A 48,722-nucleotide genomic window follows, 5' to 3' on the forward strand; every position below is an offset into this window, starting at 1 on the left:
CCACCGCGCTGTTCCACCTGCTGAACATGCTCGAAGACCCGGAATGTCCGCGCCCCGCCGCGATCATCGGCTGCCCTGTCGGCTTTGTCGGCGCGCGCGAAAGCAAGGATGCGCTTTGGGCAGATCAACCGGTGCCGTGCTGCATCGTGGAGGGGCGTCTGGGCGGCAGCGCCATCACCGTCGCCGCAATCAACGCCATCGCGAGCCGCGCGGAATGAACGTCGGAACGATCCACGGCGTTGGCCTTGGCCCCGGCGATCCAGACCTGATGAGCCTGCGCGCCCACAGGCTGCTGACCGGCGCGCGCCATATCGCCTATTTTCGCAAAGCCGGCCGTACCGGTCAGGCACGCGCGATCATCGAGGGGTTGGTGCGCCCGGATGCTGTTGAATTTGCGATGGAATACCCGATCACAACCGAAATTCCCGTGACCGATCCGCGTTACAACGAAATTCTGTCGCGGTTTTACGCCGAGTGCGCCGCGCATTTGCGCGCCTTGGCCACAAGGGGCGAGGATGTGATTGTCCTAAGCGAGGGCGATCCGTTTTTTTACGGGTCGTTCATGCATCTCTACACACGGCTGAAAGATGACGTTCCGGTGCAGGTCGTGCCGGCGATCACCGGCATGTCGGCGGCATGGACCGCCACAGGCAGTCCGGTCACCTGGGGCGACGATGTCCTGACCGTGCTGATGGGGACGCTAAACGCGGCTGACCTGACGGAGCGGATGAAGACCACCGATGCGCTGGTCGTGATGAAGATCGGGCGCAATATCGAAAAGGTTCGCGCGGCATTGGAGGCGGCGGGAAAATACGAAGATGCCTGGCTGATCGAATATGCCAGCATGCCGGGCCAGACCGTCCAGCGACTGTCGGATGCCGAAGGCCGGATCACGCCCTATTTCTCGATCATTGTCGTGCATGGGCAGGGGCGCAGGCCATGACGGGCTGGGTGAAAATCGCAGGGCTTGGCCCCGGATCAGATGATCTGGTCACGCCGCAGGTGTCTGATGCGCTTGCAGCGGCCAGCGATGTGATCGGCTACATTCCCTATGTTGCCAGAATAGCGCCGCGCGCAGGTTTGACACTGCATCCCAGCGACAACCGGGTCGAGCTTGAGCGGGCGCGCCATGCCCTGTCGCTTGCCGCTGAAGGCTGCAAAGTGGCGGTGGTTTCCTCCGGCGATCCCGGCGTCTTTGCGATGGCCTCGGCCCTGTTCGAGGCGCTGGAGGATGGGCCGGAAATATGGCGCGACCTGGACATAGAGGTTCTGCCGGGAATTACCGCCATGCTGGCCGCTGCCGCCCGGATCGGCGCGCCGCTGGGGCATGATTTTTGCGCCATCAATCTGAGCGATAATCTGAAACCCTGGGCCTTGATCGAAAAACGCCTGCGCCTCGCGGTCGAGGGCGATTTCGCGATGGCATTCTACAATCCCCGCTCGAAATCCCGACCCGAAGGTTTCGCGCGCGCGCTGCACCTTTTGCAAAAGGCTTGCGGTGATGCGCGCCCGGTGATCTTTGCGCGGGCCGTGTCCACGCCCGAGGAGGAGATCCGTGTCATACCCCTGAATGACGCGCTCCCCGAGATGGCGGATATGCGCACAGTGGTCATCGTAGGTGCCTCGAATACACGGGTGATCGAGGGCGCGCCGCGCCCGATCGTCTACACGCCCAGATCGGTCCTGCCATGACCCAGCCAGTCCAGAACCGCTGCGACATCATGCACTTCGCGGCGCGGGGGCAAGGCAGGCCGATCGATCATCACGACCGGAATGCCAAGTGCGCGCGCCGCCAACAGCTTGGCCTGCGCACCGGTGCCGCCCGAATTCTTGGAAACCACAAGGTCGATCCGGTGTGCCAGCATCAGGGCAAGATCGCCTTTGGTCGTGAACGGGCCGCGATCCTGTACGACACGGCAATCGGGAAAGGGCAGCGCGGCCTCCGGCGCGTCGATCAGGCGCAGCAGGTAGAAATGCTGCGGGTTCGGGGCAAATTCGGCCAGATGCATTCGTCCGACGGCCAGCATGACGCGGGCGGCGGGGCGGTTCAGCGCCGCGACCGCGCCCGCAATATCCGGCACATGGGTCCAATTGTCGTCCGGCCCGGCAGACCAGGGCGCGCGGCCAAGTGCGATCAGGGGCACCTGTGCCTCTGCGCAGGCGCGGACCGCGTTGGCGCTTATTTGTGCGGCGAAAGGGTGCGTTGCGTCGATGACATGGCTGATGCGGTGATCTGCCAGGTATCGTACCAGCCCCGCTATGCCCCCAAAGCCGCCGATGCGCTGGGGCAGGGGCTGCCGCACGGGGCGCACCACGCGGCCCGCAAGGGATACGGTGCCGCCCATGCCAGCCGCGCTGAGCGCGAGGCAAAGCGCCGTTGCCTCGGTTGTGCCACCAAGGATGAGGGGGTTTTGCTCCATGTATGAGGCTCCGTGGCTGACCATCATCGGGATTGGCGAAGATGCGCCGGATGGCCTGTCTCGTGCAAGCCTTGACGCGCTTGGATCTGCGGAAATCGTCATGGGGGCGCAGCGTCAGCTGGCGCTTTTGCCGCCGCACGGGGCCGAGCTTGTGACATGGCCGGTGCCTTTCGCGGACGGGGTGGACCTCTTGTTGAAATATCGTGGTCGGCGCGTTGTCATGCTGGCCTCGGGCGATCCATTCTGGTTCGGGGCGGGAACCAGCATGATGGGGCACCTCGCACCGGGGGAATGGCGCGCCTTGCCCGGTGTCTCGACCTTTTCGCTTGCGGCCAATGTCATGGGCTGGGCGTTGGAGAAAACGCGGTGTTTCGGGCTGCACGCAGCGCCTTTGAGCCGGTTGCGACCGGCGCTTGCGACGGGCGTGCGGCTGATCGTGCTGCTGCGCGATGGGGCGGCGGTGGCGACTCTGGCGCAGTATCTGACAGCACAGGGCTGGGGCGCGTCGCGGATCAGCGTACTGGAATCGCTGGGTGGGCCGCAGGCGCGGCGCAGCGATATACGCGCCGCCGACGGGGTCACCGACAACCATGCGCACCCGGTCTGCGCGGCAATAGAGGTTGCGGGCACCGGCGTGGCGCTGCCGCTGGCCAGCGGCCGGCCGGATGCTTTTTTCGACAGCGACGGCACGATGACGAAACGGCCGGTCCGGGCGCTGACCCTGTCCGCGCTGGCCCCGCGCCCGTTCGAGCACCTTTGGGACATCGGCGGCGGCTCGGGGTCGATCGCGATCGAATGGCTTCTGGGCGATCCCAGCCTGAGTGCCACCACGATCGAGCGCAACCCCGCGCGCGCGGCGCGCATCGCGGCGAACGCGGCGGCGCTGGGGGTGGATCGGTTGCAGGTCATCGAAGGCGAGGCCCCCACCGCGCTTGAAGAGTTGCAGACGCCCGATTGCGTCTTTATCGGCGGGGGGCTGTCCGATGATCTTCTGAACTGGCTTGAGGCGACATTACCGGCCGGAACGCGGCTGGTGGCCAATGCCGTGACGCTGGAAAGCGAGGCCTTGCTGACGCAGACACAGGCACGGCGGGGTGGTGATCTGCTTCGCATCGAACTGGCCCGCGCCGCGCCGCTGGGGTCGGGGCGGGGCTGGAAAGCCAACTATCCCATCGTACAATGGAGCGTGACGCTATGATTGTCGCGGGCTTCGGATTTCGCAGCAGGGCGGATATGGGCAGTCTGCGCAGCGCTCTTGAATTGCACGGCGTTGCGCCTGACAGCTTGGCCACAGCATCGGCCAAGGCCAAGGCCGCGCCATTCATCGACCTTGCGCAGGCGCTTGGTCTGCCGGTTGTGGCGGTTCGGGCGGATAAGCTCGTCATACAGCCGGTTCAGACCCACTCGGTCGCATCGCACGACCATTATGGCACCGGCAGCGTGGCCGAAGCGGCAGCACTGGCCGCAGCGGGGCCGGGCGCGCGCCTGCTGGCGGCAAGACTGATTTCACCGGACAGGCTGGCAACCTGCGCAATCGCGATAGGAGACGCGACATGACCGTTCATTTTATCGGAGCCGGACCCGGCGCACCGGACCTTCTGACCCTGCGGGGCAGGGACATCATCGCGGCGTGTCCGGTCTGCCTCTATGCCGGATCTTTGGTGCCCGAGGCAATTCTGGCCCATTGCCCAGCGGAGGCGCACATCATCAACACAGCGGCCTTGGATCTGGATGCCATCATATCGCATATGCAGGCGGCCCACGCGGCAGGTCAGGATGTCGCGCGGCTGCATTCGGGGGATCTTTCGGTCTGGTCCGCGATGGGCGAGCAGATGCGCCGCCTGCGGGCGCTGGACATCCCCGTGTCGGTCACGCCGGGGGTGCCGTCTTTTGCCGCTGCCGCCGCCGCGCTCGGAACCGAGCTGACCTTGCCCGGACTGGCGCAATCGGTTGTTCTGACGCGGACGCCTGGACGCGCCTCCAGCATGCCAACGGGCGAGACGCTGACCAACTTCGCGGCCACGGGGGCGACGCTGGCCATCCACCTTTCGGTGCAGAACATTGCCGCCGTCACCGCTGATCTGACCCCGGCCTACGGGGCTGACTGTCCTGCTGCCGTCGTTTATCGCGCAAGCTGGCCGGATGAACGGATCATTCGCGGCACGCTGGCCGACATTGCCGGACGATTGGACGCCGAGATCACCCGTACTGCCCTGATCCTTGTCGGGCCGGCGCTGGCCGGAGAGGGGTTTGACGAAAGCTGCCTCTATTCGGTGGATTACGACCGGCGCTATCGACCGCAAAGCGCGGACAGCCCCTGGGCGGGTTGGAGCCACGGCGATGGTTGATCCGGCCTTCGTTCCGCCCGGCCTGATGATCTCGGCCCCGTCGTCAGGGACCGGCAAGACCACGGTCATGCTGGGCTTGCTGCGGGTGTTGGCCGAAGAGGGGCTGACCGTGCAGCCCTATAAATCCGGCCCCGATTACATTGATCCCGCGTTTCACCGCGCGGCGTGCGGGCGGGCCTCGTTCAACCTTGATACCTGGGCGATGGGGGCGGATCTTCTTGGCACAGTCACGGCCCAGTCGCAGGGTGCGGATATCTGTATCGCCGAAGGGTCGATGGGTCTTTACGATGGCGTCGCCACACGCGGTCAAAGCGGTTTCGGCAGTTCCGCCGAAACGGCGCGGCACATGGGGTGGCCCGTGGTTCTGGTGGTCGATGTCAGTGGGCAGGCGCAATCCGCCGCTGCGACGGCGCTTGGGTTTCAGGCCTACCAACCCGATCTGCCCTTTGCCGGTGTGATCCTGAACCGCGTGGCCTCACCGCGCCACGAGCGGCTGGCGCGACTGGGGATGGAAAAGGCCGGCGTGACCGTGCTGGGTGCCTTGCCCCGGCGCGGCGATCTCGTCTTGCCCGAGCGGCACCTGGGTCTGATTCAGGCAGCCGAGCATCCTGATCTGGAGGCCGCGATTGCCGCCTATGCCGATTTCCTGCGCGCCCATGTGGATCTGGACGCGCTGCGCAACGCCGCCCGTGGCCAGCGCGGTCAAGACGGCGCGCGACCTTGGCCATCTGCACCGGCGGGGCGGATTGCACTGGCGCAGGACGCGGCGTTTTCCTTTACCTATCCGCACCAGCTGGAGGGCTGGCGCGCGGCAGGTGCGGAAATCCTTCCCTTCTCGCCGTTGGCAGACGAAGCACCCGACGCCAGTGCCGATCTCGTCTGGCTGCCGGGAGGGTATCCAGAACTGCACGCAGGGCGGCTGGCAGCGGCGAGCCGCTTTCGCGCAGGTCTGATCCGGCACGCGCGTTCGCGCCCGGTTCACGGCGAATGCGGCGGCTATATGGCGCTTGGCGCGGCGCTGATCGACAAGGAGGGAACCGCGCATGAAATGGCCGGTCTGCTGGGCCTTGTGACCAGCTATGAGAAACGCAAGTTCCACCTGGGCTATCGACGTGTCGATCTGCTGTCCCCGATGCCGGGACACGCTGCGGGGACGCAGCTTCTGGGGCATGAATTCCACTATTCCACGATCCTTGAACAGCCCGACGCACCGCTGGCGCGGGTGGCGGATGCCGATGGGGCGCCGGTGCCCGAGACCGGATCATGCCGGGGCCATGTCACCGGCACGTTCTTTCATCTGATCACCGCGCAAGAGGCCCCACGATGACCGGTTTTGTCAGTTTCGTGGGCTCCGGCCCCGGTGATCCCGAATTGCTGACGCTCAAGGCGGTGGACCGATTGAAGCGCGCGGATGCGGTGTTGTTCGATGATCTCAGCGCGGGTCCGATCCTCGCCCATACGCGTAGCGGTGCGGATCTGATAGGGGTCGGCAAACGCGCCGGGCGCGCGTCTCCGCAGCAGGACCATGTCAGTCGCCTGCTGGTGGATTACGCGAAGACCGACCAGCGCGTTGTGCGGCTGAAATCCGGCGATGGCGGCCTTTTCGGCCGCCTGGAGGAAGAGTTGGTCGCCCTGCGCGCTGCGGGTATCGCCTATGAGATCATTCCCGGCGTGCCCTCTGCCGTGGCGGCGGCGGCGGCGGCGGGCATACCTCTGACCCGCCGTCTGACAGCGCGCCGGGTGCAATTTGTCACCGGCCATGACGTGACCGGAAAGCTACCTGACGACATCAGCCTGACCGCGCTGGCCGATCCGACAGCCTCGACGGTGATATTCATGGGCAAGCGGACCTTTCCGGGCCTTCTGGCGCGCCTGCTGGCACATGGCCTGCCGCCCGATACGCCCGCCATTCTGGCCGAGGATGTCAGCCGGCCTGAACAGCAGATCACCCGATCGGATGTTACAACTCTGGCCGCACGGCTGTCACAGGAGGTGGGCGACAGCGCGGCGCTGATCCTTTATGGCCCCTTGGCCGAGCCACCGGCATGATTGCCGCATCCTTCGATCTTTGGCTGGTCGGGATAGGCACCGGCAGCCCGGCGCATGTCACCGGCGAGGGAATGCAGGCGCTGCGCGATGCGGCAGTGGTGCTGGTGCCTGACAAGGGCGCGGGCAAGGGCGATCTGGCGGCGTTGCGATACCACATCCTGAATGCCAGCGGCACGCAGGCGCGGGTTGTCACCTTTGACTACCCGGTGCGCGACCCCGCCTTGCCTTATCCCGAAAGAGTCGCGCGCTGGCATGACGAGATTGCCCGCCGCTGGCAGAGCGCGCTGGCCGGGGCAGGGCAGGCCGGGCCGGTGGCGCTGCTGGTCTGGGGCGATCCTTCGCTATACGACAGCACGCTGCGCATTGCCCGGCGGCTGACCCCCGTGCCGCGCCTGCGGGTGGTGCCGGGTATCACTGCCATTCAGGCCCTGACGGCGGCGCATGCGCTGACACTGAACACGCTCAACGGGCCGGTGACGATCACCACAGGGCGGCGGCTGCGCGATCATGGCTGGCCCGAGGACGCAGAGACGTTGGTCGTGATGCTGGATGGCTATTGCACCTTTCAGACCCTGCCCGCCGATACGCGTATCTGGTGGGGGGCCTTTCTGGGAATGCCGGAACAGATTCTGGAGCATGGCCGGATTGGCGATGTCGCGCAACGGATTATCCAAATCCGAGCAGAGACGCGGGCGCGGCATGGCTGGATCATGGATACCTATCTGTTGCGCGCGCGCACCGCCGAGTCTTAGGGCCGTCGCACAGATCTGGTGGCCTGCGGCGCGTATTATGGATTGACGCCACGCATCCTGTTCTGTCAATTAAGCGCCATGACCGGTCCCGTTGTTTTTCGGGCGAAAGAGGGAATGTAGTGCGGTGCCGTTTCGCGCCAAATCTACAGCTGCCCCCGCAACTGTCAGCGGCGAGCAGGGCCAATATGCCACTGGAGCAATCCGGGAAGGCTGGCCCAACGCATTGACCCGCAAGCCAGGAGACCTGCCGGACATGTGCCCCATGGTAAACGGGGCGCATCCACCGGACGCCGGGGTGTGCGTTTGGCCGTGGCATCCGCGCGCCGATCTCTGGTGCACCGTCCCGGTCCGATCCTTCCCCGCCGTTCAAATGAAAAAGGTGCCGGGTGTGGCACCATAGACGGGACGGATTGATGAAAAAGACCCTTATTGCCAGCGCTGTTGCGCTGACCCTGCCTGCGATGGCCTCGGGACATTTCCTGCTGGAATATACCACGGACACGATGATCGAACGCCCCGGCGATGTGCCGGTAAAGCTGATCTTCTGGCATCCGATGGACAACGGTCATGTGATGGACCTGGATCTGCCACAAGACTTCTACATGATCCATAATGGCGAGAAGACTGACCTGCAGGACACGCTGGAGCCCGTGCAATTCACCGGCGGCGAAAACAGCGGTGCCGCCTTCAAGGGAAGCGTGCCGGTCAAACGCTCGGGTGATTACATTCTGGTCACGGTGCCGATCCCTTATTACGAGGAATCCGAGGATATCTATATCCAGCAGATCACCAAGGCGTTCCTGAACCGCAGCGAATTGCCAACTGACTGGATGAACCCGGTCGGCTTGCCCACGGAAATCGTGCCGCTCAACAAGCCTTACAACATCTTGGCCGGGTCGACCTTTACCGGGCAGGTCCTGGCCGAGGGCCAGCCGGTTGCCGGTGCCGAGATCGAAATCGAATACATGGCGGCCGAGCCCGACATGGAAAGTGCTGCCTCAAGCGCGCCGGTCGTGGGCGCGATGCCCGGTGGAACCATTGTCGCCGTTTCCGATAGCAACGGGTATTTCACTTTCGGGGTCCCCAAGGCCGGATATTGGGGCTTTGCCGCGCTCGGCTCTGGCCCTGCGACCGAGCATGACGGCAAGGAACTGAGCCAGGACGCGGTGATCTGGATCCGCGCCTGGGACATGGAGTGATCCGGCCATGCACATCGTAGATGGCGCGCTGTCCAATCCGGTGGTGATCGCCGGGGCGGTTGCGGCAGTGGGCGGCATCGCGCTTGGCCTGCGCAGCCTGACATTGGAACGCATCCCCGCTGCGGGGGTGCTGTCGGCCAGTTTCTTTGTCGCCTCGCTGATCCATGTGCCCATCGGGCCATCCTCGGTGCATCTGATTCTGAACGGTCTGGCCGGGCTTTTGCTTGGCTGCGCCGCTTTTCCGGCGCTGTTTGTCGGCCTGTTGTTGCAGACGGTGTTTTTCGGCTTTGGCGGGTTGACGGTGCTTGGGGTCAATACGGTGAACATCGCGCTGCCCGCCGTGCTGGCCTGGATGGTGTTCGGGCGGCTGATCGGGCGCGGCTCGCCGGTTCAGGGTGCCATCTGGGGCGGTGTCGGCGGGGCCTTTGCCATTGCCGCAACGACGGGGATGGTTGCCGTTTCTCTGGCCATGTCGGGCGATGAATTCCTGCCCGCCGCGAAACTGGTTTTCTTTGCTCATGTTCCGGTCATGGCCATCGAGGCCGTGCTTACCGGCTTTGCCATATTGCTTGCACGCAAGGTCAAACCCGAGCTGTTCGTCAAAGGACTCCCCGCATGAAACATCTGATCCTTGCTCTGGCGGTGATCGTGGCCCCCATGCCTGCGCTGGCACATAAGGTCATCGCGGGGGTGTTCCCCGCCGGTGAAGCCATCGAAGGCGAAATCGGGTTTTCAAACGGTGACATGGCCACAAATGCAGAGGTCGTCGTGACCGGTCCGGATGGTGTCGAACTGGGCCGTGCGATCACCGATGGGGACGGGTTCTTTACCTTTGTCCCCTCTCAGCCCGTGGCGCATGTGTTCAGCGTCAATCTGGGGGCAGGCCATGTCGCCGAGGTAACGATGCCTGCCGATCAGGTGGCCGAGATTCTTGGCGAAGCGGCACCGGAAGGTGCGAAATCCGCCACGACCGAAATACCTCAAGCGACGGGCGGCGTCACGGTCGCGACGTTGACCGGAACAGAGCGGCAGGCCATCGCCGAGGCGGTGCGCGACGAAATCCGCCCCCTTCGCCGTGAGATCGCGGCCTATAAGGAGCATAACGGCTTTCAGACCATCCTTGGCGGCATCGGCTATATCGTGGGGCTGTTCGGGCTGGGCTTTTACCTTGCGGCGCGCCGCAAGCCGGAGGCCTAGGACGTGGCACATGCGCTTGGACAGAATGAAAAGACGCTGACCGAAACCGGCGCGCTGCGCGTGTCGGGCCGGATCGGCAGCGTCGATCCACGGGTGCGTATTCTTGCCGCGATCAGCTTCGGCATCGTGGTGGTGGGGCTGTCGTCGTTGATGACGCTGAGCGTCGCATTGGGTCTGTCGATGGGCCTTCTGTTGCTGTCACGCCTGCCTTTGCGCCCGACCCTGAAACGCATGGCGATGATGGACAGCTTTATCATTTTCATGTTGCTGCTGTTGCCCTTTACAGTGCCGGGCGATCCCATTTTCACGCTTTGGGGCGCGACCGCCAGCTGGCAAGGGCTGTGGCGCGGCGTGGAAATCGCCCTGACGGCTAATGCGGTTATTCTGGCGTTGATGACACTGGTCGGCACGATGGAGCCTGTGACACTGGGCCACGCGCTGCACAAGCTGCGGATGCCCGAAACTCTTGTGCATCTGCTGATGTTCACGATCCGCTATATCGAGGTTCTGCGCGAGGAATACCTGCGGCTGCGCGCGGCCATGAAGGTGCGCGGCTTTCGGCCCGGCACCAACTGGCATACCTATCGCAGCTTCGGGTATCTGGTGGGGATGATGCTCGTGCGCGCAATCGAACGATCTGAAAGGATATTGCAGGCAATGAAATGTCGTGGTTTTTCCGGGCGCATCCATTTGTTGCAGGATTTTGCTCTGACGGTGGCGGACCGGCGGTTTGTTGCCCTGTTCGGTGGCGCGCTGTTGCTGTTGATCTGTCTGGAAATCGCATGGCGTTGATCGAACTGGAAGACATCCATATCAGCTATCCCGGTCAGCCTGCCATCTTGGCGGGTGCGGCGTTGCAATTGCTGCCCGGTCAGCGGCTGTCCCTGACCGGCCCGAACGGGTCGGGCAAATCCACGCTGCTGCGGGTGATCCTTGGCCTTCAGGCACCGCAGCGCGGCACGATCCGCGCCTTTGGCCAGCCCCGCACACAAGAGCCCGATTTTCACGAGGTCCGCCGCCGGATCGGCCTGGTGTTTCAGGATGCTGACGATCAGCTGTTCTGCCCCACCGTCGCCGAGGATATCGCCTTTGGACCGCTGAACCTTGGCAAATCGAAATCCGAGGCGTTGGAGATCGTAGACCGGCTGCTATCGGATCTGCGGCTTACCCATCTGCGCGACCGCATCACCCACAAGCTGTCGGGAGGCGAAAAACGTCTGGTGACGCTGGCAACCGTTCTGGCGATGGAGCCGGAAGTCCTGTTGCTGGACGAGCCGACAAATGCGCTGGATGTGAAAAACGAGGCGCGGTTGATCGAAATCCTGCAAGGTTTGCCGCAGGCGATCCTTCTGGTCAGCCACTCTGCCGCGTTCCGGGCGCAGATCACAACCGCAGAGGTGGAAATCCGCGAGGGACTTGTCCGCCCGGCCGGACCCTAGTTGCTCAGTACGGCAAGCGTTGCCCAGGCAGAAGTTTCCGCAAGGAATTGAACCGCGCCCAGAACATCGCCTGTCTGCCCGCCGACACGCTGTTGCGCGGTCCTTGCAATAACAAGAGTCACCGCCGCGACCACCAGCATCACGATCAGACCATCCAGACCAAGCGCAATGACCGCCCCCAACGCCAGAAACGCCGACACCGTCAGGTTTGCGCGCGTATCGCGCCCGGCCTGCGCGCCTAGCCCATCGTTTCGGGCGGGTGGCATTGTTGCAACGCAGACGGTCATTGCGATGCGGCTCAGCACGCCGATGGCAAGGAATGCGGCCAAATCCGCAGAGCCGGCCAACTGCGCCACCGAGGCGCTCCAGATCGCGCAACACAGTCCGAGCGCCAGAACACCGTAACTGCCGATCCTGCTGTCGCGCATGATCTCCAGCCGGCGCGCCTTGTCGTGGCCACCCCACATCCCATCCGCAAAATCGGCCAGTCCATCCTGATGCAATGCGCCGGTGGACAGGATCATGGCGGAAAGGGACAGGATAGCCGCAAGCGCCGGGCTGGCCCCAAGACCTGTCGCCGCGCCGTGCCCGATCCCGGCGATCAGCCCGACGATCAGTCCGACAAGCGGATAGGCCCATTGTGCCTCCGAGAGCTTTGGCGCGGGATCTTTCAACTGGCCTGCGGGAAGGCGTGTCAGCAGCATGACCGCGAGTTGCAGTTCCGCAATCCGGGCCGTCGCGGGTTTCATCTGTCCGACACTCCGGCCTCGGCAAAAGTGGCCATGCCGTTGTGGCATTCCAGCGCGGCGCGCAAAACGCCAAGCGCCAGCGCCGCGCCCGATCCTTCGCCAAGGGCCATCTGCATTGAGAGGATCGGAGGTTTGTTCATTGCCTCCAGCAGGTGAAGGTGGCCCGGTTCCGCGCTGGCATGGCCGACAAGGCAATGATCCAGCAGCCTTGGGGCGGTATCGAACAGCGGGGCGACCGAGGCGGTGCAGATATAACCATCCAGTATGACCGGCATCAACCGCGCGCGCGCCTCCAGAACCGCGCCGCAGATGGCCGCCTGTTCCCGCCCGCCAAGCGCCGCGAGCATCGCCATGCCCCGCGCCGCCTGATGACGGGCAACGCCCGCTTCGACGACTCGCGCCTTGTGCGCCTGCCCGTCAGTGTCTGACCCGGTTCCCCGCCCGACCCATCCGGTCGCGACACCCCCAAAGGCCGCACAGGCCAGTGCCGCCGCAACAGTCGAATTGCCGATCCCCATTTCACCAAGGACAAGGACCGATGCTTCGGGATCAACGGCGTCTGCACCACGCTGCATTGCCTCGATCGTCTCGGCTGGATCCATCGCGGGGCCTTGCGTGAAATCCCGCGTCGGGCGATCCAGATCCAATGCGACAACAGACAGATCGGCACCGCTGGCGCGACATAACTGGTTGATTGCGGCACCGCCGGCCTGAAAATTGGCCACCATCTGCGCCGTCACCTCTTGGGGAAACGGGTTTACGCCCTGATCACAAATTCCGTGGTTCCCGGCAAAGACAAGCGCCTGGGCGCGGGCAATGTGGGGCCTTTCGCGGCCCTGCCAGCCCGCCATGAAAATCGCCAGCTCTTCAAGACGGCCAAGCGATCCGGGCGGTTTGGTCAGGCTGTCCTGACGCGCTTTGGCAGCGGCGGCCGCCGCGTGATCGCATTCCGGCAGATGCAGTGCCGCGATAGCGTCCAGAGAATGCAGATCAGAGAGAATGGTCATTGGATTTCACTTTCATGGGGTAGCCCGCCACGCAGAACACGACCTCGTCGCAGGCTTGAGCGATGGTCTGGTTGACCCAGCCTGCTGCATCGCGAAAGTCGCGGGCCAGGCGGTTTTCGGGAACGATGCCGGCGCCAACCTCGTTCGTGACAAAGATTACCGGTGCCGTCTGGTCGGCAAGCGCGTCGAGCAGAGTGGCGGTTTCGGCGCGCCAGTCGCCGTCCGACAGGATCAGATTGCTAAGCCACAGCGTCAGGCAGTCTACCAGTCGCGGGTGTCCGCCATCGGACTGCCGCAGCTTATCAGCCAGCGCAAAAGGCGCATGGATATGCGACCATTCCGGGCCGCGCCTGGCCTGATGGGCGGCAATGCGCGCAGCCATTTCGGCGTCATGCACTTCGGCGGTGGAAACATAGATGGCGCGGCCGGTCGCGGCCACGGCGTAACGCTCTGCCAGCGCAGACTTCCCCGACCTTGCACCGCCCGTTATCAGCATCGACTTTTCCATGGGTTTATGGAAAAGCAGGTTTCGAAGTGAAAGGGAACATGCAGGCGTCAACATGGCCGGAAAAAATGCGCCTTTGGCGTCACTTATCCTGATCCGTCACGCGCCGATTGCCGAACAGGGCCGCCTGTTCGGGCGCACCGATGCGCCGGCATGTCTGGATGCGGCTGACATCCCGGGTTTGCGACGGTGCCTTGGCGGCGTCGCACAGGTGATCAGCAGCCCCGCACGCAGGTGCCGCCAAACGGCTGCTGCGATCTGGACCGATGGCCGCGACATACCAGCGGATGCAAGGCTGTGGGAGCAGAGTTTCGGCGACCACGAAGGGCTGGCTTATGCCGAATTGCCCGACCTTGGCCCGCTGGAAGGGGCAGATCTGGCTGCTTACGCGCCACCCAAAGGCGAAAGTTTCAATGCGGTTTGCGCCCGCGCATGGCCTGCCTTGCAGGAACTGGCCGAACGCGCCCATGCCATAGACGGCCCGATTGCGCTTGTTGTTCACGCGGGGATCGTCAGGGCGGCGATTGCTCAGGTTGTCGCAGTCCCCAGCGCCGCGCTTGCATTCGAGGTCGCGCCGCTTTCGCTGAGCAGGTTCAGGGTTGGCCCTTCAGGGCTTGTCGCTATTTCCAGCGTGAACGAGACGGCCCGATGATCCACGCGCCGCGCAGGGTCTTTGGGCATTTTGGGGAATGGATGCAAGGTCGTCTGATGCCGGATGGCGAGGTTGCGTTGATCACCCTGCCGTGTCGCGCCTTGTGGGTGCAGATCGAAACCGACGGGGCCGCGAATGCAGACAGTGCGATGTTCCCGCCCGACCAGCTTGCGCGGTTCCGCCATGCTCTGCGTCTTGGCGCTGCGCCATGGCCGCGACTGTCGTCAAACATACCGCCCGGATGCGGTGCCGGGGCATCCTCTGCCACCCTGACGGCACTTGCTTATGGCGCGGGCTTTTCCGGTCCGCCGATGGATCTTGCACAGGCCTGTCTTGACATAGAGGGCGCGACAGATCCTTTGATGTGGCCTGCGCCCGATGCGATGATCTGGGCATCGCGCAGCGGCCGCATCGTGGATACGGTCCCGCCGCCGCCGCCCTGCGTGATTGTCGGAGGCTATTGGGGCGCGCCCGAGCGTACCGATGCTTTCGACACGGCGTTCCCCGATATATCCGACCTGATCACGCCTTGGTGCGCCGCGGCACGTTCCGGGGATCTGTCGAGCCTTGGGCGACTGGCCAGCATATCGGCCAGCCGTTGCACCGCCTTGCGCGGCCCGCGCGATCCCATGGCGGACCTTGCCGAAGATCTGGGTGCTCTCGGCGTCGTGCGGGCGCATACGGGATCGGCCCGAGGTCTGATATTTCGGCCTGACTCTGTTCCGGAAGGTTCGACGGCGGCGCTGGAAATAGCAGGACTGAACGGCGTTTTCCAGTTTGCAACGGGGCTGGCATGAGTTTTGCGTTAATGATCCTGATCGGTACGTTGATCGACATTTGCCTTGGCTGGCCAGCGGCCTTGTATGCGCGCATCGGCCATCCCGTTGGCTGGATTGGAAAGGTAATTTCGGAATGTGATGAAAGGCTGAACCATGGTGGCCGCAACCGGCGCATGTTGGGCGGTCTGTTGACGGTCGCGGTCTGTTTGGCCGTTGCCGTTCTGCCGGCCCTGGCGCTGCAAATGGTTTTGCCCGATGGCGTTCTGGGCCTGTGTCTGGGGGGCCTTCTGGCATGGCCGCTGATCGCGCTGCGGTCTATGCACGATCATGTCCATGCCGTCGCCCGCCCGCTTGTCGCAGGTGATCTTGTCGGCGCGCGTCGGGCGGTGTCGATGATTGTCGGGCGTGATCCAGCCCAGCTTGACCAGCACGGGGTTGCGCGTGCCGCCATCGAAAGCTTGGGCGAAAACACCAGCGACGGCATCGTTGCACCGGTGTTCTGGGGGGTGGTTGCGGGCCTGCCGGGAATTGTCGCGTATAAGGTCATCAATACGCTGGATTCGATGATCGGACATAAATCCGAGCGTTACGAGGCCTTCGGCAAGGTCGCGGCGCGGCTGGATGATGTGGCCAACTGGATTCCGGCGCGCCTGACGGCCGGTATTTTTGCGCTCGCCGCCGGGCGCAACTGGCGCGCTGCGATGCAGGTTGTCCGCCGCGACGCCCACGCGCACAGATCGCCAAATGCCGGCTGGCCCGAAGGTGCCGTTGCAGGTGCCCTGCGCATACGTCTGTCCGGCCCGCGCAGCTATGGCGATATCACCGTCAGCGAACCTTGGCTGAATGCGGGCGCACCGGACCCCACGGCAACAGACCTGATGCGCGCGCTTCATCTTTATCGCAGGGCGATGGCGGGAATGGTTCTTGCGCTCCTGGCAATTGCGGTGTCTTGAGGCCATTATGGCACCGACAGACCAGAAAACACCCCGCGATCACGGCGGCAATCTTGATGCAGCCATCCGACACTATGGCGGGAGGGTCGATCAATGGATCGACCTTTCCACCGGCATCAATCCGATTTCCTATCCCGTGCCGCAGATCTCGCCATCTGCGTGGGAAAACCTTCCCCGCCGCAGCGATATGCAGCGCCTTTCGCGCGCCGCACAAAAGGCCCTTGGGACCAAAGCTGCGCTGACCGCGCTTGCCGGTGCCCAGGGTGCCATACAGATCATGGGCCGTTTACGCAGCGCCGGCGATGCGCGCATTCTGTCTCCGACCTATAACGAGCATGGGGCTGCTTTGCGTGCGGCTGGCTGGCAAGTGACCCAGGTATCATCCCTTGCCGCGTTGCAGGATGCCGATCTGGCCGTTGTCGTGAATCCCAACAATCCCGATGGCAAATGCCACGATCCGGCAAGCCTGCGTAATCTGGCACGCACAGTAGGGATGCTGATCGTCGATGAAAGCTTTGTCGACGTGCAGCCCGAGCTGTCGCTCGCGCCGGTTCTTCACGAGATCGACAATGTTCTGGTCCTGCGGTCCTTCGGAAAGTTCTTTGGGTTGGCCGGGATGCGTCTTGGCTTTGCGTTGGGTCCAGAGCCATGGATCGCACAATTGTCAGACCTTGCCGGTCCATGGCCTGTATCCGGGCCCGCCATCGAGATTGCGATAGATGCTTATGCCAACAGCGCCTGGCAGATCCGGACGACGGAAAGGTTGACCCTTGATGCGCTCCGCCTTGATGCGCTGGCGTCGAAAAGAAGCCTGCCACTTGTCGGGGGAACGCCGCTGTTTCGTACATATGCCGCGCCAGATGCCGCAGCTTTGCAACGCGCACTGGCCCGGCACCACATATGGACCCGCATCTTTCCCTACGACCCGAACTGGATCAGGCTTGGTCTGCCCGGAACGGATGCAGACTGGAAGAGGCTGGAGCGCGCGTTCGGTCATTGAGCTGTGGCCAAGAGCATCCCGCGCCTGCGCAAAGACTATGATCTATGTTCAGGGTTTCGTTTCGGCCAGCCTGTATCTTGGGCCGAAAACAGCGCACGACGCCCGTGAAATACGACTGGCGTCGCTACAAACGCCGCGATCGCCTCTCTCGTGATATGGCTGTGCAATGCACTGTCAGGCGGTGGTCGAAATCATGCCCGGCGGGGTGAAGTGCTGACGACGTGTCGCGTCCCGATATGTCTGTCTTCACGGGTATCTTCTATTGAGGCGGATGCCCCGATTCCAACGTTTCGAATGGCTTAGATTCCACTGCCGGACAGATCTTTATGTGCGCTGGTGACCGTGGTCTTGGTATCTGTCATCGTCACATCCACTGATCGGGTGTTGCTGGGCACCGACAGGCCGACCCGTGGGTTCTCTGACAGCGAGATCGACCCGGTCATGTTCACATAGTCCGCGCCATCCAGCGCGATCTCCACATTTTCGACATAGCGCATCGGGATATAAAGCAGCGAGATCTGATCCATCTGCATCCCCGAATGCGACGGGTGCGAAATATCCACATCCAGCTTGCTGAGCCGTGTCGTCCGGCCAAGATCGAAAGTGTCGGGCAGCATTTGTGTGACCTCCAGTCCCATCTCTCCCAGCGTTGCCAGGGCAAGGTCGGGGTCGGTGCCGGGAGGGGCCGCGCAGGCACCGGAACCAGAGGTCTTGACGAACCCTTCCTTGACCCAAAGCTGCCCATCGGTCGTCTCGACAATGACATGCAGGGGCGTGGGTCCGTTGACCCGCATGGTCAGGTCAAAGAAAAAGCTGGATTGCGGTGCAGTCAGGTCGAACACGGCCGAGACCGGCATCGGGTTTTCGTCCAGGACCAGCGTGACCTTGCCCAGCAGCATCTTTTGCGGGGCGTGGACCATGGCCGCGATTTGTGTGCGGGCGTCATCCGGCGTGCGGTAGGGCGCGTCGATGGAGATCATCTGGCTGCCGTCGTTCAGTATCCGGCCCTGATAAAGCTGCGCTTTCACGGCGTCCCAGCCTTCGCCCGCACGCACGGGCAGCGCGGCGCAAATCAGGGCGGCACACAATACAAAACGTTTCATTCTTCTCCTCCCAGAAGAAACACACCGAAGGCGCGGGGGCCGTCGCATGTGTCCAGTACCTGTGACACGGATAGCGTTTGTGCGTCGATTATCGTGGCCGTGTTGTCGAACCAGTTCGCCACGACGATCCGCGTCCCGTCCGCCGTGGCATCGATCCCTTCGGGGTATTCGCCAACCTCGATACGGGTCTCTTCCCGCAAGGTCTGCATGTCGATCACGCTGACCGTGTCTTCGTATTGGTTGGTGACAAAGGCGCGTCCGGCGGCAAAGGCCACACCATAAGGCCGTTCCCCCACCGGCACCGTGGCCAGAATGGACCCGGTGGCAGGGTCAAGAATGCTGAGGTCATTCGACCCGACATTGCCGACAAACAACCGCCCATCCGATGCAAAGCGTAGCCCGAAGGGACGTGTGCCGACCTTGACCCGGTGCAGCAGCGCCAGCGTTCCGGCATCGAACACCGAAACCTGATCCGCATCGCGATCTGCCGAGGCCAGAAAACGCCCGTCGTCAGACAGGCTCAGGCCCGCAGGGGCCGCGCCGGTTGTCAGTTCTGTTATGGGGGCAAGTGTGTCGTCTGACAGCGCCCAGATGCGCGCATTGTACCAATCCGACACAAAGACCCGACCGCGCGCCATATCATGCGCGATCCCGATAGGGCCGCCATCCAGCACAGTTTCGGCCTGAACGGTGCCAGCCCGGTCGTACCGCCGCACCGTTTTGCTGTCTGGTGAAACGGTAAAGACCGCGCCGTCCTTTGAAACGGCAACGCCAGCGGGCTTGCCGGGGACCGACCAGCGGGCGGTCTCGGCACTGCTTGTCAGGTCGAACACGCTGAGTGCGTCGCCATTCTGGCAGGTTACGAAAGCGGTGTCCGCCGCCGCAGGCAGGCCCGCGACGACGAGCAGCGCGATTGCCTTAGCTGCCCGGCGCACCAAACCGCTCGACCAGCGCATCCAGCCCGGCCTGATAGACGCCGGAAACCGCCGCAATCGCGGCTTCGTCATTCAGGTTTTCAGGCGGATCATTGTTTGGATAGCCGCGATAGAAGGCACCGCGCCATTCAACCTCCGACCCGCCGCCATCCAGCGGTTTCACGGTCAGGTGCGACGAATAATTGGTGACCGGAAGAACCTCTACCGCGACTTCCGTGATCCGGTAGGAATAGCTCATCTTCTCGTCGCTGTATTTATACAGGATCTCCGAAATGGTCGGCCCGCCTTCTTCGCCCAGCGTCAGAACGCGGGTGGCATCAATCTCGTTGCCGCCTTCGCCCGTCGTCGAAAACACGGCCGGGTGCCAGCCCATGTCCTGAAAATTGCCAATGGCCTGCCATACTTCTGCCGGATCGGCGGCAACTTCGGTGGTCAGCGTTATCTTTTGACGGGTTGGCCCATGGGCCGCGGCCAGCCCCGGTAGCATCAGCGCCACCGCAGTCATCGCCATGAATTCGCGTCGTTTCATTTTTCCTCCGAGTTGAAAAAAGCCGTCTTGAGGATGTAGCGCATCCCCCGCAGCCAGGATTCGTCCGTGTTGGAGCGGATGTCGACAACACGCCCCTTGACCGTCTGACCCGTCTTCGGATCACGCAGTTGCAGGTTCATCGAAAGGATCAGGTTGGAGATTTTCTGAACCTCGCCCACCAACGCAAAATCAGCGCCCAGCTTTTTCGCCATCCGGGCATCACACCCGTAACATTTGGCCGGGTTCACAATCCGCTCAAGCTCTTCCTGAACAGGTGCAAGATCAAGAAACCTGTAGCCTTCTTCGGTAAAGCGCTCTGTGATCAGGGCCTCGACCTTCTTCAGACGGGCCATCTCTGCGTGATCCTGGCCCTGCGCCTCTGTCTGCAAGGAATTGTCCAGCAGCGTCACGCCAAAAAAGGCCACGCCATCCTCCGCGAGAGCGGGGAAACCGAAGGCGATCAACAGCAATGCAAATATGCGGCGCATGCGGCCTTTCTTAGAAAATAAGAGTCGCTGAACATGGTGCAGTCGTTACCCTCTTACCTGCAACCTGACAAAAGGTATCGGTTGCAGTTTGGGTCCATTTTGCCTGGGATATCTGCAAGAAGCCCGACATTTCAAAGCGGGCGCAGGGAGGTTATCGTGAGACAGATCATCGCTCCGCTTTTGGCGGTGTTGGTATGTGTCGGTCTGGCTGGTCACGCGTCGGCATTGGACGTGAAAGCAGCCGTTCTACGCATCGACTATCCGCGTTTGCTGCCTATTTCACGCTACGACCTGCGGCCCGACGATCTGGGCTTCGCGGGGGCGATGCTGGCGGATGAGGACAACGGCACAACGGGCACTTTCCTTGGTCATACCTACGAGACGCAGCAGATCGCCGTCCCACCGGAAGAGGCCGACGCGGCGCTGGAGCAAATCCTTGCAGACGGCATTCGTCTGATCGTCGTCATGGCCGAGGGCCGTGACCTGCTGCGCCTGACCGACCGCGCCGCGCAGGATGACGCGCTGATCCTGAACGCGACCGCCCCCGAGGCATCGCTGCGGTCCGAAGAGTGCCGGGCATCGCTTTTGCATATCGCGCCCTCCAACCTGATGCTGGCAGATGCGATCGCGCAATTCTCGGTCTGGAAAAAATGGGACGAATGGTTTCTGGTCTCGGGGTCCAATTTCGCGGATACCAGCTTGGCGGATGCCTACCGGCGCGCAGCGCGCAAATTCGGGTTGAAAATTGTCGAAGAACGCGTCTTTGCCGATACTGGCGGCTCGCGGCGCACGGATAGTGGCCATGTGCTGGTGCAGCGTCAATTGCCGACCTTCACGCAGGGTGCCAAGCGACATGACGTGTTGATTGCCGCCGATGGCACGGATTATTTCGCGCGGTATCTGCCCTATCACCTGTCCTTGCCGCGCCCGGTCATGGGGTCCGCCGGATTGCGCCCTGTGACGTTTCATGCCGCGCATGAGGCATGGGGCACGAGCCAATACCAAAGCCGTTTCGAGGCTTTGTCGGGCCGCTACGCCCATGCCGAGGATTACAACGTCTGGCTGGCGCTGCGCGTCATCGGCGAGGCTGTCACCCGTGCCAGCACCGTAGATGCGCAAGCGATCCGGGACTACGCCCTGTCGGATGCATTCGAACTGGCAGCATTCAAGGGACAAAAGGTGACGTTCCGCGACTGGAATGGCCAGATGCGTCAGCCGATCCTTCTTTATGACGGCATGATCACCGTCAGCGTCAGCCCGCAGGAAGGGTTCCTGCATCAGGTCTCACCGCTGGATACGCTTGGCCTTGATCGTCCCGAAACCGAGTGCACTTCGTTCAACTGACCGGGAGTTCCGCATGAAAACCTTGATCGCGACCTCACTGCTTGCCCTACTGGCAGCGTCTCCGTCCTTGGCCAACAAGGCGTTTGTGTCGAACGAGCGCGGCAATACCATCACCGTGGTCGATACCGATACCTGGGAAGTGATTCAGGAATTTGACGGCGGCAACCGGCCCCGCGGCATCACGCTTAGCCCCGACGGCAGCAAACTGTATGTCTGCGCATCCGACGACAACCTGGTGCGGGTGTTCGATACCGAAACCTACAGAGAGCTGGAAAGCCTGCCTTCTGGCCCGGACCCGGAACTGTTCGTCATCGATCCGACCGGTCGGCATCTCTACATCGCCAATGAAGATGACAACCTTGTCACCGTGACCGATACCGAGACGCGCACCGTTCTGGCAGAGGTGCCCGTCGGCGTGGAACCCGAAGGCATGGCAATCAGCCCCGATGCGAAATGGGTGGTGAACACGTCAGAAACGACGAACATGGCGCATTTCATCTCGACCGAGGATTACAAGATCTACCATAACGTGCTGGTCGATCAACGGCCGCGCTACGCCCAATACACCGATGACGGCACAAGGCTGTTCGTCTCGGCAGAGATTGGCGGCACGGTTTCCGTAATGGATATTGCGCCGGACGGCACGCCGACGCTGGTGGAAAAAATCAGCTTTGAGGTGCCGGGCGTGCTGCCCGAATGGCTGCAACCCGTGGGGATCAAGATCACCAGCGATGGCAGCCGGATATTCGTGGCGCTTGGGCCAGCCAACCGTGTTGCTGTGATCGACGGCGAAACGCTGGAGGTTCTGGACTATATCATCGTCGGCCAACGCGTCTGGCAGCTGGATTTCACCCCGGACGAGGCGTTCCTGCTGACCACCAACGGCAATTCCAATGACATTACCATCATCGACGTCGCCGCTGAAAAGGCGATCAAATCGGTGCAGGTTGGCCAGCAGCCCTGGGGCGTGGTCGTGACCCCTAACTGAAGGAGATCTACATGAAACTTCTGTCTGCCGCCGCCTTGGCCTGCTGCCTTTCGGCACCGGCCATTGCCGCACCGCTTTGTGACGATCTGGGTTTTGCCGGGTTGCTGGCCTCTTGCAACCGTGGCGAGCCGATCGAGCTGACGCTCGCATCCGGGCAACCCCTGGGCGAAGACGTGACCCTGCAATCCGGCGCGTATTACAAGATGAACATCACCGCTGATGGCTCTGCCGAATTGGCACTGACGGGATCAGAGTTTTTCCGCGCGATCTGGATGAACGAGATCGTCATCAACAAGATCGAGATCCGCCCGATGGCGATCGATTCCATCGAGTTTGACGACGAAGGAACTGCCGAGCTGTCCTTTATCGCCATCAAGCCCGGCACTCATATCCTGCGCATTCCCGGATCGACCGGCGAGTCGCAACAAATCCGTATCAGCATCCAGTAATTCAACGAAAGGAACGACCAATGACCCGTATCATCGCACTTGCACTTGCCATAATTATCGGCACATCCTCCCTTGCCGAAAGCCACGAGATCCCGCAGGAAACCGTGGATCAGATCACCGCCATGTTGACAGAAATGAACTGTCAGATGGACCCTGATGACATTGAGATGGAAGATGACGGTTATGAGCTGGACGATGTCATCTGCGAAGGCGGAAATCAGTTCGACATCGAACTGGATGCAGATCTGAACGAGGTCGGACGCCGCGCCGAATAAATGCCGTTTCCGCGACCACGGCCCAATGGTCTTGGTCGCGGAAACGATTAAGATAGGCTAAACGGTCTGATAACCGAAATGCCACTTGGGAGTCTGTCATGTTCCGATCCATCATCCGCAGGGGCGCATGTGCTTTGCTTGCCCTCAGCCTGACGGCCCCTGCCTTCGCACAAGACCTTCCCAAGTTGCGCGCTGCGGTCCTGAAGATCGGAACGGTCAACTGGGAACTGGCGACCATCACCGGAAACGGCTTTGACAAGGCCCACGGCTTTGAGCTGGAGGTCGCCCCCTATGCCGATAACGGTGCCACCCGCGTCGCTGTCGAAGGCGGAGAGGCCGATGTCGCCGTGGCGGATTGGATCTGGGTCGCCCGCCAGCGGGCCGCCGGGAAGGACTATGTGTTCGTGCCATATTCCAAGGCGGTCGGTGGGCTGGTCGCGCCAAAGGACAGCGATGTGACCTCCCTGAAGGATCTGGCTGGCAAGAAGGTCGGCATCGCTGGCGGCCCGCTCGATAAATCCTGGCTGATCCTGCGCGCCTATGCGCAGCAGGAATATGGCATGGACCTGAAGGGCGAAACCGAGCAGGTGTTCGGCGCGCCGCCGCTGATCTTCAAGGCCGGTCTGGGCGGGGAAGTCGCGGGCGCGGTTAACTTCTGGCATTTCCTGGCAAAGATGAAGGCCGCCGGAATGGAAGAGGTGATCTCGGTCGAAGAGGCCGGCAAGGCGTTGGGTCTGAACACTGACACGCCGTTGCTTGGCTACTACATGAAAGAAAGCTATCTGGCGGATAATCCGGGGATCGCGCAGGCGCTTTACGATGCCAGCCGCGATGCCAAGGACCTGCTAGCCAGTGACAATGCCGCGTGGGAGGCCGTGCGCCCCAACATGAATGCCCAGACCGACGCCCAGTTCGACCAGTTGAAGAGCGACTGGCTTGCAGGCACGCCGGCGCGCGGTCCGGTTGACCTTGACGGGGCAAACAAATTGCTGGCGCTGATGAACGATCTTGGCGGTGCCGATCTGGTGGGGGAGGCCACCACCGTTCCCGCTGGCCTGTTCGCAGACCTCGAATAAAACAGATCGCCCGATGAACGACTCGTCTGCGGCCACGTCAATCCTGTCGATCCTCGGGCTTTTCCTGCTTTGGATTGTTTGCGCGGCCCTCACGGCGGACCCCACAATCCTGCCGCAACCATGGACCCTGATCGGCCCGGCGGCACAGCAACTCAAATCCGGAGAGTTGCTCTATCATCTCGGTGCCACTTTGCTGCGGGTGGTCTGGGCATTCGCCCTGGCGATGGGCATCGGTATCGCGCTGGGGCTGGCAATGGGCCGTTCGGACAGGTTGAACCGCTGGCTTGATCCGTGGCTGGTGATCTTTCTGAACCTGCCAGCGCTTGTCCTGATCGTTCTGTGCTATCTCTGGATCGGACTGAACGAAACGGCCGCGATCATTGCCGTCACACTCAACAAAATCCCCAACGTCGCAACTGTTATCCGCGAAGGCGCACGCGCGCTGGACCCGGACCTGGAGGCGATGGCCCGCGTCTACCGGATGAGTTGGACCGCGCGTATGCGCCATGTCACCTTGCCGCAACTGGCCCCGTTCATCACAGCGGCCGCGAGATCCGGTATCGCAGTGATCTGGAAGATCGTGCTGGTGGTCGAATTCCTGGGCCGCTCCAACGGGGTCGGATTTCAGATACACCTTTACTTTCAATTGTTTGATGTGACGATGGTGCTGATCTACGCCCTGTCGTTCATCGCCGTCATGCTTGCGGTCGAGTGGCTTCTGCTTCAACCGTGGGAGCGCCGCATCCGCCGATGGAGAACCGCGTGATCCGGGCTGACATCACATCGAAATTCTTTGGCAAACAGCAGGTGCTGGGTTCAATTGAATTTGCGATCTCTCCGGGTGAAACCGTTGCGCTGGTCGGCCCGTCCGGGATTGGAAAGTCCACGATCTTACGGATCATGGCGGGTATCGACACGCAGTTCGAAGGCACCGTCACACGCCCCGACAACATGGCGATCGTGTTTCAAGAGCCAACCTTGCTGCCATGGCGCAGCGCATTGGACAACCTGCTGATCCCCCGTCCGTCACTGGGGCGCGAGGCCGCGCGCGCCGCAATGGACCGCGTTGCCCTTTCGGGGCGCGAGGATGCCTTCCCCGGCCAGCTTTCGCTTGGGCAGCAACGGCGGCTGGCACTGGCGCGTGCGTTTGCCGGGTCGCCGGAATTCCTGCTGATGGACGAACCTTTCGTGTCATTGGATGCCGAAACGGCGGAACAGATGCTCAGCCTGACCGAAGCGCTGATCGCCGAAGCAAAGCCGGCGACCCTTTTTGTCACCCACGCCCGCTCTGAAGCCGACCGTCTGGCAAGCCGGATCCTTGAGCTAAGCGGAACGCCAGCGAGGCTGCTCTGTCATTAGGCTCTGGCCCAGCCGATTAAAAGACAGCGTTAAAAAGACGCCATTTCCTGCAAAGTTGAGAACGCGAAGATCGACACACTGCTGGCCGAGCAAATGGCGGATATGTCCAAGCAGCGCGCGGATGCCGCGCTGCGTGGTCGTTTGAAGCGCCGACATCCGGGCGGCAACATTCTGGATAGCGTCGGTTGCATTTTCTAATGAAGCGAGAAAGCTGACGGACGACGTCAGTCAATGTCAGGAAGGTAGAACGTCAGCAATCCCAGAAACAAGAGCGCCGAGAGATAGCCGAACACTTGCTGCATGCCGATCTGGTCCGCGAGCGCCCCGAGTGCGGCAGCGCCAAGCGCGCCGATTCCGAAAGCGAAACCGAAGACGAATCCCGAAACCATTCCGACTTTCTGCGGCAGCAGTTCCTGCGCAAAGACGACAATTGCCGAAAAGGCAGAGGCCAGAACCAGCCCGACAATAATGCTTAGCACGACGGTTCCCAGCAGGTTCGCATGCGGCAGCATCAGCGCAAAAGGCAGCGCCCCCAATATCGACCCCCAGATTACCTTTCTGCGTCCAATACGATCACCGACAGGACCGCCAACGAAAGTGCCCACCGCGACCGCCCCCAAAAAGACAAACAGAAGGGTCTGTGCGTATTTGATCTCAAGCCCGAACTTTTCGATGAGAAAGAAAGTATAGTAGCTCTTGTATGTTTCGACATAGACGAACTTGCTCAGCAGCAGGGCACCGATGATCGCGAAGGAAATAATCAGACGCTTTCGGGGGAGTTGTGGAAGCGTGATCTCGGGTGTGCCAGCGGTTCTGACAATCCGCTGATGGTTCGTGAACCACTGGGCGACCCAGATCAGGATGATGACTCCGATTACAGCGAAAAGTCCAAACCAGACGGTACTGACCTGACCCAAGGGGAGAACGAACAAGGCAGCGGCAAGAGGTCCAAGAGCTGTTCCAGTATTGCCCCCGACCTGAAAGCTGGACTGTGCAAATCCGCGTTTGCCACCGGACGCCATGCGACACACCCGCGATGCTTCGGGGTGAAACAGGGCCGACCCGACCCCCAGAACAGTCGCCGCAACCAGCAATAGCATGAACGAGTCCGCCGTCGCGAGCATCACCACACCGAGGGCCACGATCATCATGGACACCGCCAGCGTGTAAGGTTTGGGTTTCAGATCTCCGTACAGGCCCATGACCGGTTGCAATATGCAGGCTGTGATCTGCTGTGCCAGCGTCAGAAGACCCAACTGAAAATAGTTGAGCGAATATTCGGATTTGAGAACCGGATAGAGCGCGGGCAAGAGAAACTGGATCAGGTCATTGATCAGATGCGATCCGCTCACCGCCAGAATGACCGAATACGATGTCGGCATCAAAGTTGTTTTTTGTATGGTCATTCGAACGCTCGGCTGTGTTTAGAGGGCGCGGTCCATGCTGTAGGCTGCGGCCATTGGGTTTGATCTGCATAATGGTGTATCCGACGCAGGCTTTCGCGCCAGAACCAACTCTAGTATACTGTAGAAAATCTACAGGATTGATATGTTGACATCGCGCCGCAACTTGCCTCCGCTCAACGCATTGCGTGCGTTTGAAGCTGCCGGACGGCAATTGAACTTCCGGGCGGCGTCGGATGAGCTAGGTGTCACGCAAGGCGCTGTGGCCCAACAGATACGGTTGCTGGAAGAGCATCTGGGCATTCCTCTATTCCAGCGAATGCCGCGCGGCGTAGCGCTGACGCCGCAGGGGGCGAGCTACCTTTCGGAAATGACCCGTGCTTTTGACACGCTTTGCAAGGCAACAGCTAGGCTTCACAATCGGGCCGATGCCGTGACGATCAGCGTGACCCCGACATTTGCGACTAAAATCTTGATCCCACAGCTTTCGTTGCTGAAATCTGCCTTGCCGGGAGTAGAACTGCGCACAATCGCGACCGAGGCGGTCTCTGATTTTGATCGAGATCAGGTCGATATTGCCGTGCGCCAGACCCGCCCGCCTTTCGGCGCTTCGCAAGAGGCTCATCTGCTCTTTCGCCACGATCTTGTTTTGGTGGCCAGCCCGCATTTGTTGAGCCAACATCAGAATCGGCTGACGCGAGAACAGATCGGCAGCCTGCCATTGCTGCACGATTCGTACAATCATTGGCCACGGTTCTTTGGCATGGTCGAGGCGCTACCCGGTGCGGTATTCAACCAGACAACACTCGCCCTTGATGCGGCTTTGGCAGGTCAGGGGGTGGCTATATCTTGCCGTGCTTTCGTTCAGGCAGATCTTGATGCGGGACGCCTGACCGAAATTTGTCCCGCAGGCTTCTCAGCCGGCTCCGATTTCTATCTTGTTCGAAAACGGTCATCACATCTGCGCGAAACCGTTGATGCCGTTTGGGCATGGGCTGTGAAACATTGGACGGTTTCTGACTCGTTGTCGCTATCCCGGCAGGCCCCGCCGACCCAGCGCGAGGGCCTATCGAAGAAAACGTGAAGACCGCTGGTGCGACGGAAACCGTTATAAATGTCAGTGAAAATCGGGCCCGCAGAGTACGTCCCGTCATAACGACCGTCGTTCTTTACCAGATTCCCTGCCTTTATTCTTCGGCTAGCCGCATAATCCGGATCAAATCCGGCCCGACCTCGAACAAGGGCCAGCGAGAAACGGGATAAGTATCTGCGAATATTGGTCGGAGTGAGAGGATTCGAACCTCCGGCCCCTGCCTCCCGAAGACAGTGCTCTACCAGGCTGAGCTACACTCCGACCGTAGGGCGCGGATTAAAGAAACGCCACGCGTTTGGCAAGGGTTTACCCACGTTGTTTCGCGCGGCGCAGCATATGGGTAATCCGGAACGTCGCGGCTGTGGCCCCGCGCGAACGGGTGCGAAGCACGGGGGTGTTTTCGGATTTCCCGCCGCGGCTTTCCCTGAATACGATGTAAAGCCCCGAGACGATAATGACCGACGTGCCGATGATCGTGGCGCGATCTACCGACTCGCCGAACAGCAGGTATCCAAACAGGGTTGCCCAGATGATCTGCGAGTATTGCATGGGCGCGACGATCGCCGCCTCGGCATTTTTGTAGGCGGCGATCAGGCACAGGCCAGCAACAAAGCCGAACAGAGAAATCACCCCGATGCCCCCAAGGTGCAGCAACGGCATGGGCTGATAGACGAAGGCCAGCAGGACCGCCATCACGATGAAGTTTGCAGCCATCGGATACAGCATCAGCACGACCGAGCGTTCCTCGCGTCCAATCTTGCGCACAATGATAGAGGCCAGAGCACTGAACATAGCCGCGGACATGCCCGCCAAATGGCCCAGCGTCAGTTCCGTCGTGCCGGGCCGCAAAACGATGAAAACACCCGCAAGCCCGATGATCACGGCAGCGCCACGATGCAGTCCGACCTTTTCACCCAATAGCGGTATGGACATCAGCGTGATCAGCAGTGGTGCCGCAAACAGGATCGCATAGGTCTGCGCCAGCGGTAGCACCGAAAACGCATAAAAGGCCGACATGCCGGTGATGACCGTGCAGACCGTGCGCAGGGCGATCCACCAAGGATGCACCGGACGCAGATTGCCGTGGGTTTGATCCCCGATCAGCATGAAGCTGACCAAAGGAAATGACATCAGCGTCGAGAAAAAGATGATCTGGAACGGGGAATAGGTCGCGCCGAGGTATTTGATGACGACGTCATGGGTAGCATAGACCGCAAAGGCAAACAACGCGTAGAGCAGACCTTTCAAGTTCATCGGACCGGCTCTCCTGCAACTGTTCGTTCCCTGGGAGTGTAGTGGCACCTGCGTGCGAAACCGGGTGCCACTCATTTGTTCGTTTTGTCGGGTCGATGCCTAGAGGCTGGCATCCAATGCAGCCAGAATAGCATCACCCATTTCACTTGTCGTGACCGGTGTCACGCCGTCTTCGCCCAAAAGATCGGCAGTCCGAAGACCATCGGCCAGAACCTTTTCGACGGCTTTTTCCAACCGGTCGGCCTCGGCCCCCTTGTCGAAGCTGTAGCGCAGCGCCATCGCGAAACTGAGGATACAGGCGATCGGGTTGGCCTTGCCTTGTCCGGTGATGTCAGGTGCCGATCCGTGCACGGGTTCGTACAAGGCCTTGGGCCGACCGTTTTCCATCGGCGCACCAAGCGACGCAGACGGCAGCATCCCAAGGCTGCCGGTCAGCATGGCCGCGGCATCCGACAGCAGATCGCCGAACAGGTTGTCGGTCACGATCACGTCGAACTGCTTGGGCCAGCGGCAAAGCTGCATGGCACCGGCATCGGCATACATATGGCTAAGCTCGACATCCGGATACTCGGTATCGCCGATCTTCTGGACGACCTCGCGCCACAGCACGCCGGATTCCATGACGTTGGCCTTCTCCATCGAGCAGACCTTGTTGCCGCGCCGCCGGGCCAGTTCGAAGGCAGAGCGCGCGACGCGCTCGATCTCGGATTCGGTGTAACGTTGGGTGTTGATCCCGACCCGCTCGTTACCCTCTTGGATGATGCCGCGGGGTTCGCCGAAATAGATGCCACTGGTCAATTCGCGCACGATCATGATGTCCAGGCCCGCGACCACGTCCCTTTTGAGCGATGAGAAGTCGGCCAGCGCGTCGAAACACTGCGCGGGGCGCAGATTGGCGTAAAGATCCATTTCCTTGCGCAGGCGCAACAGGCCACGTTCGGGCTTTACGCTGAAATCGAGGTTGTCATAGGCGGGGCCGCCGACAGCGCCCAACAGGACAGCGTCCACTTCCTGCGCGCGGGCCATGGTTTCATCGGTCAACGGGGTGCCATGCGCGTCATAGGAACATCCCCCGACCAGACCTTCGCTGACGTCGAAAGGCAGGTCGCGCTTTGCGCCGTACCAGTCGATGATGCGGCGAACCTGGGCCATGACTTCGGGGCCGATGCCGTCGCCGGCGAGGATGAGAAGCGAAGGGGTGCTCATGGGCGTTGTCCTTTGGTCGATGCTTTACCCATCGCCCTACCCATTGCCGTGAGAAGGGTCAAGAAATGAAGGCTGGACGCGGCGCAGGAACTGGCGATTGCCGGCTCTGCGTGACGACCAGGCGCAGGGAACAGAAGCCACTTGTGCAGGCCCGATATGCAACGCGCATTTTGATCCTGTGGGCCAGGACCGTTTCACCGGGAAGGATCAACATCGATCCAGACCAGCTTGTGCGGAATGGGTGCGGCGGTCGTTTCTGGCGGGGGCCAAACAACACCGGAGCCGATGATCTGCATATCAGAGGGCGGCAACACATAGCTGACCCGCATGTCGCCGGGGTCCGGCTCGGGCCAATCGACCGTGTCTGCCGCAGCGTCGCCCTGACGCGATGGATGCGTCGGGCGCGGATCCTGAAAGCGCCGGTCGGCCAGAAGGCGGCGCAATGCGTCCTTGCGACCTGCGCCCTTTGCCGGGTCGGTGTTGGCGTCGCCGATCAGCGCAAAACGCCCCTTTGGTGGCGGGATGGAAAGCAGCCCGTCAAGCCATGCGAGCCAAAGCGCGGTTTCATCATGGTTGCGCCGACCGTTGCGATCCTCTGGACCGTCGAAAACCGGTGTCGTGGCATGATACATGAGAATCCATAATGGGCCGCCGGTAACATCCAGCGGAACGGCCCAGTGACCGACGGAGCTGAGGCGCTGAATGGCGGCGGCCTCTTGCGATAACTCGGCACCGTGGATCTGCGCGTTCGGGACGTCACGCCACAGAAGCGTGCTCAGGTCCAGAGCGCCGTCCAGTATCGGCACACGCGACAGCAACGCCATGCCCCCCTGGCCAGAGAACTCACCGTAACCTTGCGCGTCTCGGGGGCCGCCGAGACGCCGATCGCCATCCAGGTCCAATCCCGTAGCCGTGCCGGAATTGGGGCGCAGCGCAAAGCGATGAGGCATTGCGTGGCCCGCGACGGCCAGCTTTGCCTGAAATGCCGCCAAGGCTGCATGTCCGGCGTCATAGTCGACATCCGTCAGAACCAGAATGTCGGGTCTGGAGGCGACGACACCATCCAGCACTGCGGTGATCTGCGCATCCTGTCCTTTCAGTATGTCGCGCAGCAAAAGACCGGGGCCTTTTCTGGACAGCGGCGCGTGCCAGGTGGCCAGTCGCAGAGGCTCGGCAGAGGCATGGACGCCCGCACAGAGGCCAAGGGCAAGGCACATGCACAGGATGAGGTGAGGTGCGGGCAGAAACGCTTTTGACGCTCGGCGTTGATCGCTCTGCCGATGCGTAAAGCAACGACGCCGTAAAGCGCCATGTTTCGAGGCGGCAAAAGCCATGTGATATGCGCTCGTCAAGATGTGCAAACGGGCAGAGCCGTCCAACGTGAAAGCCATGAGGGCCGATCTACGAAACGACCCAAAGCAGGAATGGCAGAAGGAGCGCTAAGAACAGGTTAATTTCCGTAATCTGGCGTGCTCTTTGACGGTGCCCGAAAAAATGCTGTCTGTAATGGCGACGAAAGCGGGTGCGGACAGAAAAAAGGCACCGCTTACAAAAAGCGGTGCCAGAATTGTCAGGGCGATTGCAGGCCGAGGTTCGGCCTGGAAATCAAACCCAAGGGCGTGCCTGAGACGCAGCGGCCTCAAACGTGTCGATGGCTGCCGCTTTTTCCATGGTCAACCCAATATCGTCCAGCCCTTCGATCAGGCAGTGCTTCTTGAAACTGTCGACTTCAAACGAGAAGCTCTCGCCATCCGAGGTGGTGACGGTCTGGTTTTCCAGATCGACTGTCATCCGCGCGTTAGCCCCCTTCTCGGCATCTTTCATCAGCACATCGACCGCCTCTTGCGGCAGTACGATCGGCAAGATGCCGTTCTTGAAGCAGTTGTTGTAGAAGATATCGGCAAAAGACGTCGCGATGATCGACTTGATGCCGAAATCCTTCAACGCCCATGGCGCATGCTCGCGCGATGACCCGCAGCCGAAATTGTCGCCGGTGACAAGGATTTCTGCGTCGCGATATTGCGGCTTGTTCAGCACAAAATCGGGAATCTCATTGCCTTGCCGATCAAAGCGCATCTCATCAAACAGGTTCACACCCAGACCTGACCGCTTGATCGTCTTCAGGAACACTTTCGGGATGATCATGTCCGTGTCGATATTGACCAGCGGCATGGGCGCCGCGATGCCGGTGATGGTCGAAAATTTTTCCATGTCTAGCTCCTTGGGCGGCGGACGGTTTCCGTGCCCGTTCCGATGTCAGCGTTTCTTGTTCATCCGGGCTTCGATCCGGTCTCTTACGTCACCCTTCACTGTGCGCAGGAAGAAAGCGAGCAGGACCAGGCTGGCACCATTGAACAGCAACTCAATTCCTAGCAGCACCCCCAGAAGCCCAAGAGCCACCGCAAAGAAATTGGCGGTGATGTATCCTGCGAGCAGGACCGAAACAGCGCCCGAAATCAGCATCGGCCAAAAGAACTGCGTCCGGCGCATCTGATAGGCCGTGATCAGGCGGAAGATTCCGCTTGCCGCAAACAGGACGGTGACGAGGATGGATAGTGTGATCGTGCCCTCGAACGGCTGAAACGCCAACGAAAGGCCCAAAAGCAGCATAAGCGCGCCGAGCCCGATGCCCAGCAACTTGCCCCAGATATGTTCCTCGCCGATTCCGGCATATATCTGAAAGCCGCCGGAAAGCACGAACAATATGCCTGCCAAGGTTGTGACCGCGATCGATGCGGCAATCGGATTGGCCAAAACGAATATCCCGAACGCGATTGAGATCACGCCGAAAACGAGCCATTTGACCCAGAGTTTCATCGCCAAGTTTCCTTTTCTATTCCGCCGTAATTTACATCATATCGCGCACATCGGTCAGATGACCGGTGATCGCGGCGGCGGCGGCCATGGCAGGTGACACAAGATGCGTGCGGCCCTTATAGCCTTGGCGCCCCTCGAAGTTGCGGTTCGAGGTCGAGGCACAGCGCTCGCCCTCGGACAGCTGGTCGGGGTTCATCGCAAGACACATCGAACAGCCCGCGAGGCGCCATTCGAAACCGGCCTCTTTGAAGATGTCGGCAAGGCCTTCTTCTTCGGCCTGCGCCCGTACAAGGCCAGAGCCAGGCACGATCATGGCGCGCATGCCGTCCTTGATCTTCTTGCCCTTCAGGATGGCGGCGGCGGCGCGCAGATCCTCGATCCGGCCGTTGGTGCAGGAGCCGATGAAAACCGTGTCGATCTGGATGTCGGTCAGCTTCTGGCCGGGGGTCAGGCCCATATACTCCAGCGCGCGTTTCGCCGCTTCGACCTTCCCGCCCTGGAAATCCTCGGCGGCGGGAACGTTGGCGGAAATCGGCAGAACGTCCTCGGGCGAGGTGCCCCAGGTCACGACAGGCTCGATCTCTTCGCCCTTGAGGGTCACAACCTTGTCCCAATGCGCGTCCTCGTCGGAAAAGAGCGTTTTCCACCAGGTCAGGGCGGCCTCCCACTGCGCGCCCTTGGGGGCGTGGGGGCGGCCTTTGACATAGGCATATGTGGTCTCGTCCGGGGCGATCAGGCCGGCGCGCGCGCCGCCTTCGATGGCCATGTTGCAGACGGTCATGCGGCCTTCCATCGAAAGGTTGCGGATTGCTTCGCCGCAATATTCGATGACGTAGCCGGTGCCACCGGCGGTCCCGGTCTCGCCGATGACGGCGAGGGTGATGTCCTTGGCGGTCACGCCGGGTTTCAGCTTGCCGGTGATCTCGACTTTCATGTTCTTGCCCTTGCGCTGAATCAGCGTCTGGGTGGCCAGAACATGTTCAACCTCGGATGTGCCGATGCCGTGGGCCAGCGCGCCAAAAGCGCCATGCGTGGCGGTATGGCTGTCGCCGCACACCACCGTCATGCCGGGCAGAGTCCAGCCCTGTTCGGGGCCGACGATATGCACGATGCCTTGGCGCACGTCCGACACAGGGTAATAGTGGATGCCGAAATCTCGCGCGTTCTGGTCGAGCGCAGCGACCTGGATGGCGCTGTCTTCGGTCATGTTGGCAGGATCTTCGCGGCCCGCGGTGGTGGGCACGTTATGGTCCGGCACCGCAATGGTCTTGTCCGGCGCGCGGACCTTGCGGTTGGCCATGCGCAGCCCTTCAAAGGCCTGCGGGCTGGTCACCTCGTGTACAAGGTGGCGATCGATATACAAAAGGCAGGTGCCGTCTTCGGCCTCGTGGGCGAGATGGGCATCCCAGATCTTGTCATAGAGGGTCTTGGGGGACATTGGTCCTCTCCGTATTGTCAGGCGGAATGTCGGGTCGAATTCGGGTGCCGTGGCAATGGCCACGGACTCATCGGTCATACAGACCTATAGCCGGGCCAGCACCGTATGTGTGGCACCGAAGAACCGTTCGCGCAGGCGGGCACGGTCGCAGATGTCAAATACCAGTTTCATATGCCGGGAGATACAGGCGCAAGCCGAGTCTATCAAGAGGACATTGCCGGGAAAACCTTGCGTGCCTGCGCACGGAGTGGCAGGCTGACCTACTCTTTACATGTATTCAAGGATCGTGATGGAGCCAGAAATCCCGACCAACACGTCTGACCTGGTGGCACTGGGGCAGACATTGCTGTCCCGGACCGAAGCGCTTTTACACAAACTTCTGCTGCCCTGGAATGTCTACCAGTTGGCAATCGCGGTGGGGCTGTTTCTTCTGGCGACCCTGGCTGCGCGCGTGGCGCGCCCCCGGCTTCACGATTGGATGCGGGCGCGAGAAGGCTGGCCGAAATGGCGCATGCGGCTGCTGGTCATCGCCCATAGACGATTGCGCATGATAATCTTCGTCGCCGCAATCTCGCTTGTGGTTGTGGTGATGAGCGAGGTCACCTGGCCGTCGCGATCTTATCTTCTGAGCATCATTGCCAACCTGTCCGCCGCGTGGCTGTTTATTGTTTTCGCGACGCGGCTTATCGGCAACCCGCTTTTGCGCTCGGTGGTGAGGTATGGTGCCTGGACATGGGTGACGCTAAGCATTCTCGGCCTGACGGACGAGGCCCAGCAGGTCATGGAAGGCGCATCGGTAAACGTCGGAGAGACGCGCCTGTCGCTTTGGTTGCTGGTACAGGCCGTGGTCATGCTTGGCGTGCTGATCACGTTGGCGCGGTTTGCGGCGGCAACCATCACCGCGCGCATCCGGGCGAACGAGGATATTTCGCCGTCCATGCAGGTGCTGGCGGTCAAATTCCTTCAGGTCGTGCTGTTCGGGGCCGCATTCTTCATCGGGCTGCGGCTGGTCGGGGTGGACCTGACCGGCCTTGCGGTCCTGTCCGGTGCAATCGGTGTGGGTCTGGGTTTTGGTCTGCAAAAGGTCGTGTCGAACCTTGTGTCGGGAATAATCATCCTGCTGGACAAGTCGATCAAGCCCGGTGACGTGATCAGCCTTGGGCAGACGTTCGGTTGGATCAACTCGTTGGGAGCACGCTATGTCAGCGTGGTGACGCGGGACGGAAAAGAATACCTGATCCCCAACGAGGACCTGATCACCGGGCAGGTTGTCAACTGGTCCCACACCAATGACTTTGTGCGCCTGGACATATTTTTTGGCACTGCCTATGGCGACGATCCGCACGAAGTACGGAAGCTGGCTATTGCTGCGGCAAAATCAGTCGATCGCGTGTTGAGCAGCAAGCCACCAGTTTGTCACATCGTGGGGTTCGGCGACAGTTCGGTCGATTACATTCTGCGCTTTTGGATTCGTGATCCAAGGATGGGTCTGACCAACATTCGCGGCGACGTCTACTTGGCCTTGTGGGACACGTTTAATGAAAATGGTGTGTCGATACCCTTTCCGCAGCGCGAAGTCAGAATGCTGGAGGATGATGAAACCAACGATGGTTTGGACTTGGACGGTGGTACGGGGTCTGAACCGCACTGACCTTTGCGCGCCGGGTGGTTCGCCTCGTCAGTGGCCTGAAGGCCGCTTCCTCGGCGAAGCCCGCGTGCCCGCGGGCAACGCCGCGCTCCTGACAGGGTTTGGGTTCGCGATGCGTTGCGTCTGTTCTCAGAAAACTTTCGCTGAGGGAGATTCAACAACGGCTGTGTCATTGAGATTTTGCATATGCGGTGCTATCTATGAAAAGAACCCGGCACCGGAGTAAGGCGGTGCACAGACAGCAAGGAGGACGATGTCCTGTCTCTTGGTACTGACGCGGCACATGCCGCCGATCACGCGGCACCCATTGCGGGCAGCCATTCGGCCATGACGAGTGAAGAACTCCTCACTGCCATTCTGGAGTCGCTTGAAAACAGCAAAGCCGAAGAGATCACGCAGATTGATTTGCGCGGCAAGACGGCCATTGGCGACTACATGGTTGTCTGCTCAGGCCGCTCTTCTCGGCAGGTTGCCGCGATTGCGGAACGGTTGATAGACACGCTGAAACAGGATCTTGGTCGGGCGTCCCGTGTCGAGGGCAAGGAAGCCGGGGACTGGGTGTTGATTGATACCGGTGACGTGATCATTCACGTTTTTCGTCCAGAAGTGCGTGAATTCTATCAATTGGAGAAGATGTGGCAAAGCCCCGAGGGCAGTCACACCGCGCGTAGCTGAACCATGCGCGTCCAATTATGCGTGGTGGGTCGGCTCAGGGCCGGTCCCGAACGTGACCTTATCGACGACTATCTGAAACGGTTTGACCGGACAGGGCGAGGGCTTGGGCTTGGTCCAGCCACTGTTTGCGAAGTCGAAGATCGCAAAGGTGGCGGCATGGCGGCCGAGGCGGTTCTTCTGAAGCGGGCAGTGCCCTCTGGCGCGCGGTTGTGCGTGTTGGACGAGCGCGGGAAGATGGTCAGCTCTCCGGCATTTTCCGATATGTTGTGCAACTGGCGTGATCAGGGCGCGCAGGATGTGGCTTTCGTCATCGGTGGCGCGGATGGTGTTGATCCTGCATTGCGCGGATCAGCGGATGCGGTTCTGTCATTGGGAAAAATGGTATGGCCGCATATGTTGGCAAGAGTGATGTTGGCTGAGCAGATTTATCGGGCGGCGGCGATTGCGGCCGGAACGCCATATCACAGAGGCTGAGGTCTTGCGCGCGGTGATCCGCGCGCCAGGGTTCCCTTTGTCAGGGACCTGAAGGCCCCTTCCGCAGAGAAGGCCGTTGGCCGGTGCGTCGAAGCCATGGAGGGTCTTCGAGTTTGCTCAGCTAGAGGCGTAGACCAGCAGAAGCACACCAAGGATGATCCGGTAAATCACATAAGGCGTGAAGCTGACGGACCGCAGGAGGCGCATCATCAGCCAGAGTGCTGCCAGCGCGGCGACGAAGGCCATTGCGGCAGCGATTGCGCCGTCACGGGCGGCGCTAGCGTCAGCGGTGACGGCAACCTCAAGTCCCAGAAGTGTTCCCGACGCGAGGATCGTGGGAATTGACATCAGCATAGCGATCTTTGCGGCATCGAGGCGGGCATAGCCCATCCGTCTGGCGCCTGTGATGGTTATCCCGGAGCGGGAGGTGCCGGGGATCAGCGCAACGGCCTGCCACAGACCCAGTTTAACGGCTTCCATCGGAGTCCAGTCGCCTGTGGTTTTGCGTTCCGCGCCGGTCTTGTCAGCCCACCAAAGAACCAACCCGAAAATCAGCATCGTCCAGGCAATCACCTTTACGGAGCGCAGGAGATCGTCCAGCCCGGTCAGTTTCATTGCCAGCCCGGCGAAGATGACTGGCAGTGTCGCAATCGCAAGGCAGAATGCCAACTGCGCGCCCGGCGTATCAATGCGCCCGCGCAGTAAGCGACCGGTTCCGTAAAGTGCGTCGCGCACATCCGGCCAGAAATACAGAACAACTGCAAAAAGTGTGCCGACATGCACCGCCACGTCGATAACCTGCCCCTGATCCTGCATGCCGGTTAGGCTGGGCAGCAGAATCAAGTGTCCGGAGCTTGAGACCGGCAGAAATTCAGTGACGCCTTGGATCAGCGCCACGAGCATGAGGTGAAAGAGGGGCATTTAGGTGTCTCGTATAAGTTATAATACGACTCGTATAAGGGTTTGCTTTCCCTTGGAAAGTGCGAATTTGGGTCCGGATCGTGACTCATTTATCAGAAAAAATCCTAAAAAAAATGCCCAGAGACAGGAATTTTTGTATATAGGTCAGCAATTGTGCCTTTTATTGCGAAAGAAGCTTGCGTAGAAGGGCGGGGAGGGTGAACTGGGAGTCGGGACATGGCTGAGCAGCCGATGCTGAAATTCGTGAAGATCGACCGGGTGATGCCGGAGAAGCGGGACGCGGAGGCGCGCAACCATGACTTCGACGAGATCTATGCCGAATATGCCGACGCGAAGGCGAAAGAGCAGTCGAGCCGGTGCAGCCAATGCGGCGTGCCCTATTGCCAGAGCCATTGTCCGCTGCACAACAATATTCCGGACTGGCTGCGTCTGACCGCGATGGGCCGTCTGGAAGAGGCCTATGAGGTCAGTCAGGCCACCAATACCTTTCCTGAGATCTGCGGTCGCATCTGCCCGCAGGACCGCTTGTGCGAAGGCAATTGCGTGATCGAGCAGTCGGGCCACGGCACCGTAACCATCGGTGCGGTCGAGAAATATATCACCGACACCGCCTGGGAAAAGGGCTGGGTCAAGCCGATCACACCGGTTGCCGAGCGCGAGGAAAGCGTCGGCATCATCGGCGCGGGCCCCGGTGGGCTGGCCGCGGCGGATGTGCTGCGCCGTGCCGGTGTGCAGGTCACGATATATGACCGCTACGACCGCTCTGGCGGGTTGCTGACCTATGGTATTCCCGGCTTCAAGCTGGAAAAAGACATCGTCATGCGCCGCAACAAGCAGCTTGAGGATGGCGGCGTGACCTTCGTGCTGAACTGCAATGTCGGCGAGGATATTTCCTTCGACGCGATCCGTGGCAAGCATGACGCGGTGATTATCGCCACGGGTGTGTACAAGACACGCGACCTGCAAGGGCCGGGGTCGGGGGCCGAGGGGATCGTGCGGGCGATCGACTATCTGACCGCGTCCAACCGCAAGAGCTTTGGCGATGATGTGCCGGAATTCGACTCGGGCGAGTTGAACGCCCAAGGCAAGAAGGTTGTCGTTATCGGCGGGGGCGACACGGCAATGGACTGTGTGCGTACCGCGATCCGTCAGGGTGCGGAAAGCGTCAAGTGCCTGTATCGGCGTGATAAAATCAATATGCCGGGATCGCAGCGCGAAGTGCAGAACGCCGAAGAAGAGGGCGTTGAGTTTGTCTGGCTGACCGCGCCCAAGGGCTTTAGCGGCGATGCCGTCGAGGGCGTCATGGTGCAGAAGATGCGCCTTGGTGTGCCCGATGCCACCGGCCGTCAGGCCCCCGAGGTGATCGAGGGTGCCGACTATGTCGAGGATGCCGATCTGGTCATCAAGGCGCTGGGCTTTGAACCCGAGGATCTGCCGCAGCTTTGGGGCACAGACGGTCTGGAAGTGACGCGTTGGGGCACGATCAAGGCAGAGTTCACCTCTGGCGCGACCAGCCTGCCGGGCGTCTTTGCGGTGGGTGACATCGTGCGCGGCGCAAGCCTTGTGGTCTGGGCCATCCGCGACGGGCGCGATTGCGCCGGCGCGGTGCTGGAACAGCTTGCAGGCGGCGTGGCCGTCGCGGCCGAGTGACGCCAAGGATTGGGGCCTTTGGGGGCATTTGTACCTGTTATTTGTACAAATGCCCCTGACCACCATGGTGCGCTGTAAAAAGCCACAAAGGTCAGCGTTAGTGACCTATTAGGTCTGGATCGTTACGAAAGGGTAAAGACATGGAAAAGCGAAAAGGTCAGTGCATGTGCGGCGCGGTTCGCTTTTCCGCGCGTGTCGATCCGGCGAAAGTGCATGTCTGCCACTGCGAGCAATGCCGCCGCTGGGCAGGCTCTGCGCTGTTCGCGATCAGCGCCGCCAAGGATGATGTCGTGATCGAGGATACGGGTGCTGTCCGCAGCTTTCGGTCGTCAGACTGGGCCAGCCGCAGCGTGTGCGGCACCTGCGGATCGGCCCTGTGGTATCGTTACGACGAGGGCCAGGACGGCGCGGGCGATTTCGAGATCGCCATTGGCTTGCTGGAGGATGCAAGCGGTCTGGCGCTGGAACAAGAGATTTTTGCCGATCAATGCCCGGATTTCTGGGCGATACGCGGCGATCACGGGCGGCTGACCCGGCAGGAAACACTGGCGCTGTTCGGTGCCGACACGGCTGGCACCTGATTGCGGTGCCTGCGTGAAGATTGAAGCAGGCGGAAACGCGGGCAGCCCCCGCACCGCCTTGGGTATTTGGGAACCGGAACCGGCCGCATGCCGGACTTTCGGTTTTCGCACATTCGCTGGCGCTGGCCGGCCTTTCATGGAGGATCAATACCATGACCAAGTATGACGCAGACTGGGTTGCCGCCGAAGAAGCCAAGCGCAAGTGGATGGCCGAGAATGGCCTGTATGCCGAAGAGGAAGAGCATTCCTCTTGCGGGGTTGGTCTTGTGGTGTCGCTGGATGGCAAGCCGTCACGCGGTGTTGTCGATGCGGGGATCAATGCGCTCAAGGCGATCTGGCATCGCGGCGCGGTGGATGCCGATGGCATGACCGGCGACGGGGCGGGCATTCATGTGCAGATCCCGGTGCCGTTTTTCTACGATCAGATCCGCCGCACCGGGCATGAGCCGCGCCAGGATGAATTGATTGCCGTGGGGCAGGTGTTTCTGCCGCGCACCAATTTCGGCGCGCAGGAAACCTGCCGGACCATCGTGGAAACCGAGGTTCTGCGGATGGGCTATTATATCTATGGCTGGCGGCATGTGCCGGTGGATGTGTCCGTTCTGGGCGAAAAGGCCAACGCCACCCGCCCCGAGATTGAGCAGATCCTGATTTCCAACGCCAAGGGTGTGGATCAGGAAACATTCGAGCGTGAATTGTATGTCATCCGCCGCCGGATCGAAAAGGCGGCTGCGGCGGCGGGCATTGGCCAGTTGTATCTGGCGTCGCTGTCTTGCCGGTCGATCATCTACAAGGGCATGATGCTGGCCGAGCAGGTGGCCGAGTTCTATCCCGATCTCAAGGATGCGCGGTTCGAAAGCGCCTTTGCGATCTATCACCAGCGTTATTCGACCAACACCTTCCCGCAATGGTGGTTGGCGCAGCCGTTCCGCATGTTGGCCCATAACGGCGAGATCAACACGCTGAAAGGCAACGTCAACTGGATGAAAAGCCACGAGATCCGCATGGCCTCGGCGACATTCGGAGAGATGGCCGAGGACATCAAGCCGATCATCGCCAATGGCGCGTCGGATTCGGCCGCGCTGGACGCGGTGTTCGAGGTGCTGGTGCGCGCGGGGCGCAATGCGCCGATGGCCAAGACGATGCTGGTGCCGGAATCCTGGTCCAAGCAGGCGGTGGAATTGCCCGATGCCTGGCGCGACATGTATTCCTACTGCAACTCGGTGATGGAGCCGTGGGACGGCCCGGCCGCCCTGGCGATGACCGATGGGCGCTGGGTCTGCGCCGGTCTGGACCGCAACGGCTTGCGCCCGATGCGCTATGTCGTGACCGGGGACGGTTTGCTGATCGCCGGGTCCGAGGCGGGCATGGTTGCGGTGGACGAAGGCACAGTGCGCGAGAAAGGCGCGCTGGGACCGGGGCAGTTGCTGGCCGTGGACATGAAAGAGGCGCGGCTGTATCACGACACCGAGATCAAGGATCAACTGGCCGCCAGCCAGCCCTTCGGAGACTGGGCCGACAAGATCAACGATCTGGATGCCGAACTGGCCGGAGAAACGGAATACCCGATGGTCGGTGGCGCGGATCTGCGGCGGCGTCAGATCGCGGCGGGCTATACGGTCGAAGAGATCGAACAGATCCTGGCCCCGATGGCCGAGGACGGCAAGGAAACGCTGGCCAGCATGGGCGATGACACGCCCGCGGCGGTGCTGTCGCGCAAATACCGTCCGCTCAGCCATTTTTTCCGGCAGAACTTCAGCCAGGTGACGAACCCGCCGATCGACAGTTTGCGCGAATTCCGGGTGATGAGCCTGAAGACGCGGTTCGGGAACCTCAAGAACGTGCTGGACGAATCCAGCGCGCAGACCGAGATTCTGGTACTGGACAGCCCGTTTGTCGCGGATGCGGAATTTGACGCGCTGTCGCGGCATTTCAAAGCCGCGCAGGTCGTGATCGACTGTACCTTCCCGGTGGGCGGGGGGCGTGACGCCCTGGCCCAGGGGTTGGCGCGGGTCCGGGCCGAGGCCGAGGATGCCGTGCGGTCCGGGGCGGGTCATCTGACGCTGACCGATCAGCACGCGGATGCCGACAAGGTTGCGATGCCGATGATCCTGGCCACCAGCGCGGTGCATAGCCACCTGACGCGCAAGGGTCTGCGGACCTTCTGCTCGCTCAACGTGCGCAGCGCGGAATGCGTCGATCCGCATTACTTTGCGGTGCTGATCGGCGCGGGGGCCACGGTGGTCAATCCGTGGCTGGCGCAATCCACCCTGGCCGACCGGATCGAGCGGGGCCTGATCGAGGGCACGCTGACCGAGGCGATGGCGCGATATCGTGCGGCCATCGACGCCGGGCTGCTGAAGATCATGGCGAAAATGGGCATCAGCGTCATCTCGTCCTATCGCGGTGGTCTGAACTTCGAGGCGGTGGGCCTGTCCCGCGCCATGTGTGCGGAATACTTCCCCGGAATGCTGAGCCGGATCTCGGGCATCGGGGTCAGCGGTATCCAGACCAAGGCCGAGGAAATCCATGCGCTGGGGTTCCGGGGCGGTCAGGACGTTCTGCCCATTGGCGGCTTTTACAAGGCCCGCAAATCGGGCGAGACCCATGCCTGGGGCGCGCAGAACATGCATCTGCTGCAAGCGGCCTGCAACAAGGCGAGCTTTGCGCTGTGGAAGCAATACACCAACGCGATGCAGGCCAATCCGCCGATCCATCTGCGCGACCTTCTGGCGATCAAGCCCATTGGCGACGCGATCCCGCTGGAGCAGGTGGAAAGCATCACCTCGATCCGCAAGCGGTTCGTGACGCCGGGCATGTCGCTGGGCGCTTTGTCGCCCGAGGCGCACAAGACGCTGAACGTCGCGATGAACCGCATCGGTGCCAAATCCGACAGCGGCGAAGGCGGCGAGGATCCGGCGCATTTCGTGCCTGAACCGAATGGCGACAACCCGTCTGCGAAGATCAAGCAGGTGGCGTCTGGCCGGTTCGGCGTGACGGCGGAATACCTCAACCAGTGCGAAGAGCTGGAGATCAAGGTCGCCCAGGGTGCCAAGCCCGGCGAGGGCGGGCAATTGCCCGGCATGAAGGTCACCAAGCTGATCGCGCGTCTGCGCCATTCAACCGAGGGCGTGACGCTTATCAGCCCGCCGCCGCATCACGACATCTACTCGATCGAGGATCTGGCGCAGCTTATCTATGACCTCAAGCAGATCAACCCGCGCGCCAAGGTCACGGTCAAGCTGGTGGCATCGAGCGGGGTCGGGACGATTGCCGCCGGTGTGGCCAAGGCCAAGGCCGATGTGATCCTGATTTCCGGCCACAATGGCGGCACCGGCGCGTCGCCCGCGACCTCGATCAAATATGCGGGTCTGCCATGGGAAATGGGGCTGACCGAAGCGCATCAGGTTCTGTCGATGAACAACCTGCGCACGCGGGTCACGCTGCGCACCGATGGCGGTTTGCGGTCCGGGCGCGATATTGTCATGGCCGCGATGCTGGGGGCCGAGGAATACGGCATCGGCACCGCCGCGCTGATCGCGATGGGCTGTATCATGGTGCGTCAGTGCCAGTCCAACACCTGCCCCGTGGGTGTGTGTACGCAGGACGAAGAGCTGCGCGCCAAGTTTACCGGCAATGCCGACAAGGTTGTGAACCTGATTACTTTCTACGCGCAGGAAGTGCGCGAGATCCTTGCCAGCATCGGGGCGAAATCGCTGGAAGAGGTGATCGGGCGGGCCGATCTGCTGAGCCAGGTCAGCCGGGGCGCGGATCATCTGGACGATCTGGACCTCAACCCGCTGCTGATCCGGGTCGATGGGTCGGATGACATCGTTTATGACCGCGACAAGCCGCGCAATGCGGTGCTGGACACGCTGGATGCAGAAATCGTGCGCGATGCGGCGCGGTTCCTGAAGGATGGCGAAAAGATGCAACTGTCCTATGCGGTTCAAAACACTGACAGGACCGTGGGCACGCGCACCTCCAGCCATATCGTGCAGAATTTTGGGATGCGCAATGCGTTGCAGCCGGACCATCTGACCGTGAAGCTGAGCGGCTCTGCCGGGCAATCGCTGGGTGCGTTTGCCGCGCCGGGGCTGAAGCTGGAAGTGTCGGGCGATGCCAATGACTATGTCGGCAAGGGTCTGTCGGGGGGCACCATCGTGGTGCGTCCGCCGATGCAATCGCCGCTGGTGGCCGCCGAGAACACGATCATCGGCAACACGGTGCTGTATGGCGCGACGGATGGCTATCTGTTCGCCGCCGGGCGCGCGGGCGAACGCTTTGCCGTGCGCAATTCCGGCGCGACGGTGGTGGTCGAGGGCTGCGGGTCGAACGGGTGCGAATACATGACCGGCGGGGTCGCGGTGATTCTGGGGCCGGTCGGGGCCAATTTCGGTGCGGGCATGACCGGCGGCATGGCGTATCTGTATGATCCCGACGGCGATGCCGAACGTCTGATGAACCTGGAAACGCTGGTGACTTGCCCGGTGACGGTCGATCACTGGGTCGATGAGTTGAAACTGCTGGTGCAACGCCACGCGGACGAGACGCAAAGCCGCCGGGCGCTGGATATTCTGCAACATTGGGATGTCGAGTTGGCGAATTTCGTGCAGATCTGCCCGAAGGAGATGCTGAACAAGATCGCCCATCCGCTGAGCACGCAAAGCACGGCCGTCCCGGCAGAATAATCCTGTCGTTCTGGTTTGAATCTGTCGGACATCCGGCCCGGAGGCGCAGCTTTCGGGCCGGTTTCCGTTGGAAAATGGCACCATGCGCGGGCGGGGTGCATGTGCTGGCTTTTCGCGGCACCGATCCCGGCCTATAGCTGACGGCATGGCAGGCAAGAGCAGGACAAAAACGCGCAAGACCGCGCCGCGTGGCAAGACGCGGCCCCAGCCCCTGCGCTGGGTGGTGCGGCGGCTATGCTGGGCGGGGTTGGGTATGGTTGGATTGGCGGTTCTGGCGGTGGTGGGCTACGCGGTGCTGAACCCGCCCACCACGCCTTATATGGTGTCCGAGGGGCGGCGGCTGGGTCAGTCGGTGGACCGGCAATGGGTCAGCGCCGACCGGATGGCCCCGGTGATGCTGCGCGCCGCCGTGGCGGCGGAGGATGCCAATTTCTGCACCCATTGGGGGTTCGACATGAAGGCGATCCGCGCGGCGCTGGAAAACGGTGGCCGGCGGGGGGCATCGACGATCAGCCAGCAGGTGGTGAAGAATGTCTATCTCTGGCACGGTCGAAGCTGGCCGCGCAAGGCGCTGGAGGCTTTGCTGACCCCGGCGGTCGAGGCGGTCTGGTCCAAGCGCCGTATCCTGGAGGTCTATCTGAACGTCGCCGAATTCGACGAGGGCGTGTTCGGGGTCGAGGCCGCGTCGCGTCACTATTTCGGTGTGGGCGCGGACGCGCTGAGCGGCACGCAGGCGGCGCGGCTGGCGGCGGTGCTGCCCGCGCCTCGGGACCGCTCTGCCGCGCGGCCCACCGCCGCTGTCAGCCGCCGTGCCAATTCCATCCGCGACGGCGCGGCGACCATCGCGCGGGACGGCCGGGCGGCCTGTTTCGAGCCGGATTGAAGCGCGATCAGGCACCGAAACGCTGCTCTGATTCGCTGCGTCAGGGGTGCCACCCGGTCTGAAATTCGATCACGAAAACGAGAGGAAGGAGCCGTTTTCGCACATGTCGATCCGGCCCCAAGTCAAGAAAATCTCCAAGATTTTTTTTCGCCGCAACGGTTGCATGGCCGAGGGGTCTGTTTTCGTTTATTTTTTGCCAAGCAGTTTTTTGCTTATGTGTTTGATTTGCAAAATCCAAGGGCTGCGCCCGGCCAGTTTCATTGGCTGCGGCTGCGCCAAGGCGGCTGCGTGTTAGAATTCCTTTACATGCAGAGGGGTTCTGCAACACAGCTACTAAGGATATACACCATGAACACCTCCCTCCGCGCCCTTCTTGGCGCAACAGCCATTGTAACCGCCTTCGCTTCCGTCGCGTCCGCGCAAGGCGCGTTTTCGCGCACCTCTGTCGCTCAGGACATGAACGAAGACCTGATTGATGACATCGAAGACGATGCAGAGCGCGACGTGCGCCGGTTCGGCAATGAAGGACGCCCTCAGGGCTTTTCCGGCAGCTTCGCACTGCGCGGCATTGCGAAATCCGGCAACAGCGACAGCTTTGACTTGGGCATCGGCGCTGACATGACCTATGTTCAGGGTCCCAATGGATATGAGCTTCAGTTGAGCTATGACTACGGTCAGACAGATGGCGTATCCACGGACGAAAGCCTGTTTTACAGCCTTGAATACACGCGTGACTTCAACCCGGTTGTCTTTGGTTTCGCCAAGGTCCAGGGGTCGGTTGACGAGTTTTCCTCGTTTGAGAGCGACACGTTTGTCAGCTTTGGTGCCGGTTACCGGATCTTCAACGATGCAAACCGTCAGTGGTCCGTTCAGGCTGGTCCCGGCTACCGCTATGCCGATCTGAGCGATGCCTCCCTGTCGGATATTGACGAAGGGGCCTTTGGCATTTCGTCCGACTATGCGCAGAAGCTGACAGAAACCGTGTACCTGACCAACGACACCGATGTGGTGTGGTCGGATTCCGACACGGTTGTCTTCAACGACCTGGCGCTGAGCGTTGCGATGTCCAACCAACTGGCACTGCGGACCAGCATCCTGACAGAGTACCATTCCGAGCCGGCAGACGGCTTTGACGAAACCGACAACACCTTCGGTGTGTCGCTGGTTTACTCCTTCAACTAAGGTTTTCGGCCACGGCCGAAACACTGGCAGAGGTCCTCATCCCTCATGTGACATCTGAGAGTTGACCTGGGGCGGCAACGAAAGTTGCCGCCCCGACGCGTTTTGCGGGCCTTCGCGGAACGTCAGATGCCTTTGGCCTTTGCATCAAAATCTGAAAAAACCGTCATGCGGCTCTTCACGCGGATTGCAGCCTTCGCAGGCTCGGCAAAAAACCTTCAACAACCGCTTAGGTTTCGACCGGGTTGGGGGACAGAAGAAATCGGGCACCTTCCAACAGGAACAAAGAGGCGTATTTTAAGACGCCCGTGAAAATATACTCACATCGATTGACTTTCCGTCTGGCCAAACAACCATTGAGTGTCTAGGCAGCACACCCATTAATTCTTGTTTAGGAGCATAAGTTTGTGATTCATTTCGTCTAAACAACGGGCGGGAGGATGGAAGTGGCACGATCAGACATGAGCGATCTGGAATGGGAATTCATCAAAGCTGTCTTACCTAACAAAACGCGCGGCAAGAAGCGGGTGGATGACCGCCGCGTGATCAACGGTATTTTCTACGTCCTGCGCACCGGCATCCCTTGGGCCGATCTGCCCAGCGAATATGGCCCACCGACAACGGTCTATAATCGCTTCAACCGGTGGAGCTATGCGGGCCACTGGGACCGGATCATGGACGCCATCGCCGACGCGCATAACGTGGACACAGTGATGGTCGACGGGACCAGCGTGCGCGCGCATCATTCCGCCACGACTCTCAAAAAAAGACCCGCGCCGCTGTTTAGGTCGCTCACGGGGCGGATTAGGAACGAAAATACATGCACTTACCAATCAGGATGGGCTGCCGATCCGATATGAATTGACACCCGGCCAAGCTCATGACGCGCCGCCGTGCAAGGCGCTACTGGACAATTTGCAACCTGGCCAACATGTGCTCGCGGACAAAGCATATGACGCAGACTGGATCAGAGACTTGATCTGGGAACAGGGCGCTATCGACGTGATCCCTCCCAAGGCCAACCGCAAACTACCCGCCGAATTTGATGCTGCAATCTACCGGGAACGCAACAAAATCGAGCGTTTCTTTGGCAGGCTGAAAGCCTCGTTCCGCCGTATCGCAACCCGATACGAGAAGACGTCACGCAATTTCCTGTCGATGATCAAATTGGCATCGGTCAGGCTGTGGATCGAGTTTTATGAGTCGGCTGCCTA

51 protein-coding genes, 1 tRNA gene, 1 pseudogene and 1 riboswitch (1 of these 54 running past the window's edge) are annotated in these 48,722 nt (G+C 61.3%); of the genes and pseudogenes, 36 read left to right on the plus strand and 17 right to left on the minus strand.

All coding sequences use genetic code 11. The features are described from left to right. The 3 genes in view from DMZ65_RS14450 to cobJ are tightly spaced (each overlapping or abutting the next) and all read left to right on the plus strand, a layout consistent with a single transcriptional unit that may run on beyond the window. A protein-coding gene (locus DMZ65_RS14450; RefSeq protein ID WP_116599590.1) for a precorrin-8X methylmutase crosses the window boundary here: on the plus strand, positions 1-218 show its 3' end. Its footprint begins 412 nt before the window's first position; the window shows 218 of its 630 coding nt (coding positions 413-630); its start codon lies off the left edge, out of view; the stop codon is at positions 216-218. Continuing rightward, positions 215-943, plus strand: a complete 729-nt coding sequence (gene cobI / locus DMZ65_RS14455; protein WP_116599591.1) for a precorrin-2 C(20)-methyltransferase — start codon at positions 215-217, stop codon at positions 941-943. Before DMZ65_RS14450 ends, cobI begins: the two co-directional genes overlap by 4 nt. Then, positions 940-1,692, plus strand: a complete 753-nt coding sequence (cobJ, locus tag DMZ65_RS14460; protein WP_116599592.1) for a precorrin-3B C(17)-methyltransferase — start codon at positions 940-942, stop codon at positions 1,690-1,692. Before cobI ends, cobJ begins: the two co-directional genes overlap by 4 nt. On the opposite strand, the gene DMZ65_RS14465 is transcribed toward cobJ, so the two are convergent. Further along, positions 1,665-2,420: a cobalt-precorrin-6A reductase gene (locus DMZ65_RS14465; protein ID WP_116599593.1), complete on the minus strand. Its 756-nt coding sequence runs from the start codon at positions 2,418-2,420 to the stop codon at positions 1,665-1,667. The two genes, cobJ and DMZ65_RS14465, sit on opposite strands and share 28 nt — an antisense overlap. Between DMZ65_RS14465 and cbiT the strand changes: the two genes are divergently transcribed. From cbiT to DMZ65_RS14520, 11 genes are all read left to right on the plus strand, one after another. Next, a complete protein-coding gene (gene cbiT, locus DMZ65_RS14470; protein ID WP_116599594.1) occupies positions 2,419-3,618 on the plus strand; it encodes a precorrin-6Y C5,15-methyltransferase (decarboxylating) subunit CbiT in 1,200 nt (399 codons plus the stop codon). The two genes, DMZ65_RS14465 and cbiT, sit on opposite strands and share 2 nt — an antisense overlap. Then, positions 3,600-3,977, plus strand: a complete 378-nt coding sequence (locus DMZ65_RS14475) for a cobalamin biosynthesis protein (protein WP_332871579.1) — start codon at positions 3,600-3,602, stop codon at positions 3,975-3,977. The genes cbiT and DMZ65_RS14475 overlap by 19 nt, the downstream gene beginning before the upstream one ends. Beyond that, positions 3,974-4,768, plus strand: coding sequence for a precorrin-4 C(11)-methyltransferase (gene cobM, locus DMZ65_RS14480; RefSeq protein ID WP_116599596.1), 795 nt, complete (start codon positions 3,974-3,976; stop codon positions 4,766-4,768). The genes DMZ65_RS14475 and cobM overlap by 4 nt, the downstream gene beginning before the upstream one ends. Next, positions 4,761-6,095 carry a cobyrinic acid a,c-diamide synthase CobB gene (locus tag DMZ65_RS14485; protein ID WP_116599597.1) on the plus strand — a complete coding sequence of 445 codons (1,335 nt, stop codon included), beginning with the start codon at positions 4,761-4,763 and terminating at the stop codon, positions 6,093-6,095. The genes cobM and DMZ65_RS14485 overlap by 8 nt, the downstream gene beginning before the upstream one ends. After that, positions 6,092-6,817, plus strand: a complete 726-nt coding sequence (cobA, locus tag DMZ65_RS14490) for a uroporphyrinogen-III C-methyltransferase (RefSeq protein WP_116599598.1) — start codon at positions 6,092-6,094, stop codon at positions 6,815-6,817. Before DMZ65_RS14485 ends, cobA begins: the two co-directional genes overlap by 4 nt. Further along, entirely contained in the window at positions 6,814-7,569 is a 756-nt protein-coding gene (cobF, locus tag DMZ65_RS14495; protein WP_116599599.1) for a precorrin-6A synthase (deacetylating), read from the plus strand. Before cobA ends, cobF begins: the two co-directional genes overlap by 4 nt. 66 nt (positions 7,570-7,635) lie before the next feature. Then, positions 7,636-7,835, plus strand: a riboswitch (cobalamin riboswitch). Positions 7,836-7,982: 147 nt separating this feature from the next. Continuing rightward, the gene (locus DMZ65_RS14500; protein ID WP_116599600.1) at positions 7,983-8,768 is read left to right on the plus strand and encodes a DUF4198 domain-containing protein; all 786 of its coding nucleotides are present in this window, start codon (positions 7,983-7,985) and stop codon (positions 8,766-8,768) included. A gap of 7 nt (positions 8,769-8,775) precedes the next feature. Then, positions 8,776-9,387 carry a cobalt transporter CbiM gene (cbiM, locus tag DMZ65_RS14505; protein WP_116599601.1) on the plus strand — a complete coding sequence of 204 codons (612 nt, stop codon included), beginning with the start codon at positions 8,776-8,778 and terminating at the stop codon, positions 9,385-9,387. Next, entirely contained in the window at positions 9,384-9,965 is a 582-nt protein-coding gene (locus DMZ65_RS14510) for a NikL family nickel/cobalt ECF transporter subunit (protein ID WP_116599602.1), read from the plus strand. Before cbiM ends, DMZ65_RS14510 begins: the two co-directional genes overlap by 4 nt. A gap of 3 nt (positions 9,966-9,968) precedes the next feature. Beyond that, complete coding sequence (gene cbiQ / locus DMZ65_RS14515) at positions 9,969-10,757, plus strand: cobalt ECF transporter T component CbiQ (protein ID WP_116599603.1); 789 nt, start codon at positions 9,969-9,971, stop codon at positions 10,755-10,757. After that, on the plus strand, positions 10,748-11,404 hold the full coding sequence (locus DMZ65_RS14520; RefSeq protein WP_116599604.1) for an energy-coupling factor ABC transporter ATP-binding protein: 657 nt from the start codon (positions 10,748-10,750) through the stop codon (positions 11,402-11,404). Before cbiQ ends, DMZ65_RS14520 begins: the two co-directional genes overlap by 10 nt. On the opposite strand, the gene cobS is transcribed toward DMZ65_RS14520, so the two are convergent. The 3 genes from cobS to cobU are packed head-to-tail and all read right to left on the minus strand — an operon-like array spanning position 11,401 to position 13,668. Further along, positions 11,401-12,153 carry an adenosylcobinamide-GDP ribazoletransferase gene (gene cobS / locus DMZ65_RS14525; RefSeq protein ID WP_116599605.1) on the minus strand — a complete coding sequence of 251 codons (753 nt, stop codon included), beginning with the start codon at positions 12,151-12,153 and terminating at the stop codon, positions 11,401-11,403. The genes DMZ65_RS14520 and cobS overlap by 4 nt on opposite strands. Further along, positions 12,150-13,160 carry a nicotinate-nucleotide--dimethylbenzimidazole phosphoribosyltransferase gene (gene cobT, locus DMZ65_RS14530; RefSeq protein WP_116599606.1) on the minus strand — a complete coding sequence of 337 codons (1,011 nt, stop codon included), beginning with the start codon at positions 13,158-13,160 and terminating at the stop codon, positions 12,150-12,152. The genes cobS and cobT overlap by 4 nt, the downstream gene beginning before the upstream one ends. Next, positions 13,144-13,668, minus strand: coding sequence for a bifunctional adenosylcobinamide kinase/adenosylcobinamide-phosphate guanylyltransferase (cobU, locus tag DMZ65_RS14535; RefSeq protein ID WP_116599607.1), 525 nt, complete (start codon positions 13,666-13,668; stop codon positions 13,144-13,146). Before cobU ends, cobT begins: the two co-directional genes overlap by 17 nt. 52 nt (positions 13,669-13,720) lie before the next feature. On the opposite strand from cobU, the gene DMZ65_RS14540 reads away from it, so the two are divergent. The 5 genes and pseudogenes from DMZ65_RS14540 to DMZ65_RS20200 all read left to right on the plus strand — a co-directional run. Continuing rightward, the gene (locus DMZ65_RS14540) at positions 13,721-14,317 is read left to right on the plus strand and encodes a histidine phosphatase family protein (protein WP_116599608.1); all 597 of its coding nucleotides are present in this window, start codon (positions 13,721-13,723) and stop codon (positions 14,315-14,317) included. Beyond that, positions 14,314-15,114: a propanediol utilization protein gene (locus DMZ65_RS14545; RefSeq protein ID WP_116599609.1), complete on the plus strand. Its 801-nt coding sequence runs from the start codon at positions 14,314-14,316 to the stop codon at positions 15,112-15,114. The genes DMZ65_RS14540 and DMZ65_RS14545 overlap by 4 nt, the downstream gene beginning before the upstream one ends. Beyond that, on the plus strand, positions 15,111-16,049 hold the full coding sequence (gene cbiB / locus DMZ65_RS14550; protein ID WP_116599610.1) for an adenosylcobinamide-phosphate synthase CbiB: 939 nt from the start codon (positions 15,111-15,113) through the stop codon (positions 16,047-16,049). The genes DMZ65_RS14545 and cbiB overlap by 4 nt, the downstream gene beginning before the upstream one ends. Before the next feature lie 7 nt (positions 16,050-16,056). Further along, positions 16,057-17,049 (plus strand): threonine-phosphate decarboxylase CobD, encoded by a 993-nt coding sequence (gene cobD / locus DMZ65_RS14555; RefSeq protein WP_116599611.1) that lies wholly within the window; start codon positions 16,057-16,059, stop codon positions 17,047-17,049. Positions 17,050-17,117: 68 nt separating this feature from the next. Beyond that, positions 17,118-17,195 (plus strand): annotated as a pseudogene (locus tag DMZ65_RS20200) (IS5/IS1182 family transposase); the annotation flags it as partial. A 153-nt stretch (positions 17,196-17,348) separates the two neighbouring features. On the opposite strand, the gene DMZ65_RS14560 reads toward DMZ65_RS20200, so the two are convergent. From DMZ65_RS14560 to DMZ65_RS14575, 4 genes are read right to left on the minus strand one after another with little or no spacing between them, the layout of a single operon-like run. Further along, complete coding sequence (locus tag DMZ65_RS14560) at positions 17,349-18,152, minus strand: quinoprotein dehydrogenase-associated SoxYZ-like carrier (protein ID WP_116599612.1); 804 nt, start codon at positions 18,150-18,152, stop codon at positions 17,349-17,351. Continuing rightward, a complete protein-coding gene (locus tag DMZ65_RS14565; protein ID WP_116599613.1) occupies positions 18,149-19,108 on the minus strand; it encodes a YVTN family beta-propeller repeat protein in 960 nt (319 codons plus the stop codon). The genes DMZ65_RS14560 and DMZ65_RS14565 overlap by 4 nt, the downstream gene beginning before the upstream one ends. After that, on the minus strand, positions 19,071-19,616 hold the full coding sequence (locus DMZ65_RS14570; protein ID WP_116599614.1) for an SRPBCC family protein: 546 nt from the start codon (positions 19,614-19,616) through the stop codon (positions 19,071-19,073). The genes DMZ65_RS14565 and DMZ65_RS14570 overlap by 38 nt, the downstream gene beginning before the upstream one ends. Then, positions 19,613-20,104: a DUF3280 domain-containing protein gene (locus DMZ65_RS14575; protein ID WP_116599615.1), complete on the minus strand. Its 492-nt coding sequence runs from the start codon at positions 20,102-20,104 to the stop codon at positions 19,613-19,615. The genes DMZ65_RS14570 and DMZ65_RS14575 overlap by 4 nt, the downstream gene beginning before the upstream one ends. Positions 20,105-20,260: 156 nt before the next feature. Between DMZ65_RS14575 and DMZ65_RS14580 the strand changes: the two genes are divergently transcribed. The 7 genes from DMZ65_RS14580 to DMZ65_RS14610 all read left to right on the plus strand — a co-directional run bounded on the left by DMZ65_RS14580 (position 20,261) and on the right by DMZ65_RS14610 (position 25,595). Continuing rightward, entirely contained in the window at positions 20,261-21,448 is a 1,188-nt protein-coding gene (locus tag DMZ65_RS14580) for an ABC transporter substrate-binding protein (protein WP_232825003.1), read from the plus strand. Positions 21,449-21,461: 13 nt separating this feature from the next. Next, complete coding sequence (locus DMZ65_RS14585; RefSeq protein ID WP_116599617.1) at positions 21,462-22,436, plus strand: YVTN family beta-propeller repeat protein; 975 nt, start codon at positions 21,462-21,464, stop codon at positions 22,434-22,436. Positions 22,437-22,447: 11 nt separating this feature from the next. Continuing rightward, a complete protein-coding gene (locus DMZ65_RS14590) occupies positions 22,448-22,885 on the plus strand; it encodes a cupredoxin domain-containing protein (RefSeq protein WP_116599618.1) in 438 nt (145 codons plus the stop codon). A gap of 20 nt (positions 22,886-22,905) precedes the next feature. Next, positions 22,906-23,160 carry a PepSY domain-containing protein gene (locus tag DMZ65_RS14595; protein WP_116599619.1) on the plus strand — a complete coding sequence of 85 codons (255 nt, stop codon included), beginning with the start codon at positions 22,906-22,908 and terminating at the stop codon, positions 23,158-23,160. Positions 23,161-23,258: 98 nt separating this feature from the next. Next, positions 23,259-24,236: an ABC transporter substrate-binding protein gene (locus DMZ65_RS14600; protein ID WP_116599620.1), complete on the plus strand. Its 978-nt coding sequence runs from the start codon at positions 23,259-23,261 to the stop codon at positions 24,234-24,236. 13 nt (positions 24,237-24,249) lie between these two features. Beyond that, positions 24,250-25,002 (plus strand): ABC transporter permease, encoded by a 753-nt coding sequence (locus tag DMZ65_RS14605; RefSeq protein ID WP_116599621.1) that lies wholly within the window; start codon positions 24,250-24,252, stop codon positions 25,000-25,002. Continuing rightward, entirely contained in the window at positions 24,999-25,595 is a 597-nt protein-coding gene (locus DMZ65_RS14610; RefSeq protein WP_232825004.1) for an ABC transporter ATP-binding protein, read from the plus strand. Before DMZ65_RS14605 ends, DMZ65_RS14610 begins: the two co-directional genes overlap by 4 nt. 224 nt (positions 25,596-25,819) lie before the next feature. On the opposite strand, the gene DMZ65_RS14615 is transcribed toward DMZ65_RS14610, so the two are convergent. Further along, positions 25,820-27,001 carry an MFS transporter gene (locus DMZ65_RS14615; protein WP_116599623.1) on the minus strand — a complete coding sequence of 394 codons (1,182 nt, stop codon included), beginning with the start codon at positions 26,999-27,001 and terminating at the stop codon, positions 25,820-25,822. Positions 27,002-27,143: 142 nt separating this feature from the next. Between DMZ65_RS14615 and DMZ65_RS14620 the strand changes: the two genes are divergently transcribed. Then, positions 27,144-28,082 carry a LysR substrate-binding domain-containing protein gene (locus DMZ65_RS14620; protein ID WP_116599624.1) on the plus strand — a complete coding sequence of 313 codons (939 nt, stop codon included), beginning with the start codon at positions 27,144-27,146 and terminating at the stop codon, positions 28,080-28,082. Between the two features lie 193 nt (positions 28,083-28,275). Here the strand turns inward: DMZ65_RS14620 and DMZ65_RS14625 are convergent. The 7 genes from DMZ65_RS14625 to leuC all read right to left on the minus strand — a co-directional run bounded on the left by DMZ65_RS14625 (position 28,276) and on the right by leuC (position 34,806). Then, positions 28,276-28,352: transfer RNA gene (locus DMZ65_RS14625), tRNA-Pro, on the minus strand. A 45-nt stretch (positions 28,353-28,397) separates the two neighbouring features. Further along, positions 28,398-29,345 carry a DMT family transporter gene (locus DMZ65_RS14630; RefSeq protein WP_116599625.1) on the minus strand — a complete coding sequence of 316 codons (948 nt, stop codon included), beginning with the start codon at positions 29,343-29,345 and terminating at the stop codon, positions 28,398-28,400. A 99-nt stretch (positions 29,346-29,444) separates the two neighbouring features. Beyond that, positions 29,445-30,551 (minus strand): 3-isopropylmalate dehydrogenase, encoded by a 1,107-nt coding sequence (gene leuB / locus DMZ65_RS14635; RefSeq protein ID WP_116599626.1) that lies wholly within the window; start codon positions 30,549-30,551, stop codon positions 29,445-29,447. A 194-nt stretch (positions 30,552-30,745) separates the two neighbouring features. Next, the gene (locus DMZ65_RS14640; protein WP_232825005.1) at positions 30,746-31,885 is read right to left on the minus strand and encodes an endonuclease/exonuclease/phosphatase family protein; all 1,140 of its coding nucleotides are present in this window, start codon (positions 31,883-31,885) and stop codon (positions 30,746-30,748) included. A 271-nt stretch (positions 31,886-32,156) separates the two neighbouring features. Next, the gene (leuD, locus tag DMZ65_RS14645) at positions 32,157-32,762 is read right to left on the minus strand and encodes a 3-isopropylmalate dehydratase small subunit (protein WP_116599628.1); all 606 of its coding nucleotides are present in this window, start codon (positions 32,760-32,762) and stop codon (positions 32,157-32,159) included. A gap of 45 nt (positions 32,763-32,807) precedes the next feature. Further along, positions 32,808-33,368 carry an HdeD family acid-resistance protein gene (locus DMZ65_RS14650; protein ID WP_116599629.1) on the minus strand — a complete coding sequence of 187 codons (561 nt, stop codon included), beginning with the start codon at positions 33,366-33,368 and terminating at the stop codon, positions 32,808-32,810. Positions 33,369-33,399: 31 nt separating this feature from the next. Next, positions 33,400-34,806, minus strand: coding sequence for a 3-isopropylmalate dehydratase large subunit (gene leuC, locus DMZ65_RS14655; protein WP_116599630.1), 1,407 nt, complete (start codon positions 34,804-34,806; stop codon positions 33,400-33,402). Positions 34,807-35,095: 289 nt separating this feature from the next. Here leuC and DMZ65_RS14660 point away from each other — a divergent pair, with 289 nt between their 5' ends. The 3 genes from DMZ65_RS14660 to rlmH all read left to right on the plus strand — a co-directional run bounded on the left by DMZ65_RS14660 (position 35,096) and on the right by rlmH (position 37,603). Then, on the plus strand, positions 35,096-36,457 hold the full coding sequence (locus tag DMZ65_RS14660; protein WP_116599631.1) for a mechanosensitive ion channel family protein: 1,362 nt from the start codon (positions 35,096-35,098) through the stop codon (positions 36,455-36,457). Between the two features lie 324 nt (positions 36,458-36,781). Beyond that, the gene (gene rsfS / locus DMZ65_RS14665) at positions 36,782-37,129 is read left to right on the plus strand and encodes a ribosome silencing factor (RefSeq protein WP_116599632.1); all 348 of its coding nucleotides are present in this window, start codon (positions 36,782-36,784) and stop codon (positions 37,127-37,129) included. Between the two features lie 3 nt (positions 37,130-37,132). Next, positions 37,133-37,603, plus strand: a complete 471-nt coding sequence (gene rlmH, locus DMZ65_RS14670; RefSeq protein ID WP_116599633.1) for a 23S rRNA (pseudouridine(1915)-N(3))-methyltransferase RlmH — start codon at positions 37,133-37,135, stop codon at positions 37,601-37,603. Positions 37,604-37,720: 117 nt separating this feature from the next. On the opposite strand, the gene DMZ65_RS14675 is transcribed toward rlmH, so the two are convergent. Then, complete coding sequence (locus DMZ65_RS14675) at positions 37,721-38,524, minus strand: undecaprenyl-diphosphate phosphatase (protein WP_116599634.1); 804 nt, start codon at positions 38,522-38,524, stop codon at positions 37,721-37,723. A gap of 216 nt (positions 38,525-38,740) precedes the next feature. Between DMZ65_RS14675 and DMZ65_RS14680 the strand changes: the two genes are divergently transcribed. From DMZ65_RS14680 to DMZ65_RS14710, 6 genes are all read left to right on the plus strand, one after another. Continuing rightward, positions 38,741-40,174 (plus strand): NAD(P)-dependent oxidoreductase, encoded by a 1,434-nt coding sequence (locus DMZ65_RS14680; protein ID WP_116599635.1) that lies wholly within the window; start codon positions 38,741-38,743, stop codon positions 40,172-40,174. Between the two features lie 140 nt (positions 40,175-40,314). After that, positions 40,315-40,755 (plus strand): GFA family protein, encoded by a 441-nt coding sequence (locus DMZ65_RS14685; RefSeq protein ID WP_232825007.1) that lies wholly within the window; start codon positions 40,315-40,317, stop codon positions 40,753-40,755. Between the two features lie 152 nt (positions 40,756-40,907). Further along, positions 40,908-45,446, plus strand: a complete 4,539-nt coding sequence (gltB, locus tag DMZ65_RS14690; RefSeq protein WP_116599645.1) for a glutamate synthase large subunit — start codon at positions 40,908-40,910, stop codon at positions 45,444-45,446. A 145-nt stretch (positions 45,447-45,591) separates the two neighbouring features. Next, positions 45,592-46,329 (plus strand): monofunctional biosynthetic peptidoglycan transglycosylase, encoded by a 738-nt coding sequence (gene mtgA / locus DMZ65_RS14695; RefSeq protein ID WP_116599637.1) that lies wholly within the window; start codon positions 45,592-45,594, stop codon positions 46,327-46,329. 348 nt (positions 46,330-46,677) lie between these two features. After that, entirely contained in the window at positions 46,678-47,511 is an 834-nt protein-coding gene (locus DMZ65_RS14705) for a DUF481 domain-containing protein (protein ID WP_116599639.1), read from the plus strand. A 443-nt stretch (positions 47,512-47,954) separates the two neighbouring features. Further along, positions 47,955-48,722 (plus strand): IS5 family transposase gene (locus DMZ65_RS14710; RefSeq protein ID WP_114963763.1). Its coding sequence is split into 2 segments (ribosomal slippage), with 770 coding nucleotides annotated over them: positions 47,955-48,277 and positions 48,276-48,722; the frame shifts between segments, so codons are not numbered across the junction. This gene is flagged as partial in the annotation.

The organism is Primorskyibacter marinus (assembly GCF_003313245.1).
GTDB classification, from domain to species: Bacteria; Pseudomonadota; Alphaproteobacteria; order Rhodobacterales; family Rhodobacteraceae; genus Primorskyibacter; species Primorskyibacter marinus.

Excerpts from the sequence above, each read along its gene's own strand:
- cobI (WP_116599591.1), top strand. The coding sequence starts at position 215 with ATGAACGTCGGAACGATCCACGGCGTTGGCCTTGGCCCCGGCGATCCA.
- cobJ (WP_116599592.1), top strand. The coding sequence starts at position 940 with ATGACGGGCTGGGTGAAAATCGCAGGGCTTGGCCCCGGATCAGATGAT.
- cbiT (WP_116599594.1), top strand. The coding sequence starts at position 2,419 with ATGTATGAGGCTCCGTGGCTGACCATCATCGGGATTGGCGAAGATGCG.
- DMZ65_RS14465 (WP_116599593.1), bottom strand. The coding sequence starts at position 2,420 with ATGGAGCAAAACCCCCTCATCCTTGGTGGCACAACCGAGGCAACGGCG.
- DMZ65_RS14475 (WP_332871579.1), top strand. The coding sequence starts at position 3,600 with ATGGAGCGTGACGCTATGATTGTCGCGGGCTTCGGATTTCGCAGCAGG.
- cobM (WP_116599596.1), top strand. The coding sequence starts at position 3,974 with ATGACCGTTCATTTTATCGGAGCCGGACCCGGCGCACCGGACCTTCTG.
- DMZ65_RS14485 (WP_116599597.1), top strand. The coding sequence starts at position 4,761 with ATGGTTGATCCGGCCTTCGTTCCGCCCGGCCTGATGATCTCGGCCCCG.
- cobA (WP_116599598.1), top strand. The coding sequence starts at position 6,092 with ATGACCGGTTTTGTCAGTTTCGTGGGCTCCGGCCCCGGTGATCCCGAA.
- cobF (WP_116599599.1), top strand. The coding sequence starts at position 6,814 with ATGATTGCCGCATCCTTCGATCTTTGGCTGGTCGGGATAGGCACCGGC.
- DMZ65_RS14500 (WP_116599600.1), top strand. The coding sequence starts at position 7,983 with ATGAAAAAGACCCTTATTGCCAGCGCTGTTGCGCTGACCCTGCCTGCG.
- cbiM (WP_116599601.1), top strand. The coding sequence starts at position 8,776 with ATGCACATCGTAGATGGCGCGCTGTCCAATCCGGTGGTGATCGCCGGG.
- DMZ65_RS14510 (WP_116599602.1), top strand. The coding sequence starts at position 9,384 with ATGAAACATCTGATCCTTGCTCTGGCGGTGATCGTGGCCCCCATGCCT.
- DMZ65_RS14520 (WP_116599604.1), top strand. The coding sequence starts at position 10,748 with ATGGCGTTGATCGAACTGGAAGACATCCATATCAGCTATCCCGGTCAG.
- cobS (WP_116599605.1), bottom strand. The coding sequence starts at position 12,153 with ATGAAACCCGCGACGGCCCGGATTGCGGAACTGCAACTCGCGGTCATG.
- cobT (WP_116599606.1), bottom strand. The coding sequence starts at position 13,160 with ATGACCATTCTCTCTGATCTGCATTCTCTGGACGCTATCGCGGCACTG.
- cobU (WP_116599607.1), bottom strand. The coding sequence starts at position 13,668 with ATGGAAAAGTCGATGCTGATAACGGGCGGTGCAAGGTCGGGGAAGTCT.
- DMZ65_RS14540 (WP_116599608.1), top strand. The coding sequence starts at position 13,721 with ATGGCCGGAAAAAATGCGCCTTTGGCGTCACTTATCCTGATCCGTCAC.
- DMZ65_RS14545 (WP_116599609.1), top strand. The coding sequence starts at position 14,314 with ATGATCCACGCGCCGCGCAGGGTCTTTGGGCATTTTGGGGAATGGATG.
- cbiB (WP_116599610.1), top strand. The coding sequence starts at position 15,111 with ATGAGTTTTGCGTTAATGATCCTGATCGGTACGTTGATCGACATTTGC.
- cobD (WP_116599611.1), top strand. The coding sequence starts at position 16,057 with ATGGCACCGACAGACCAGAAAACACCCCGCGATCACGGCGGCAATCTT.
- DMZ65_RS14560 (WP_116599612.1), bottom strand. The coding sequence starts at position 18,152 with ATGAAACGTTTTGTATTGTGTGCCGCCCTGATTTGCGCCGCGCTGCCC.
- DMZ65_RS14565 (WP_116599613.1), bottom strand. The coding sequence starts at position 19,108 with ATGCGCTGGTCGAGCGGTTTGGTGCGCCGGGCAGCTAAGGCAATCGCG.
- DMZ65_RS14570 (WP_116599614.1), bottom strand. The coding sequence starts at position 19,616 with ATGAAACGACGCGAATTCATGGCGATGACTGCGGTGGCGCTGATGCTA.
- DMZ65_RS14575 (WP_116599615.1), bottom strand. The coding sequence starts at position 20,104 with ATGCGCCGCATATTTGCATTGCTGTTGATCGCCTTCGGTTTCCCCGCT.
- DMZ65_RS14585 (WP_116599617.1), top strand. The coding sequence starts at position 21,462 with ATGAAAACCTTGATCGCGACCTCACTGCTTGCCCTACTGGCAGCGTCT.
- DMZ65_RS14590 (WP_116599618.1), top strand. The coding sequence starts at position 22,448 with ATGAAACTTCTGTCTGCCGCCGCCTTGGCCTGCTGCCTTTCGGCACCG.
- DMZ65_RS14595 (WP_116599619.1), top strand. The coding sequence starts at position 22,906 with ATGACCCGTATCATCGCACTTGCACTTGCCATAATTATCGGCACATCC.
- DMZ65_RS14600 (WP_116599620.1), top strand. The coding sequence starts at position 23,259 with ATGTTCCGATCCATCATCCGCAGGGGCGCATGTGCTTTGCTTGCCCTC.
- DMZ65_RS14605 (WP_116599621.1), top strand. The coding sequence starts at position 24,250 with ATGAACGACTCGTCTGCGGCCACGTCAATCCTGTCGATCCTCGGGCTT.
- DMZ65_RS14615 (WP_116599623.1), bottom strand. The coding sequence starts at position 27,001 with ATGACCATACAAAAAACAACTTTGATGCCGACATCGTATTCGGTCATT.
- DMZ65_RS14620 (WP_116599624.1), top strand. The coding sequence starts at position 27,144 with ATGTTGACATCGCGCCGCAACTTGCCTCCGCTCAACGCATTGCGTGCG.
- DMZ65_RS14630 (WP_116599625.1), bottom strand. The coding sequence starts at position 29,345 with ATGAACTTGAAAGGTCTGCTCTACGCGTTGTTTGCCTTTGCGGTCTAT.
- leuB (WP_116599626.1), bottom strand. The coding sequence starts at position 30,551 with ATGAGCACCCCTTCGCTTCTCATCCTCGCCGGCGACGGCATCGGCCCC.
- DMZ65_RS14640 (WP_232825005.1), bottom strand. The coding sequence starts at position 31,885 with ATGGCTTTTGCCGCCTCGAAACATGGCGCTTTACGGCGTCGTTGCTTT.
- leuD (WP_116599628.1), bottom strand. The coding sequence starts at position 32,762 with ATGGAAAAATTTTCGACCATCACCGGCATCGCGGCGCCCATGCCGCTG.
- DMZ65_RS14650 (WP_116599629.1), bottom strand. The coding sequence starts at position 33,368 with ATGAAACTCTGGGTCAAATGGCTCGTTTTCGGCGTGATCTCAATCGCG.
- leuC (WP_116599630.1), bottom strand. The coding sequence starts at position 34,806 with ATGTCCCCCAAGACCCTCTATGACAAGATCTGGGATGCCCATCTCGCC.
- DMZ65_RS14660 (WP_116599631.1), top strand. The coding sequence starts at position 35,096 with ATGGAGCCAGAAATCCCGACCAACACGTCTGACCTGGTGGCACTGGGG.
- rsfS (WP_116599632.1), top strand. The coding sequence starts at position 36,782 with ATGACGAGTGAAGAACTCCTCACTGCCATTCTGGAGTCGCTTGAAAAC.
- rlmH (WP_116599633.1), top strand. The coding sequence starts at position 37,133 with ATGCGCGTCCAATTATGCGTGGTGGGTCGGCTCAGGGCCGGTCCCGAA.
- DMZ65_RS14675 (WP_116599634.1), bottom strand. The coding sequence starts at position 38,524 with ATGCCCCTCTTTCACCTCATGCTCGTGGCGCTGATCCAAGGCGTCACT.
- DMZ65_RS14680 (WP_116599635.1), top strand. The coding sequence starts at position 38,741 with ATGGCTGAGCAGCCGATGCTGAAATTCGTGAAGATCGACCGGGTGATG.
- DMZ65_RS14685 (WP_232825007.1), top strand. The coding sequence starts at position 40,315 with ATGGAAAAGCGAAAAGGTCAGTGCATGTGCGGCGCGGTTCGCTTTTCC.
- gltB (WP_116599645.1), top strand. The coding sequence starts at position 40,908 with ATGACCAAGTATGACGCAGACTGGGTTGCCGCCGAAGAAGCCAAGCGC.
- mtgA (WP_116599637.1), top strand. The coding sequence starts at position 45,592 with ATGGCAGGCAAGAGCAGGACAAAAACGCGCAAGACCGCGCCGCGTGGC.
- DMZ65_RS14705 (WP_116599639.1), top strand. The coding sequence starts at position 46,678 with ATGAACACCTCCCTCCGCGCCCTTCTTGGCGCAACAGCCATTGTAACC.